Genomic DNA, 57,671 nt, shown 5'->3' with positions numbered 1-57,671 from the left:
GGCATTTGATTTGCTGTTTACGCTTGGCAAGGTTAAGCATTTTGGTGTGTCTAATTTTACAACTCGTCAATTTGATTTGTTGCAGTCGCGCCTTGATGCGCCGTTAATTATTAATCAAGTAGAGTTGTCGCCTTTGGCGCTGCAACATTTTGAAGATGGCACATTAGATCATGTGCAGCAACACGCTGTGACGCCTATGGCATGGTCGCCTTTTGCTGGTGGTGAACTCTTCTCAGGGGTAAGCGAGCAAGCAAAGCGCGTTCAAGCTATATTGAGTGATTTGGCGCAGGAAAAAAACTGTGAGATTGATCAGATTGTTGTAGCTTGGTTATTACGTCATCCAGCTGGCATTTGTCCTGTCATGGGGTCTGGGAAAATTGCTCGTTTAGCGGCAGCAGTTGAGGCGATGTCAATTCTGCTTAGTGATGATGATTGGTTTCGTATTTGGGTAGCGTCTCAGGGGCAGCCGGTACCTTAATTACTTACATATTTTGTTGTTCACCTCTTATAAAAGGGCCGCTTCTGCGGCTCTTTTTGTATCTACTGTTTTGCCTTTGTTTTGCTTGGTGTAGAAAGCGTGTCGTTTCGTAAATCAGCAACGAAAACTAGAAATTTATTCACTATACTGCGGCAATATTAATCCGTCTTGAGGTGATTTGAATGAAGCAAAATTTTGTCGCGGGAATAATGTTATTAGGTGTGTTCGCTTTTACTGGTTTGCACGCGCAGACTTTATCTAAGCCAACAGGCCCGGTTATTTTAACGATCACAGGAAACATCGAAAATACTAATACAGACGGAAAAACGGCCGAATTTGACCGCAACATGCTGATGAACCTTGAAGTGGTAAACCAAAAAACCATGACCCCTTGGAGTGAAGGTGTTGATGTTTATCGAGGGCCTTTGTTGCGTTCTGTGATGTCCGCAGTGGGTGCTAAAACAGACGAACTATCTGTAACTGCTTTAAATGATTACAGTGCAAAAGTGCCAAAAAAAGATGCTGAAGACTACGATGTGATTCTTGCAATGGATATGAATGGTAAAGCTATGAGCGTAAGGGATAAAGGGCCTCTTTTTCTGCTTTATCCTTTTAGTAGTAACCCAAGTTTGAATAATGAAGTTATACATAATCGCTCTGTTTGGCAAATCAAATCGATAAACGTTGAGTAATATTTAGTATGCAATTTCGCTTCTCTTCAATCGCTAAAATGCTCGGAGCAAAGAGGTCATCGCCTTTCGTTTTGCTGGCTGCAACTGCACTTATATTTATGGGAGCAGCTATGTTAATTTTTACTGAATTGGTTGATCGACAGAAAATAATGTTATCAGCGGTTGAAGAAGATGCATTGTGGGCCGCATATCAACTAGATAGAGAAACTTTGAAGTTAAGGAACTCACTAAAGTTATTGGAAGATGATTTTAGTGAGGAGCGACTAAATGATTCACGTGTTCGATTTGATATTCTTTATAGTCGCGTGAATGTATTAGCCAAAGGGCAATTGAGGATTTTATTTAACCGTTTAGACAATGCCGACGAGCTAATGGCGACCCTTCAGAGCGAAGTATCTGAAATTGATCATCGTCTTTTTGTTGATAAATCACTAATCAATGTTGAGGAGCTTTTAGAAAAAAGCAATTTTCTTCTTAAAGAAACCGAAGGTGTTGTTTTAAGTACATTGGCTTCTAGGTCAAAGAATAAGGTTGAACAGAGGAATGATAGTTTAGGTTTATTTCTTTACTTGGGGTCTTTAATTGCATTGTTAACTATTACTATGGTTTTTATTATAGTAATGCTTTTCAAACAATTAAAAGTCGCAAAGCAGTCTTTTGAAAGGTCTCAGAAATTGGCTAGAGAGCTTGAGGTTTCTGTTCTTTCAGCAGAACAGGCTTTAAAAGTTAAATCTGAATTTTTAGCCACAATGAGTCATGAAATTCGTACGCCGATGAATGCAATTGTTGGCTTTAGTTACCTATTGTTGAATGGGGATCTGGATAAGGAACACCGTGAAAAAGTGGTAAAAATCCAGCAGTCGGCAGACGGATTATTGTCAATTATTAACAGTATTTTAGATTATTCAAAGATAGAATCAGGAAAAATAGATTTAGAAAAATTATCTTTCAGTTTAGACGATGTTTTGAAGTATGTTTATCAGACTAGCGAAGGTCAGGCTAAATCTAAATGTTTGGATTTTACGGTTAGTCGAGATTTCACATTACACGATACTTTGGTTGGAGATAAGACGCGATTACAGCAAATCTTGATTAATGTTGTTGGTAATGCCATTAAGTTTACAGATTCTGGTTCAGTAACTCTCACTGTATACCAATCAGGTTTAGAAGAATTAGCTATTGATATAAAAGACACTGGCGTAGGCATTCCTGATGGTGTTGATGTTTTTGATGTCTTTAAGCAAGCCGATAGCAGTACGACAAGATTGTATGGCGGAACCGGCTTAGGTTTAAGTATAACTCAGAAGTTAGTGATTTTGTTACGTGGCAAAATCTCCTATAAAAGCGAGATTGGGAAAGGTAGTGTGTTTTCTATTAGACTCCCTTATTGCCCTGATTTTAAAGAGCCAGTCCCCGCGTTTAAAAAAATAGCTGTATTAAAAGATGATGCGGAAATGATCTCTTTATTTGATGAATTAAAAGTAGATTATTTTTCTCAGTTATCGATGTTAGATTTATTGAAAAGTAATGCTTCAGTTGTCGTAAGTAGCCACTGCTTAGGAGTTAATAGTAGGCTTTCTGATGAGTTAAGGGAATATTTGATAAAAAATGCTCTCTTTTTAAGTGGTTCTTCTCTGGATGAAATTGATTGTTTAGTGTCTGGGCTAGTAACGCCTACAAATATAGATAAGCAATTAGCGGTGATAGAATTAGATAAAAATGGCCTTGAAAGTAACAAGTCTATTCACTTTACTCTTGATAATCGAGATTTTTTCAAAGATAAGGTTATATTGTTAGCAGAAGATAATAAAATAAACGCCAATATTGTTAAGGCAATTATAGAAAAAGTGGGTGCGTCTGTTGATTGGGTTGAAAATGGGCAAGAGGCTCTCGATAAGGCAACTTCTCAATCTTATGATCTGATTATTATGGATATTAGAATGCCTATAATGGATGGTTATGAGGCAAGTGAGAAGATATTTAAAGCCTTAAAAAATTATAAGCCCCCGGTTATTGTGTTGACAGCTGATGCATTGAATTTGATGGAAGAGAACCTCTCTTTACTTGGTATTGATGACGTTTTATTTAAGCCTTTAGATCCTCATCTTTTAATAGAAAAGCTTGAAGTGTGGATGATTAAATATAATTTAGAAAATAAACAGAAGATTGATGACTCGTCGGATGATAAGGGATTTCAGTATTATTTCTCAAAAATAGAGGAGCTGGATCGTTTGTTAATCGATGGGGACTCGGATTCTGAGGGGTTGCTTGAGCATATTATTGAGAAAAGTGGCAAGTACAAAGGTATTGGATTTCTCAAGTCTGCCTTGGTGGATGTTTCCTCATATGATTATCAAGATGCAATAATTAAGGTTAAGGCTTTTAAGCGTAGCCTAGTTTCGGACGGTTATGAGATGAGGGTTAATAAAATTGATAACTGAAAATAAAGAAAAAAAACAAGCTGTGTCCAAAAGCAAGCGAGTACTCATTGTTGATGATATGCCGAGAAATATTGATCTACTGAAAGATATTTTATCTGAAAGGTATCATGTTCAGGTGGCTAAAAGTGGTAAAATAGCGTTGGAAATCATAGGCCGATGTCTTCCAGATATAATATTGCTTGATATTATGATGCCAGACATGAATGGTTTTGAAGTATGTAGTAAGTTGAAGGCTAATCCAAAAACTGCAGATATCCCAGTTATTTTCTTGACCGCCGTAACTGATCCCTTGCATGAGCAGCAAGGTTTTGATGTTGGTTGCGTGGATTTTATTACTAAGCCAATAACGCCTTTAACGACTCTGGCGAGAGTGTCTACTCATTTAAAATTAGCAGAAGAAAATTTGCGTAATAAGCAAACTATCGAGAGTAGAACCAGAGAACTTGATGATGCTCTACAGTCCGCAATTGGTATGCTTGGTGAAGTAGGGCAGCTTAATGATACGGACACTGGTGTTCACATGTGGAGAATGGCTGACTATAGTGCTGCGCTAGCAAAGGCTGCTGGCTGGCAGGACTCTCAGGTTGAGTTGTTAAAATTAGCTGCACCTATGCATGATACAGGTAAGTTAGGCATTCCTCACAGCATCTTAAAATCTCCTAATAAGTTAACAGATGATGAATGGGTCATCATGCGTCAGCACACGGTAATAGGTCATCAAATACTTATTAAAGGTGATGCACCACTTTTCAAATTGGCTGCGGAGGTTGCATTAGGGCATCATGAAAGGTGGGATGGGACAGGATATCCTCAAGGTCTATCTGGTGCTGATATTCCTCAATCTGCTCGTATTGTCGCTTTGGCAGATGTATTTGATGCGCTCACTATGAAGCGTTCTTATAAAAAGAGCTGGACCATAGAGGAGTCATTTGAGCATATTCAACAAGCCGCTAATACGCACTTTGATCCAGAACTTGTGCGTATTTTCTTGTCTATTGAAGATGAGGTGAGAGTGATAAAAGAAAAATGGGACGCTGTTGACTAAACTAGATTTAGATTAAGCCACAGCGCAGCATTTTTTGAATTTTTTCCCTGACCCGCATAAGCATGGATCATTGCGGCCAATTTTCATGGCTTCAGAATTGATTAGAGTGGTGTTTTTTTGAATGTCGTGCTCGCCAGAAATGTAGAACCATTTTCCCTTTTCTTTCTTAAATATAGAGCGCTCGCTTAGTCGACCGATATGTTTGCCTTCTTTGAAATGAGCGGAGAAGGCGACAACCCCTGTCTTGTCTTTTTCTAGCCCATCTTCTGTGGCGTTGATTTCCAGCTTTATCCATTTTGTGTGTTCGTTGCTTTCTTGGATATCTTCGCCATTTTGATTTGGCTCATCTTTTAATTTTTGCGTGGCCGCTATGTAATTAAAATCACCGATAGCAAAAGCTGAATAGCGTGAACGCATCAAGGTTTCTGCAGTAGGGGCTGTGCCTGGATTGTTATGATACATACCACAACACATCTCATAAGGGCTTCCAGTTCCGCAAGGACAAATTACTGGGATTGGCATAGATCAACTCCTCTCATCGCCAAATGCACTTTAAGATGCGTATAATACCTTTTTATTCAACGGCTAACAGGAATTATTTGTGACCTCATCGGGCCCAACTTCATTTTTTTGGTTTGATTTTGAAACAACCGGAACGGACCCTGCACGAGATCGTCCTATGCAATTTGCAGGAATTAGAACCGATCTTGATTTTAATCCGATCGGCGAGCCAATTATGTTTTATTGCCGCTTAGCAGAAGATGTTCTACCTCAGCCAGACGCATGTTTGTTGACAGGGATTAGCCCTCAAGATGCGAACCGTGAAGGCTTGTGCGAAGCAGAATTTATGCAAGCTGTAGAGGCTGAACTTTCGCAGCCTGGTACTTGCGCTTTAGGTTATAACACCATTCGCTTTGATGACGAAGTTGTGCGTTATGGTTTTTATCGTAACTTTATTGATCCTTATGCGAGAGAGTGGCAGAACAACTGTTCTCGCTGGGACATGATCGACTTAGTGCGTATGACGTACGCCATGCGTCCGGAAGGCATTGTTTGGCCAAAAGGCGAAGATGGTCAGGTTTCTATGAAGTTAGAAGCGCTAACGAAAGCCAATGGTATTGCTCATGAGCAAGCCCACGATGCGTTATCTGATGTTTATGGAACCATTGAAATAGCGAAACTAATTCGTAGCAAGCAGCCTAAATTGTTTGCCTACTATTTTAAAATGCGTCAGAAGCACGAACTACAACAATTTATTGATGTGGCGAGGTTAAAGCCTTTTTTACATATCTCAGGTATGTTTGGTCAGGCTAGAAATTATTCCGCTTTCGTTGTCCCAATAGCGCCACATCCAACCAACAAAAACGGTGTGATTGTGTATGATCTCATGGCGGATGCTCAGCCATTGATTGATTTAAGTGTGGAAGAGATTCGCTATCGAGTTTTTACTCGTCAAGAAGAGCTTGGGGATCTAGAGCGGTTGCCTTTAAAAGTGATTCACTACAATAAATCTCCAGCTGTCGCACCAGCGACATTCTTGAAAGATGCTGATGTCGTCAAACGTCTAGCATTGGATGGTTCGGTATGTCGTCATAATCTTGCCATCATAAAAGGGCATGCTGGTTTGGCGGCTAAGCTTAGTGATGTATTTGTGCAAGAAGACCGACCAATACACAAAGACCCTGATGTTATGCTGTATTCTGGTGGTTTTTTCTCTCGTGAAGATAAGGTAAGGATGGAAAAAATTCGAACGACGCCCGCTGATAGTTTATCAGAATTGGCTATGTCGTTTGATGATCGTCGTTTGCCAGAAATGTTGATGCGTTATATCGGTCGAAATTACCCTGATCAACTAAATGAATCTCAGCGTGTTGAATGGGAAGAGTATCGTCAGGTGCGCTTGCTTGAAAAAGATGGTGGTGGCTCTATTAATATGGAACAGTATTTTGATCGACTGAACCAAATAGCTCAAACGCCAGATTTACCTGCTGCAAAACAAATTATGCTACAAGATCTGGCTGACTACGCTCAAAGCATTTATCCGCTGGCTATATAAGGAATTTATATGACTGAACAACATAAAGGCATCCATTGGCTGGTAGGTTTTGCTGCCTTCGTTATTATTATTGCAGCTCTTAAGGCGGCCTCCCAAATAGTGGTGCCCTTCATGTTGTCGGTTTTTATCGCCATTATTTGCGCCCCTGCGATGTCTAGTTTGCGACGTCGAAAAGTGCCAACTTGGCTTTCCATTTTATTGGTTGTGTTGGTTATATTAGTTGGAATTAGCTCCATTGCAGTTCTTGTCGGAGCGTCTTTGGATGACTTTTCTAATCAGTTGCCAAATTACAAGAAACGTTTTGCTGAAGAGGCGTCCAGTATCATTCAGGTCCTGAATGGTTTTGGCTTACATGTCTCCTACGATCAAGTGAAAGGTTATATTGATCCTTCTGCTCTGATGCAGATGGTAGCGAATGCATTGAGAGGTCTTGGAAGTGCGCTGACAAATTTCATCTTAGTGGTGATGATTGTTATCTTTATCCTCTTCGAAGCCGTTGAGTTGCCAAAGAAGCTGTCTTTGGCATTTAACGATGCTTCCAAATCAATGGGTAAACTGGAGTCTTTTACTAAATCGGTTAACCGATACTTAGTGATAAAGACCTTAGTTAGTATGCTAACAGGGGTATTAATTACTTTCTTTATGTGGGTGCTTGGTGTTGATTTTCCAATTTTGTGGGGTGTCTGCGCGTTTCTTTTAAATTTTGTGCCAAATATCGGATCTATTATTGCCGCAGTTCCAGCTGTATTGCTTGCTTTTGTTCAATTAGGCAGCTTATCTGCAGGGTTGGTTGCTGGTGTGTTTTTAATGGTGAACCTAATTGTGGGTAATGTGATTGAGCCTCGTTATATGGGCCGTGGGTTAGGGCTTTCTACATTGGTGGTGTTTCTTTCCTTACTATTATGGGGTTGGGTGTTTGGTCCGGTTGGTATGCTGCTTTCGATACCATTAACCATTATTTTGAAGTTGGCCTTTGAGGCAAACCCAAGAATGCATTGGTTGGCGGTACTGATTGACTCGGAAGTGGATGACTCTAAGCGTTAATAAATGCGTTTTATTACGAAGTCGCTAATCTTATTTTTAATGTGGCCTAGCTTATTTCTCATTTATTGTATATACTTCGCCATCAGTTTTTCCTCCGAGAATTTCTAGAGAATTTCATTAAGGCATGTAAATGATTACAGGCCTTATCCTCACCAAAAAAAGGTACTAATTTACATGTCTGACGCTGATACTCAGCCTACATTTGATTCGTTGGGCCTAATCGCCCCTGTTCTTAAAGCGGTTGCTGACCTAGGTTACGAGCAACCATCTGCTATCCAAGCGCAAAGTATTCCATATCTATTAGAAGGTCGAGACCTTTTGGGGCAAGCGCAGACGGGTACTGGTAAGACAGCAGCGTTCGCGCTTCCGTTACTGTCTCGCATTGATGTTACAGATAAAACGACACAATTACTTGTACTGGCTCCAACCCGTGAACTTGCTATTCAGGTTTCTGAGGCATTTCAAAGTTATGCTCGTAATCTTCCAGATTTTCATGTTTTGCCAATTTACGGCGGCATGTCATACGACACACAACTTCGCCAGCTAAAGCGTGGCGTTCAAGTCGTTGTTGGTACACCTGGTCGTGTTATGGATCACATTCGTCGTAAAACATTGAAACTAGATGGCCTTAAAGCCTTAGTTCTTGATGAAGCGGATGAGATGTTACGCATGGGATTCATTGACGATGTCGAATGGATTCTTGAGCAAACACCACCAACTCGCCAAATCGCTTTGTTCTCTGCGACTATGCCTGCTGTGATTCGTCAGGTGGCTAACCGTCATTTGAACAATCCTAAAGAAGTTAAAATCGTTACTAAAACTTCTACGGCGATGACGATTACTCAAAAATACTGGCCAGTAAGCGGTCTGCATAAGCTAGACGCTTTGACTCGTATTCTTGAAATGAACGAACACGATGGCATGATCATCTTTGTTCGTACCAAAGCGGCTACAGTAGAGTTGGCTGAAAAGTTAACGGCTCGTGGTCACGCTTGTGAAGCCTTAAATGGTGACATTAGCCAGAATTTGCGTGAACGTACTGTTGATCGCATTAAGAAAGGTCAAATTGACATTCTTGTTGCGACTGACGTTGTAGCTCGTGGTTTGGATGTAGAGCGCGTAAGTCACGTTGTTAACTACGATATTCCATACGATACAGAATCTTACGTTCACCGTATTGGTCGTACTGGCCGTGCTGGTCGTCTTGGTACAGCAATCTTGTTTGTTGCTCATCGTGAGCGTCGTATGTTGCAAGCGATTGAGCGTGCCACTCGTCAGCCAATCGAAAGTATGACATTGCCTACAGCTTCAGATATTAATGCGCATCGCGTTAATCGCTTCAAGCAAAGCATTTCAGATACGATGGATAATGAAAATCTTGATTTCTTCCTAGAACTTGTTCAAAGCTACCAGAAAGAAAACGAAGTTGATCCATTGAAAATGGCGGCTGCTTTGGCTCATATGGCTCAAGGTAAAACACCATTATTGTTATCTGAAATGGAAGTTCGTCAAGAGCGCAGAGAGCGTCGTGAAGATCGTGACAGCTCTCGTGGTGAGCGCGGAGACCGTGGTGATCGAGGAGATCGTGCGCCACGTGAACGTAAGGTTCGTCCAGTTACCGCTGAAGCTATGCCATTAAAGGATGATCCTGATACGTCTATGACGCGTTATGTTGTCCAAGTTGGCTACAGTGATGGCGTTAAACCTGGCAACATCGTTGGCGCAATCGCTAACGAAGCTGACATTGAAAGCCGTTATATTGGTCATATCGAAATCTATGAAGATTTTGCGACAGTTGATTTGCCTTCGAACCTAAGTGCTGATGCTTTAGGTAAATTGGGTAAAACTCGCATTTGTGGACAGCGTACTGATATTGCTAAGCTAGACAATGCTGATGAGTTGAATAAGCGTGCAGCAGCACCTTCTACTCGTAAGCGTCCGGCTGGTGGCGGTGATCGTCGTCCATCTGAGCGTCGTCGTCCAAGCGCTGGCGCTGGTGGCGGTCGTGATCGCGATGCAAATCGCAGCGGCGAACGTCGTCCAAGAGCACCACGTAAAAACGCTTAATATGTTTTATTTGTTGTAGCTTTTAAAAAACCGAGTCTATTTATAGATTCGGTTTTTTTATGTCAGAAAGTTGGGTATTGTCGAATAACCACTTCTGTTAACATTCTTTTGTTGTTACCTCACTATCTAATACGTTATCTAAAAAGGCCGCTAATGAACGAAATTACTATTATCAAGCCAGATGATTGGCACTTACACTTTCGTGATCAAGACATGTTGCATGAAACGGTTCCTGCGACAGCTCGTTGTTTCGAGCGTGCCGTCGTTATGCCAAATTTGGTACCGCCGGTTACGACTGCTGAGCTAGCGTTAAGCTATAAAGAGCGTATTTTAGCGGCTCGTCCTGCAGGTAGTACTTTTATGCCTATCATGACTATTTACCTAACTGACAAAACCAGCGTTCAAGATATTCAAGATGCGAAAAAAGCCGGTGTGTTAGCGGCCAAAATGTATCCTGCTGGTGCGACAACCAACTCTGATTCTGGTGTAAATTCCTTGGAGTCTTTGTATCCAGTATTTGAGGCTTTGGCAGACAACGACATGTTGTTGCTGATTCATGGTGAAGTGACGCAAAAGCACATTGATATTTTTGATCGAGAAAAAGAATTCATTGATCAGCATATGGTAAATATCGTTGATCGAGTGCCAAATCTAAAGGTTGTGTTTGAGCACATCACCACGAAAGATGCCGTTGATTTTGTCTTGGCGGCCCGTGATGGTGTTGCAGCGACAATCACTCCTCAACATTTGTTATTGAATAGAAATGACATGCTAGATGGTGGTGTTCGTCCGCATAATTATTGTTTGCCAGTACTTAAACGCAGTACTCACCAGCAAGCTTTGCGTGAAGTGGTTAAATCTGGATCGCCTAAGTTTTTCTTGGGGACGGATTCGGCGCCACATGCTAAACACCGCAAAGAGTCAGATTGCGGTTGTGCGGGCTGTTATAGTGCTTGGTCTGCGCTTGAGTTGTATGCGCAGGTATTTGATGAGCTAGGTGCGCTTGATAAGCTAGAAGGCTTTGCGAGTCTGTATGGTGCGGACTTCTATGGTTTGCCACGTAATACAGAGAAAGTGACCTTGGTTCGCGAATCTTGGGAAGTGCCTAGCAGTATTACTTTGCCAAGCGGTGAGCCAATTGTGCCGTTCTTCGCTGGCAAGCAAGTATCTTGGAAGTTAAAATAAAGTATTTTACTTAGTAGTAAGTAGTTGAAACTCAACAAAGCCGAATTCAGAAATGGGTTTGGCTTTTTGTTGTGCTTTGGTGTTTTTTAAATAAATAATTCGAAAGGTAAGGAGGCAGACTTATAATTTGATTTGAGGATTTTATACAAAGAAAAGAAATGGTGCGGATGGAGAGACTCGAACTCTCACGCCGTGAAGCACTGGAACCTAAATCCAGCGTGTCTACCAATTCCACCACATCCGCATGTCGTGTTGACGGGCGAGATCTTACCGATATTTTCTACAGATGCAAGTGTTTTTCGATGAAGTATTTATATTTATTTTTTTAGAAGGATTTGCTGGATTTTCTAAGCGGAAATTGGGACATGTAAAGGGAAAAATGGTCTAATATTGTCACCCTAAAATGTTCCTTCAGCAGAGTTAAAATATGGAAAAGCATTCTGTTTCATTAATGTTAAACCCCCTTGATATAGCGACACTTTTTGTCTTTTTTGCTTGTTGGTGGGGATATGCTTTTTATGCTCAGTATAATTCTAAACGTCGCTCTTGTTTGGTAAGTGTATTACACCAATTTCGATTGGCTTGGATGTCACGGCTACTGAGACGAGATAACCGCATTGCTGATGCATCTGTGATGGCGAATTTAGAAAGAAGCAGTTTGTTTTTTGCTTCGAGTAGCCTGTTGATTATTGCTGGTCTTTTTACGGCGTTTAATTATTCTGAAAAAGCGCTTGGTATTTTATCGGACTTTTATCTTTTATCTCCCATGAGTCAGCAAGAGTGGGAATTGAAAATTATCGTTCTAGTGGCGATTTTTTCATACGCATTTTTCACTTTTACTTGGTCCGTTAGACAATATAACTTTTGTTCTGTGTTGGTTGGCAGTGCGCCACTAGCAACAGAGCGTGGTATCGAAGACAGTGAGCGCGAATTATACGCCATGCATATGGCGCAAATCTGTAGTTTAGCTGCGAACCAATTTAACTACGGATTACGCGCGTTCTACTTTGCGATGGCATTTTGTGGTTGGTTCCTTGGTCCATATTTCTGTATGGCGGCTAGTGTTATGGTGGTGGCGGTACTTTATCGTCGCGAATTCCGTTCTAAAACATTCAAAACATTGAGCCGCGGACTCGTGATGAAATCTCATGCTTCCTAATTTCCCCAAACCTTTGTCTGAAGATGATAAGCCTGTTAATCGAACTGTAAATGTCGATGACAGGCTTTATCAGTATTTAGTTGATGTCTCTGTTCGTGAAGATGATCTCTTGAGAGCTCTGCGTAGAGAGACTGCTCAGTATCATATGGCTCGCATGCAGCTGTCGCCAGAAGTGGGGCAGTTGTTAGCCTTGTTAGTTAAGCTACAAGCACCAAAGAAACTACTAGAAATTGGTGTGTTTACTGGTTACAGCACCTTGTCTATGGCAATGGCAATGCCAAAAGAAGCAAGACTAGTCGCCATAGAGAAAAAGCGGATGTGGTTAGATATCGCGACACGCTATTTAGAGCAAGCTGGCGTGATGGATCGTGTTACAACATATTGCGATAAGGCATTACCAGTAATGGAATCCTTTCTAGAAGCTGAGCGCGGAACGTTCGACTTCATCTTTATCGACGCGGACAAACAAAATCTATTGGCCTATTATCAATTGGCGAAACAATTATTACGTCCGGGTGGTTGTTTGTTAATTGATAATACTCTTTGGTGGGGCAATGTCGCGGATGAGGCGTTTAACGATAAAGACACCAAGATTGTTCGTGAGTTAAACAAAACCATTCATGACGATATGGATGTTGAATTATCATTAATTCCTATTGGTGATGGTCTAACCTTGGTTCGAAAAAATACCTAAAGCCTGATTGTAAAATAATCAGGTATCTTCTTTTCTCCTTTAATAATTCATCTAACTTGTTTATATCCATAAATTCATTGTGACTTTTTGCTTCTTTTAGCGAGCTAGCCTCTTGAAATCGCTCCAAGAGGCTTTATCTATGAGTCACAAGTGAAACGAAATACGCCTTTGGATTTTGTCCGAAGGTTCATTCAAATAGGAGCAAGCTACAACATGGCAACTGATACTCAAAAAGAAACGTTAGGGTTTCAAACAGAAGTTAAACAATTACTTCATTTGATGATCCACTCTTTGTACTCCAACAAAGAGATCTTTCTACGAGAGCTTATTTCTAACGCATCCGATGCAGTAGATAAGCTTCGTTTTGAGTCTGTCGCTAACGCAGACCTTCTCGCAGAAGATCCAAACCTACGTGTCCGTATCGAATTTGATAAAGAGACGAATACGGTTGTTATTGACGATAACGGCGTTGGTATGTCCCGTGAAGAAGCTATTACCAACCTTGGTACGATTGCAAAATCTGGTACTTCTTCTTTTCTAGAGCAACTGAGCGGCGATCAGAAAAAAGACAGCCAGCTAATTGGTCAATTTGGTGTGGGTTTTTATTCCGCTTTCATTGTTGCCGATAAAGTGACTGTTGAAACGCGTCGTGCAGGCGTTGCTGCTGATCAGGCTGTACGTTGGGTATCTGATGGTTCCGGTGAATTCACTATTGAAAACATCGACAAAGACACTCGCGGCACGCGTATCACGCTTCACCTTAAAGCAGATGAAAAAGATTTTGCTGATAACTTCCGTCTACGTCATTTGGTAACCAAATATTCTGACCATATTTCTATTCCTGTAGAAATGGAAAAGCCTGTTTATCCAGAAATGGACGAAGAGGGCAATCCTAAACCAGTTGATGAAAACAAAGCGCCAGAATATGAAGCAGTTAACTCTGCAAAAGCACTTTGGACTCGTCCACGTAATGAAGTCACGGACGAAGAATACCAAGAGTTCTATAAGCACATTTCTCATGACTACCAAGAGCCTTTGAAGTGGTCACACAATAAAGTTGAAGGTAAGTTGGAATACTCAAGCTTGTTGTATATTCCTTCTAAAGCGCCTTACGACCTTTGGAATCGTGATATGCAACGCGGCCTGAAATTATATGTTCAGCGTGTATTTATTATGGATGAAGCAGAAGCTTTCCTACCGCCTTACATGCGTTTCGTAAAAGGTGTGGTGGATTCTAATGATTTGTCTTTGAACGTGTCTCGTGAAATTTTGCAAAACGACCACGCGGTTGACTCTATGCGTTCAGCATTGACGAAACGTGTATTGGACATGTTAGCTAAGATGGCGAAAAACGAGCCAGAAGATTACCAAAAATTCTGGGATGAATTCGGTAATGTCATCAAAGAAGGTCCTGCTGATGACATGGGCAACAAAGACAAAATTGCAGGCTTGTTGCGTTTCAGTTCAACTCACACTGATGCAGCAGCGCAAACTGTGTCTTTGGCTGACTACATCGAGCGTATGAGTGAAGGTCAAGATAAGATCTACTACATTTATGCCGAGAGCCACAACACAGCGAAAAACAGCCCGCACTTAGAAATCTTGCGTAAAAAAGGCTTTGAAGTCTTGTTATTGAGTGATCGTATCGACGAATGGATGATGTCTTCTTTACAAGAGTTTGAAGGCAAATCTTTCCAGGACGTTACCAAAGGCAAATTAGACTTAGCTGATCAAGAGAACGAAGAAGAGAAGAAAGAGAAAGAAGAAAAGGCTGAGCAAATGAAGCCACTTCTTGATCGTATGAAAGCAGTGTTAAATGAAAAAGTTGCTGGTGTGAATTCAACTGACCGTTTGACTAACTCTCCTGCGTGCTTGGTGGTTGGTGAATACGATATGGGTCTGCAGATGCGCCGTTTGCTTGAGCAAGCAGGTCAGAAGCTTCCTGAGTCTAAACCAACATTGGAAGTGAACCCAGATCACCCAATCGTTGCTAAGATGGATTCTGAAACAGATGAAGAGCGTTTTGCAGATATGGCTTGGTTGTTGTTCGAACAAGCTACCTTGTCTGAAGGTGGTCAACTAGAAGATCCGGCAACATTTGTTAGTCGCATGAACAAGTTGATCGTTCAGCTAAGCAAATAATAGCGTTTTATAGTAGTAAGACCTAAGCCCATATTTGGTGACAAATATGGGCTTTTTCGTTTTCTACGGTCGAACTGTGTCGTACGAAGACCGTAGCGCGAAGGGTTTGATTCTTGGTATAAAATCGTTTAGCGTAATCAAGTGCTATGGAATAGCGCTTTTATTATCAAAGGAGTGAATCATGTTTCAGAAAAGATGTTTGGCTTTATGGCTCTTCTTGTTTCCCTTAGTTCTTTTTGCGCAACCAGATGTGCAATTGGCGACTGTATTTTCTGAAGATGCTCATGTGGAAGAGTATCTTGTGAGTGAAAAATACGATGGCATCCGCGCTATCTGGACGGGAGAAAAACTCATTACTCGGCAAGGAAATCCAATTTTTGCCCCTAAATGGTTTACTGATAAATTGCCACGTGTTTGGTTGGATGGGGAGCTTTGGTCTAAGCATAATGATTTTGAATTTATTATGTCGACTGTTAGGAAGCAAATTCCAGTAGACAGCGAATGGCGTAAGATTTATTACATGGTGTTTGATGCGCCTGACCGAGAACGAAATATGACGTTTGAGGAAAGATACAAACGTTATTCGCGTCTGCTGACTATTCTAGACCTACCTCATGTTCTCCCTGTTGAACAGTTCTCTGTGAGTAATAACGAAGTGCTTCATAATATGCTGACTGCTTATGTAAACAAAGGCTCAGAAGGTTTGATGTTACATAGGAAATTAGCTCGTTTCGAAACAGGTCGCACGGATAACTTGCTCAAGTTAAAGCCACATATGGAGGCTGATGCTAAGGTTATTGCAATCTTAAATGGCACAGGTAAGTACGATGGTATGATGGGGTCTGTGTTAGTGGAAATGCCATCTGGTGTGCGCTTTAAAATAGGCAGCGGTTTTTCAGATAAAGAACGTAACACTCCTCCCAATATAGGGGATTATATTGTTTATAAATATCATGGTTTTACTGAGCGAGGCATTCCTAGGTTTGCTAGCTTTCAACGATTGCGAGATACAGAATATTAATCTTTAGGTTCAAGGGGATTGGACTTGTTAACGAATATTTACTGCTTGCCCGGTACTATGTGTGATGAGCAGCTTTGGAATTTAACACAAGGTGAGGTTAGGGCATCGTTAAATTTACGGCATGTTCCTATTCCTATGAAAGACACAATCGAAGCCATAATCGATGCTTTGGCTGAGGCCTTGTCTGCAGAGCCTATTAATCTGTTGGGCTTTTCTATGGGAGGATATTTAGCTTGTGCCTTTGTACTTAAATATCCCGAACGTGTGAATCGATTGATGGTCTTGTCTAATACGGCAAGTGGCTTGTTAGAGTCAGAACGACAGCAACGTGAAGTCGCGCTTAACTGGGTGACAAAGCAAGGTTATAACGGCATACCAAAGAAAAAGGCCACCGCCATGCTTGGGGCGTCTAACAAAGGCAAAAGTGAGCTTTTGGATATTATTTTTACCATGGATAAGGCGCTTGGTGAGGCTGTTTTTATTCAGCAATTGAAAAGTAGCTTAGTTCGTCCAGATTTATTGTCGGCGCTTGAAAAAGTTAAGTGTCCGTTGTTTTTTGCGGTAGGCAGTGATGATTCGTTATTGTCGAGAGTGGTAATAGACAAGATAAAAGAGTCAAAGAATCTTAATATTCGCACAGTCGATGATTGCGGGCACATGTTGCCTTTAGAGCAGCCTGTCTTACTGGCGGATTTACTGAAAGAGTTTTACTTATAAAATTCTTATCTGTTTTAAAGTGTAGGGCAAAATAGGTTATGCAGTGTTTTGATTAGTTCTTTTACGCGGTGGTCGCCAATGCTGTAAAAAATAGTTTGGGACTCGCGACGAGTGTTAACGAGCCCATCTTTTCGCAACACAGCTAAATGTTGAGATAGGGCAGATTGGCTTAAAGGTAGCTTTTCATTTAAAGCCGTCACAGACAATTCTTGATCCAGTATGTGACATAAAATCATCAGACGGTTTTCGTTGCTCAGTGCTTTTAGGAATATAGCCGCTTGAGATGATTGTTGCAGCATATCTTCCATTGTAAGTGTTTCATTGTTCATGGTTTTTTCTCGTCTCTAATGCGGCAAATGACACGCTGAGCTTTGTATTAAAAATAAAACCATCCACATTGTCTGTGGATAAGACTGGGACTAGTGGCGTTCAGTGGTGGCTCTTATCAAGTAAGACGGTCATTATATGGTTTTGTATGATATTTGCACAATGACCGCCTTGATGACTTTTATTCGCTCAGATTGAAGCTAGTCCAGATTGGTGCGTGATCGGAAGGCTTTTCTAACGATCGTAAATCATAATCCACATCGGAATCTTCTAAGTAAGGTGTTAGTCCATTTGAGGCCATGATAACGTCAATTCTTAAGCCGCGCTTTGGCGTGTCTTCAAAGCCTTTTGAGCGATAGTCAAACCAGCTAAAGCGATCATTCTTTGTCGGATTAATTTGGCGATAGGTATCTGTTAATCCCCAGTTTGCCAACGTCGTAAACCACTCTCTTTCTTCTGGTAAGAAGCTACATTTACCTGTTTTTAACCAACGCTTTGCATTTGGCTCGCCAATGCCGATATCTAAATCCGTTGGAGAGATATTAATGTCTCCCATCACAATGATTTTTTCATTAGGGGAGTGTGCTGCAAGGTATTCCATTAAGTCGGCATAAAATTTTCGTTTCGCTGGAAACTTGGTTTCATGGTCACGACTTTCACCTTGGGGAAAATAACCATTCAGTACTTTTACTGGGCCTTGTGGCGTATCAAATGTTGCAATGATCATACGACGCTGAGCATCTTCATCATCACCAGGGAAGCCATACTCAACGCTAGTGGCTTCTTGTTTACTAAAAATAGCAACGCCGTAGTGAGATTTCTGTCCGTAATAGTAAGCGTGATAGCCAACAGACTTAGGAATTTCGTGAGGGAAAGCGTCGTCGTGTACCTTGATTTCTTGCAAGCCAATGACATCTGGCGCGTGTTTTTCTACTAATGCTTCTATTTGATGTGGTCGTGCACGTAGACCATTGATATTAAAAGAGACAAATTTCATCTGAATGATTCCATAGCGAATTTTCTTAATGATACCCAGTTGCGTAGGAGTCATAAAGGGATTTACAGGTCCATTGCTATAGATTCTTTTGTCTCTTATAAAGTGGAGCCTATGATCCGTTAATGACGACATCGATAATTTAAAAAAAGGCGACTATGATTCCTTTTAGAATAAAACTTCCAGGGATGATGCCTAGCGTGGTGTAGGCAAAAAGGAAACGTTGCTCTGGATTTATTTTTCTGATTATGGCGAGTAAAAACAATATAGCAAATAGGCCTAAACTTAATGCCATACCATAGAGGAATGACCCGCAAAAATGCGGTAGAGCGGCAAAGGCAAAGGCAGAAATATGGATGTGTGTTAACTCTAAACTTTCCTTATTACTGCGAAAAATAGTTACGAGAGAAAGAGCAACAGCAAGTCCATACAGGGCAATCACATAAGTTGGCCATTCATAACTAAGTGGATTATTTAAATGAAAAGTCGAAAAGCTGAAGTTCGAAAGGAATGTCCATGCTGTCTTGATAATGACGCTTACAACAAAGGCACCAACAGAGAAAAAGAAAAAAGCAACCACAGCACCGCCAGCGGTCGGGCCTGCTTTGTACCCCTCAATAATTAAGAGCATGGCACTTAACGCCGCACTTAGTTGTAGCCAAAGCCAATAATCGTCATTAAAGAGCGGAATAAATGGTAACGCCATTATAATAAAGAAGGACTTACCATCGTCTTTTTGGAAAAAGTAAAACGCCATGATGGCGATGTAAACTAGGATAATGAAATCGGGCATGTAACTTCCTTGTAGTATGATCTTTTTGTGAGATTTGTTGGTAAAATTATCGTTTGTTTAATGATACCGTAGTCGCCTTTGACGATACATTTTTTAAGTTCGTTATGTGCATCTAAAGAGAAATGAATATCTACAGCATCGCTATTTCTGGTTCAGCCTTCTTCTAAGGGGTTGGGGCTGTTAAACTGCCCTCATATTACATCATGAATGATTTTGGAGACTAAGAATGTCTTATCAGTACGACTTATTTGTTATTGGCGCCGGTTCAGGTGGCGTTCGTGCTAGCCGTGTTGCGGCATCCAAAGGTTATAAAGTTGCGGTTGCCGAAGGCAGTGCGTTAGGCGGAACCTGCGTTAACATTGGTTGTGTGCCTAAAAAGCTATTTGTTTATGGTTCTGAATATGGTCATGGCTTTGAAGAAGCGGCAGGCTTTGGTTGGTCTCATCAAGGTGTAGAATTTAACTGGTCTGTTTTACGTGATAACAAAACCAAAGAAATTCAGCGTCTAAACGGCATTTATGGCAATTTGCTTGGTAATGCGGGCGTTGAAGTTATCTCCGGCTTTGCCTGCTTTGTTGATGCGCACACCGTGATGGTAGATGGAAAAACCTACACAGCGGAACGTATCTTGATCGCCGTTGGTGCTAAGCCTTTTATTCCTGAGTTCCAAGGCAGTGATTTAGTTGTTAGCTCTAACGAAATGTTCTTCCTAGAAGAGCTGCCTAAAAAAGCCCTTGTTGTTGGCGGTGGTTATATTGCCGTTGAATTCGCGGGGATTTTGAATGGTCTGGGGGTTGATACTAGCCTTGCTTATCGTGGTGATCAGCTACTTCGTGGCTTTGACCAAGATGTCCGCGATTTTGCCAGTGAAGAATACAAAAAGTCTGGTATTGATGTGCGTTTGAATACGGACGTTGAAAGTATTGAGCTTGCCGATACGACTAATCCAAACGGTGCTCGAACGGTGCATTTTAAAGATGGTCACTCGGAAGAATTTGGTCTCATTCTTTATGCAACCGGTCGCGTACCAAATGTTGCTTCGTTGGAGCTTGAAAAAGCGGGTGTTAAAACCGGCAAAAATGGCGCAGTGATTATTGATAAGAATTTCACCACGTCTGCGAAAAGTGTTTTTGCCCTTGGGGACGTGACCGACAATATTCAGCTAACGCCTGTTGCGATTAAAGAAGCCATGGCGCTTATTGCTTATTGGTTCGATGGCAAAGAAGTGGACTTTGATTACGACAATATTCCAACCGCTGTCTTCAGCCAGCCAGCTATCGGTACTGTCGGATTAACCGAACAAGAAGCTGAAAAACGTGGTCTAGACTTCCGAGTTTATCAAACGGATTTTCGTCCTATGAAGCACACATTAAGCGGCGGCACATCACGTTCTTTGATGAAGCTATTGGTGAACAATGTGGACGACAAAGTCATTGGCGCACACATGGTGGGTGATTACTCTGGTGAGATCATTCAAGGCTTAGGTATTGCGATCAAAGCTGGAGCAACCAAAGCGGACTTCGACGATACCGTGGGTGTTCACCCAACAAGCGCTGAAGAATTTGTTACCTTCTCTGCTGCGTCTTTAAAGAAAAAATAAGACGAAAACACAAGCTCGGCCTTACTGGCTCAACGGCATCGGCTCAGTTAATGATCTTAACAAAGACACCTCGGTAAATTTTATCGGGGTGTCTTTTTTTGTTTTGGTTATCGCGTGTTTTCTTAATGTTGCTTATCTTAATTCTGTTTATAGAGTGCAAGAGTAAATCGATTTAACATCCATGGTATTTTTGATGCTGCCATCGGGCATCATCATGTCTCCATGAATGTATCCACCTCGGCTGCGATAAATCGGCACCAATTCACGTTGACCTTGTTTTGCCGCAATGAGGCTGAGTAGGGCGAGCGGTTCGATATCGTCGAATCGGCAGTTAATGTGATCATGACTAGTGGTAAAAAAATCTCGATTGGCACTACGTTGAAAGATATTTCCCCCCAGCTTTTCAGCAAGCGCTAAATAACTCGCCTTTTTGGTCGCTTGATGCATTTCTAAGGCTGCGAACAAGAAAAGCGGTTCGTCTGCCTGGGTTTCCAGATTGACGTTTGGTTCATCGCTTACCCAGTTGCCAAGATCAAAATGTTTTGCCATAGCACAGACGGTAGCCCAAATGATATTGCTCTGATTCCCAACCGAACAGTTTTCTATCCAGTTAGTGACATAAGCAAGAAAAACATGAGAAGGAACAGGGCGACGAATAATTTCTACGCCCTTTTTACCATAATAACCGTAACGAGGAATTTGTTGTCCTGTTAGGTCTTTGCCATCGGCGAACATGGGCTTGATTTCATTTGTATTGGCATCGTAGGCGTAATGCGCCCAGGCCTCCAAGCCTTCCGTAGTCCAATCTAATAGCTGTTTGCCATCCTTACCAAGCTCTCTTGCGAGCAGGGTTTGCGCTAGACCGCAGTCCCCATAAATTCCTTCTGGCCCATTAAGAGCCTCTTCATCCATCTTGAACAATACCCAAGCTTCTTTCGCCACATCGCCGTATTCTGGACCAAATTGACGTTGGGCTCTGTCGCCCCAAAATGAGAAGGTGTATTGTGGGTCTTTTTCGTCTTCTGGCGCGTCGCCTGTTTTTAATGGGCGATTGTATTGGTAACAACCAAGCTTGGTGTCTGGGTGACGGCTGTTGACGTATTGACTCATTAAAAACTCTGCCCAAGAAAGGGCTTTTTCATCGCGATCTAGCTTAGAGAGCATTCCTGCGCTGAACACGAGATCGTTGCCGATATTCACAAAAGACAAACCTTTCATTTCGCGGAGTGGCTCTAGGTGTTTATTTTGTGGTCTATCCCAAAAAATTGCTTCATCGAATTCTAATCCGTAGCTGCCGTGGCGAGACATTTCCATGTTATCCCAGTTTGTCACATGACAGTTCCAAATCGCCTTGATCATTCGGCTGGTGGCGGTTGGATTGGTTTCATACATGAGTTCATAAAACGGGCAATGATGTTTAAGTTCGTGCACCATATTTTTGTTTTCTGGCCCTACGGTATTGAGCGTTTTCAAATCCAGAAAAGAGTGACCGCCCCAACGAATAAGGCCACTTGAATCGGCATTGTCAAAGTGCCACTGAATAGCATCTTGTGCGGCTTGTTTGTATTTTTGCTGATTAGTTAACGCACTCAATCCACAAAAAAAGCGGAACAAATTTTGTTGGCTGGCAATGTTGGAGGGTTCCCACTCTGTGTCATCGGTATTTTTCCACGTCACCGGTTTGCCATTAAATGTGTTGCAGCCATCAAAGAAAAGCGGTGTTCCGTGGTACGGGTCACGATAGTTTTGAAGAATGGTGTCAGCGTAGTGAGTTAAATAGTCCAGCATTTTTTGCATTGTGTTTATCCGTTTTTTATTCTTTCTATAATATTAAAGGAGATTATTATTAGTCTCCATAAAAAATTAAAACATTGTTTTATTTTTATTTTGAAAGGTCGATAGAGCGGCACATACGTTTTCTCTATCGGTGTAGTCTTAATTTCGATTGCCTCTACTCATGCTCTTCTTTAATGTTCCTAACACAATTAGGTACTAATGAAAAAATACTAAGAGAGCAGTATGAACGACGTTTTAACCACACTAGAGCCAAAAGCCATTTGGCGTCATTTCCAAACATTATGTAATACGCCGCGTCGGTCATATCACGAAGCAGCATTAAGAGAGCATCTAATTCAATGGGCGACGGATTTAGGCCATGAAACCTATGTTGACCCAGTGGGTAACCTGCTAATTCGCAAAGCCGCGAGCAAAGGCATGGAAGACAGAGAAACCGTCGTCTTACAAGGCCACTTGGACATGGTGGCGCAAAAAAACGCTGATATTGACCACGACTTCACCAAAGACCCGATTATCACGCAAGTGATCGATGGCTGGGTTCAAGCCACCGGAACAACGCTTGGTGCTGATAATGGCATTGGTGTGGCTGCTGCGATGGCCGTATTGGAATCAACTGATTTAGCTCACGGGCCAATTGAAGCCTTATTTACCATCGAAGAAGAAACCAGCTTACGTGGTGCATTGCAGCTTGAAGAGGGCATTCTGAAAGGCAAAATCTTATTGAACTTGGATTCAGAGGATCGCGGTGATGTGTACATCGGCTGTGCTGGTGGCATGGACATCAATGTGGCAAAACAATATCCCATTGTGGCGACTGGCAGTGATAAGAAAGCGTTCAAAATAACTGTGTCGGGCTTACGTGGCGGACATTCAGGTTTGGATATTCATAAAGGCCGCGCCAGTGCGAACGTGCTTATTGTGCGCTTGTTAAACCTTCTCAAAGAGCGCTGTGACTTTGGTTTAACTGCTTTCACTGGTGGCACGCTTCGTAATGCAATCTCCCGTGATGCAGAAGCGACGATCAACGTTAGCAATGAAGACCAAGCCAAACTGTTTGCCTTTGTTGAAGAATTTGAACAAGCTACCAAAACAGAATTTAGCGCTACGGAAACGAATCTTACCGTGACATTAGAAACCGCTGAACTAGATTCAGAACTGAAAGAAACAGACAAAGATGCCTTGTTAAACGCTATGTACAGCGCACCTCATGGCGTCCATCGCATGAGCGCCGATTTGGAAGGCGTAACAGAAACCTCTTGTAACTTCGGCGTGATTAATCTACGTAACACGGAAGATGGCAAGAAAGCCTTTGATGCGTGCTTATTGGTACGTTCCCTTGTGGATTCCGCCGTAGAGCAGCTTGCTTACGTGGCAAAATCTGCCTTCTCATTAATTCAAGCTGAGGTCAAACTAGAAAACGGCTACCCAGGCTGGCGTCCAGATCCAAAAGCAGGCTTGCTCAAGCACTTCTTAACGGTTCACACCGAGGTGATGGGTCACGAAGCCAATGTGAAAGTGATTCATGCTGGCCTTGAATGCGGAATCATTGGCGCGAAATACCCAGGCATGGAAATGGTGTCATTCGGCCCAAATATCCGCGGCGCGCATTCACCGACAGAACGCATGGAGATAGACTCCGTTGGGGATTTTTGGCGACTACTCGTGGCTCTACTAGAATCTGTTCCAAAAGCCTAAGTTTTTGGGTTTTTGTACATAACTTGAACCGAGTGACATTCTCTTCGAAAATATCGCCTACCTCAGGTGAATGTCACTCTTATTCTCGTTAATCAGATCCCCATAGCAGGTAGAATCACTAATTGTAGGGCGGATGAGGGAGGAACGACCGTGATCCGCCGTTTGGCTTACGCCAATGCTGCATACTTTAAATCACCTTGATATTACTTTTGCTTGCGCTTGTTTCGCAGGCTCAACGCGTCAGCGCAAAACCAAACCAAGGTGATTAACAGGTGTTAGTCCTGTTTATGTAAGTCATGCCTTTAGACCGACGCGGAATTTAGCTTTCATTCCAAGTCTTTTAATCCGTATCTACCTCATCGCTCAAACACACCAAGACAAATTGATAGAGACTGTGTGGATATACAGTTTATTTTTTAAATGCCTAGTGATTGGCACGGTTTGCCTAATAAATAATCACTGTATTGCTCGTTTGTACTGGCAGTAAATAAAAAAGTCTTTTAGTATCAATCAACAAGAATCTACTGAGCAGAAATAACGCGCTGTGGATAAATGAAATAACGCGCACGCTCGCTTTTCCAGTTTTAACTTTTGTTGATATTTCTATTAATGGCTTTAGAGTCAGTGACTTATAGTGATAATAAGGAAGTTTCTGAAATGTGTAAACGCGCATGCGCACTATTAAACTGTTAGGGCTATAGGCATAGTTTTGAGTAAAAATATAGAATCTTGTTATGCATGTAATAGTCCTGCTACTAGCCGAGAGCATGTTCCTCCAAAGTGTCTTTTCCCTACAGAATTAGGGATAGATTTGAGAAAAGATTTAATTACTGTTCCAAGTTGCGATCAACATAACGGTAAAAAATCTGATGATGATGAATTTTTACTTGCTAGTTTAGCTGGGATAATTGGTTGTAATGATATTGGTATGTTGCATAAATTTACAAAAGTTGACCGTGCTATACGACGTAGTGGAGGCCGGTTACTTAACAAAGTATTAAGAACTTCAGAGGTAAAATCTCATAAATTAGAAAATGGAGATGTTGTTGATGTTGCTTGGGGGAAACCTGATCTCAAGCGATTACACGAATGCTTTGAGTTAATTGGTAGAGGCTTGTATTTTAGTAAACTCGGTGAACGTTTCAAAGGTAAGGTGATATGCGAGGTGGTGTATGTACCAATTAATGATCGTGGTCGAGCTGGTTATAGAGAGTTTGCAGTAGAGCAAATGCAGAAAGAAATTGCCAAGACCGATATACAAGGTAAAAACCCTGATGTGTTTCAATGGGTAATTGGGCCTCTAGATTATTCAGGGGCTTGTTGTGGCAAAATGATATTTTATGGCAATTTGTCTGTTTATTTAGCATTTATTCCTGAGTCTTTTCGAGAAGAGGATTATGTAAACCTTTATGATATTGCTAAAACGGCAAATAAACCGGTTTATATTCAGAAAGATGGAAAAAAGTACAGAATTAACTAGCCCTAACAAGTCAATTCAGCAGGACAAAAAACAGTTGGTTTTGCTCCTGCGTCGCTAATTTTAACCAACTGATTTTTGCCTCTGATTGAGGCGTTATGGTTCAATTAGAGACAGGTTTTATAATATTAATGAATGCAGATAATGCCATAGAGAGTCACTACAGAAAGCTCTTTGATATTTTGAATAATGAATTCGAAGATCTTTACGAATCAATAAATAATGACAAGTTAAGAATTTTATTCTCTACTCTTCACTCTAGCGTCACTAGTCTTTTTGACTCGATGAATAATAGGCTTCCAACAGATGAAGACACGGCTCACTTCTGGGCAGACCCGAGTAGGGAGCTCATTAGATCTATAGAGACGATTGAAGCTTTAGAGAGATCTTTGAAGAACTCTGAATATGCATTCTATATTGAGGAGTACCATCGAGATAGACTTACTTTTTGTAAGAGCTTTCTAAGTAAGAGCGGTGGGAGTGCAATCCCCTCTTATACTGAAAAGCTAGAGATTTATTACACTATCCCAATATTTTTTCCACAAAGTTCAGTGAAAATTGAGAACAAAAATAAGACCGCTGATTTAAAGGCTTTAGGTAGTGGGTCTTATGCAAATGTCTATAAGTATTTTGACAGTTTCTATAATAAAAACTTTGCTTTAAAGCGGGCAAAGAAAGATCTAAATGCAAAGGAAATTGAAAGGTTTAAGCGAGAGTACGAACAAATGAGTATGCTAAGCTCACCATATGTTCTAGAAGTTTATGGATACAATGAGAAAAACAATGAGTACATTATGGAGTTTATGGACAACTCATTGGATAAGTATATTTTAAAAAACAATTCCAAGTTATCGTTTCAAGATCGCGTTAAGTTAGGGTTGCAAATACTCAGAGCTTTCTCGTACATACATTCTAAAAATATTTTGCACAGGGATATTAGCCCTAAAAATATTCTACTCAAAGAATATGATGATGTGGCTGTAGTGAAAATAGCGGACTTTGGTCTGGTGAAAATCGTTGATAGCGAACTAACTTCTGAAAATACGGATTTTAAAGGCTACTATAATGATCCAAGCCTAGTAACAGAAGGATTTGATAGTTATAGCATCTTGCATGAAACATACGCGTTGACTCGTATTTTATATTACGTCTTAACCGGAAAGAGTAAGACTGAAAAGCTACCAGAGAATGTGCGTGCTTTTATTGATATAGGCCTTAGTAGTGATAAGTCTATTAGATTTAAAGATGTTGATGAGTTACGCATGGCTTTTCAAGCTATCGCACCAATGTAATTTTGCCGTGAATCATAACAAAGCCCAGCAGTTCGTAGTCTTCGGCTACCGGACTCGCTTCGCTCGCCGCTGTGGGCGGCGTTAACATTAAAGAACCCAATTCATGCCTTCACCAAATCCCTTGAGAATCATGTCATTTGAAACACCTAGCGATCTCGATGAGTGGCTCAAGGTGAATCACGCGGTTGAAAGTGAGTTGTGGGTAAAGATATTTAAGAAAAACTCTGGGGTTCAAAGTGTTTCTTGGAATGATGTTGTGGTGGAGGTTTTATGTTGGGGTTGGATTGATGGTGTGAAAAAGTCATTGGATGATGAATCCTACCTTCAACGAATAACACCACGAGCTGTACGAAGCACTTGGTCTAAAAGAAACACGGAGCATGTTGAGCGTTTGATAAGCGAAGGCCGTATGAAGGAGCCTGGGCTTGTACATGTTCGCGCAGCGAAAGCTGACGGTCGTTGGGAAAAGGCTTATGTAGCGAGTGAAATGGAAGTGCCTGCAGACTTTTTAGCGGCAATAGAAGAACAGCCGAGAGTAAAACTCTTTTTTGAAACGCTTAATAAGTCGAGTCGTTATGTGATTGCTCATGGCTTAACGAGTGCGAAGAAACCAGAAACTAGGCAGCGACGATTTGAAAAATTCTTAGACATGCTTATCAGAGAAGAAAAACCGACTTAGTCTCTATGACACTCAAAAGATCATAGTCGGGCGCTCAAAATCTTCGAATTGGTTACAGGCAATGCCAGTCATAAAAAAAGGGCATATGCCCCTTTTCTATTTGAATAACGCTAAATGCCATTAAGGCAATGTTATAGCTTAGGCCCTTTACCTCTGATGGCTCTGGATACAAGAGAAATCACCAGTAGTACTATGAAGATAAAGAAGATGATTTTTGCAATTCCCGCCGCGGCACCAGCAATACCTGTAAAGCCTAGCACCCCTGCAATAAGGGCGATGATTAACAATAATACAGTCCAGCCTAACATGTCGTTCTCCTTGTCTTAGTAAATGATACTTATAGAAAGTTGACGATATTTTCAAAGCTCATAACTCATAATCAACGGTTAAAAACATAGCAAGCTTAGAGTTATAAAGTCAACCAAGTGGTCAGGATTGGATTAATAAGTCACAAAGTTGATACTTTGCTAACATAATCGAGTTAAGTGATTGGCTTTAAGGGGGCAGGGGGTTGCATAAAATACTTAAGCCCTTTTGGCATAATGTGGGAAGTTTCGTTTTGCGCAGTTAAGACTGACCTATTATAAAGTCGAAAGGCTAATGAGCCTGTTCTTATAGTAACTAAATGGGATTTTTCTATGATTGAGTGTCACACAAGAGAGGTAGTTAGGCAGAATATGTCATAATAGCCAGATCAAAGATGAGGTTGGATGATGGATTCACAGGCGCTGACGATAGAATTGGATGATGAGCAGTTTGAGGCGGTTTTGGGTGACAATTTGTTGTCGTCGTTGCTTTCTCAGGGTGCGGATGTTCGTTACGGTTGTCGCGCTGGGGCTTGTGGTGCGTGTCGTCTTTATGATGCGAGCAATTGCGAGTCGATCCTTTCTTGTCAAACCTCGGTTGCTTCGGCTATGTCTTTAACTCGACAAACGCCAGCCGTGTCTTCTTCTTTTTCTGTTTTAAATCCTATTTGTTTGAATGAATCAGCTATCGAGCTAACGCTTTTGGGGCCAAGTGATGATTCTTTCGGGGATCGTGTTTCGGTTGGCTTTCCTGCTAGCAAATCATCGTCAGTTATTATTGATGAGCAAGCTCATTTTTATGAGTGTATGGCGTTAAATCCTGCTGGAGCGCCTTTAAAAGTAGTGTTGCATAAAGCGCAGTTATGCGACAAGGACTGGCTGCGCGCCTTAGCGCTTTCGTCTGATAATAAGGTGGATGTTCAATTATCGACTGGAATGCGCAAAGGTCGTTTGTTGTTTGAGATGGATATTGCTGATGCGCCTGTTGTAGTCATTTCTTCTCCTGATAATGCTATTTATGCATCTTATTGGCGTGAGACTTTGTTGGATTACACGCCAATGTTTCTCGGGCATTTTGCTTTGTATGCGAATAATGATCTGACGCTTAGTTTGGCGGATGATGTATTGATTACTTTTCTTCAAGAGGCGCTGGCGAATTCTGGCAGCACTTCTCTACAACTTATTTATCATGGTCAAAATGTGTCTGCGAAGGATTGGAGTTTGTTGTTGCGACCTTTGCGGATTCATCCGAATCAGTTGCATTTTGTTCGGTAACTTGGCTTTTTATTTTTACGTATATTTTGATATTCAACGGATTCTATAAATGAAAATTCTACACACCTCAGACTGGCATCTTGGTCAGCATTTTATGGGGAAATCTCGCCGCGATGAGCACAAAGCTTTTATAGATTGGTTGTTGGTGCTGGTGGACAAAGAATCTATCGATGCGGTGATCATTGCTGGAGATGTGTTCGATACTGGTTCGCCACCAAGCTACGCGCGCGAAATGTATCATCAGCTGGTATTAGACATGAAGGCGCGCCAGTGTCAGTTGGTGATTGTTGCAGGCAATCACGATTCGGTCAGTATGTTAAACGAATCTAAGAGCTTGCTGACGTATCTTGATACGCAAGTGTCTAGTCAGGCGAATCTTGAAGATATTGAATCTCATGTTATTCCGCTTAAAGACAAAAGGGGCGAGATTGCTGCTTGGGTTTGTGCTGTGCCGTATTTGCGTCCAAAAGATGTAATGCAAAGCGTCGCTGGGCAGTCTGAGCAAGATAAGAAGCTTAGTCTATTGCAGATGATTGGCGATTTTTATCAGCGAGTTTATGAAGCAGCTTGTGAGAAAAACAAAGCACTGAAAACACCTGTGCCGATTATTGGTACCGGGCATTTGACGGCAGTGGGCGGACAAGTGAGCGAGTCGGTGCGTGATCTTTATGTGGGTACTTTGGAAGCTTTGCCGACGTCGGTGTTTCCGGCGTTTGATTACCTTGCTCTTGGGCATATTCACCGAGCTCAGCCGATTAGTAAAAGTGGTCGGTTCCGTTACAGTGGTTCGCCGATTCCACTGAGCTTTGATGAGCTGGGTCGTGATAAGACTTTGGTTATGTTCGATACCGATTTATTAGGTGAAGACACTTTTGTTGAAGACTTGTTTGCTGAGCCGACCGATCCTGTTCAATTAGTGACGATTCCTAATTTTCAGCCAATGGCGAGTTTGAAGGGCAACTTGAAGGAGGTCATTAAGCAGATTTCTGCGTTAGAGTTGGCGGAAGATAAAACGCTTTGGTTGGAAGTGACGGTCATTGCCGACGAGTATTTGAGCGATGTGCATAAGCGTTTATTAGAAGTCATTGACGGTAAGCCAATTGAGTTACTGAGGGTTATGCGTCGCAGCGCGGTAGAAAAAAAGAACGAAGGTTTCGAGGCACGTAAAACATTGTCGGAATTAACTGTTGGTGATGTGTTTCAGCAGAGTCTTAAATCGAATTTAGAGCTGGATGAAGAAGAAAGCAAAATGTTGACTGAGTTGTTTCAAACTTGCCTAGTGGAATTGGAAGAGCATCAACAAGAAGGCGAGGAGAAGCAATCATGAAAATTTGCAAACTGCGCCTGAAGAATTTGAATTCCCTTAAAGGCGAATGGGAAATTGATTTTACCAAAGCGCCTTTTGATGACGCTGGTGTATTTGCCATTGTCGGGCCTACGGGCGCAGGTAAGTCGACCTTGTTGGATGCGATCTGTTTGGCTTTGTACCATGAAACGCCGCGTCTGAAAGTCTCACCTAGTCAGAATGATGTGATGACGCGCCATACTTCTGAATGTTTGGCGGAAGTCGAGTTTGAAATAAAGGGCAAAGGTTATCGCGCTTTTTGGGGACAACGACGTGCCCGCGGCCAAAGTGATGGCAAGTTGCAGCCCATGACCTGTGAGCTGTGCGAACGCGACGGCACGATCATTACCACGAAGATAAACGAAAAAATCGATAAGATAGCGGAAATCACTGGCTTGGATTTTTCCCGCTTTACCAAGTCTATGTTACTTGCTCAAGGCGGCTTTTCGGCCTTCTTAAATGCTTCTGCTAATGATCGTGCTGAGTTGTTAGAAGAGCTGACCGGCACAGAAATTTATGGTGACGTGTCTAAGTGGGTGTTTGATAAACACAAGCTAGAGAAGCAATCTATTGCAGCGCTTGAAAGCTTCAATGAGCAGACTCAATTATTAACGGACGAGGCTTTTGCAGAACTAAAGCAAACTGAATCGAGTTTTGAAGCCAACGAAAAAGCCAATGAGCAGGCGTTAAAGGCTCATCAAACCGTACTTGAATGGCGACGCACTGAGCAAAAGCTACAAGAGCAAGTGGCTCAGTATCAGCAACAAGTCGATGACGCGAATCAGGCGCTTGCGGATTTCGCGCCTCAACAGCAGCAGCTTGAGCAGGCACTGACTGCGCAAGTTTTGCTGCCTGATTATGAAAAGCAGCAAGGCTTGAAGTCTCGCTTGGATCAGAATCAAGCAGATATTGCTCAATACACTGAAACGCAGCAAGCACAGCTTATACAAAGTCAGGCTCTTACTGAATCGGTTGAACAGGCGAAAGCGAAATTAGCGAATGCTCGCACTGAGTTGGACGCTTTGAATAACAAGATTAATGATGAAATTCAGCCCATCTTGTCCCGCCAAGAAAGTGTGAAGGCACAATATCAAGATGCTTCTGCTCGGTTAAAACAAGCGGCGGAGAAAGTCGAAAATCAGCAATCGCAATTAAAAGCCACAACAGAGAAACAAGCAGACATTGATAAAGCGAGTGAAGACAGTAAAGCCATTTTGAGCCGCTGGACATCGCCAGAAAAAATCGAAAATCAGTTGGCTAGTTGGCAGCATCAGGCACAAATCATAGAGGCAAATACCCAAGCTATTGCTGAACTTGAGATCAGTATCGATCAAGGTTCCAAAAGTTATGATGCTGCTCGCTCTGCTCATGGAAGTAATCAAGCTAAGTTAGAGCATGAACAAGCCAGCATAGAAGAGCGTCAGCAAGCATTGCAGAGCACGGTTCATGATTACATGGCGTCATCATCTCAGCGTGAATATGCCGATTGGCAGAAAGGTTATCATCAAACTGAACGTGCTCAGTATAATGCGCAATCACTCTGGAAACAGTTTCATCAATACCAAGATCAGCAATCACAATTGTCCGAGCTGGACGAGAATCTGAATACTATGGCAAGCCGTATTCAGCAACAGCAAAGCCAGCTAGAGCAACAAAGACAAACCTACAAAGACAAGCTTCGTCATCAAAAATCGATTGAAAAACTTGCCGAGGCCGAGCGTCATATTGTGGCGTTAACTCATTTGCGTAATGAGTTAGGTGAACATGATGATTGTCCGTTGTGTGGTTCAGCAGAGCACAATCTTGCTAATGCTTTGTACCAAGCAGATTCTGGTAGCCAGGAAGAATTTACTCGTTTAGGCAAAGAATTGGATAGCCTTAAGGGGCAAGGCATGCAATTGGCTGCGGATTTAGAATCCCTGCAGCGAGAGTTAACCTCTGGTCAAACTAGACGTCAGCAATTAATTGAAGGTTTGCTCACCACAGAAAATGAGTTGAAAGAATGGATAACACCACTAACTCACTATGTGAATAGCCAAGATGCCAGCTTTAATTTGTTTGATAAAGAACAAGTGTCGGTTCTGGTTCAGCGCGTCGATCAAGACTGGCGTGCCTTGCAAGAAATAGCGCCTAAGCTAGAAGAACTTCAACAATCTCGTTTGGCATTAGAAGCAGAATTGCAGAACTTGAATGTTCAGCATCAAACGACGCAACAGCAAGTGGTGAAAGATGAGTCGCAATGTCAGTTATTATGGCAAACGTTAGAAGCGCATCAGCAAAATTTAGCAAGTAAGCAAGGCGAGCAAGAGCAGACAATTAGGCACTTGCAAAAAGAAATGCTGCAATCAGGTGTTCCTGAAAGTTACCTTGATTTGTCTTTGACAGAGGCTTTGGAGCAGTTACAGGGGGCGATGACGCAATGGCGTGACAGCAAGGCGGGGTATGATGCTTTATTGCAGCAAGGCGAACAGCTTGCATATGAACACCAAAGGCTGCAAGGGGCGTTACAAGAAAGCCAGCAGCTGCATGATCAAGCCCGCGAGAAAGTTGCTGAATTTAATGAGAGCTTAAAAGCCATGGCAGAACAGTTACATGAGCTGTTAGGTGGCAAGAGTATTAGTGAGCTTCGTCAAGAGATGCAAACCCTTAATGATCATGCTCATCAAATGCTAGAAAAGGTAGAATCTGAGCGACAGCAAATCGCTCAGGCGTTGGCGTCTAGCAGTGCGACATTAGAAACGCTTAATAAATCTCATCTATCGTTAAGTAAAGAATATAAGCTTGTCTTGTCCGATTGGCAAAAACGTCTAGCTGAGAAAGGTTTTGAAAACGAGGCTGCGTGGCTGCAAGCGAACTTATCCACAGAAGAAATAAGCCAACGCCAAGAAGTGCTGAAGAAGTTACAAGAAGCCGGTTCTCGATTACAAACATTACTTAATCAATCTGAAGAATCCTTGCTGAAACATATTGAAAGCAAGTCCGAGCTTGCTGCTTTTGACGGTTCAGTCTTTGAAAAGTCTTCTCTTGAAGAGCTGGAAAAAAAACACGCCGAGCTTGATTCGGAACGCCAAGCTCTGCATCGTCAATGGGGTGTAGTGGCTCAGCAGATTCAAGAAGAGGTTCAACGCAGAGAGCAGATAGCGAAATCCAAAGAAGTGTTGGAAGCTCGTCGAGAGGCATTTATTCATCTTGAGCGTTTGAATCATTTGATTGGTTCTGCTGACGGCGCGAAATTCCGCCGCTTTGCGCAAAGTTTGACGCTGGATCATTTAGTATACTTGGCTAATCAGCATTTGGATATTTTGCATCGTCGCTATCAATTAATGCGTAACGAAGATGCTTTGTCTTTGCTTGTGGTTGATACTTGGCAAGCGAATGCGTCGCGCGATACGAAAACTCTCTCAGGTGGCGAATCTTTCCTAGTGAGTTTGGCGTTGGCCTTGGCTTTGTCTGATTTGGTGTCTCATAAGACCAGTATTGATTCCTTGTTCTTGGACGAAGGTTTTGGCACCTTGGATAGTGAGACATTGGAGTCTGCATTAGATGCCTTGGATAACTTGCATTCATCTGGCAAAACCATAGGTATTATTAGCCATATTAGTGCTTTGAAAGAACGTATTCCTGTGCAAATTAAGCTGACTAAACAGAGTGGTTTGGGGGTAAGTCGCCTTTCGGCTGAATTTGCTGTGCATTCGACTGAGGAGTGATGTATTTATTTGCTTATTTGTTGGCTGTTCATGGTGCATAAAATGGTGCAAAAGTTTTCCCCAGATTTATGGGAACAAGTATGTAAGTAAGTTGTAAAATATTAATTAAATCAAATGCTTAATCTTGCGTTCATTATTGCTCATTTTGCGTTATTCTTAGCACTACAAGAGAGCAGTATGAGTTTTTTTGTGAATGTAAAGACATTGTAGTGGTGGCTTTCTTTAATCATTCAGCTTGATAGAATAGATTTTTAACGCTGATAGTGAAAGTTCAGTGCGGCTTTTCAACATTTAAGGCCATTTAAGTTATTAAAAAAGGACAGTTTGCATGACAGACTCAGGCTTCCGACTTAAAGGAAGTGTCGTTACGACGGTTTTATTAGAAATTCAAACCTTTTCATTAGATGACATTGTGTTTCATTTAAAAGAGAAGATTGATCAGGTTCCGCATTTCTTTAATCAAGCCCCGATCATTATTGATATTTCGAAAATGAAACGTGGTATTAGGTTAGAAGAATTTGAAGTGTTGATTCAATCGGTGAGCGCTCTTGGTCTTGGTGTGATTGGCTGGCGTTGTGATCCTGATGCGTTGCCTGTGTGGAATGCTTCAGTGACTATTCCTCTTTTGCCGGCAAGTAAAGCAAGACCTATTAATATGTCTCCTGCAGTAAAAGAAGAGGCGAGCCCTGATGTCGTTGTGAGGACTGTGGTTGAGGAGCGATTGGTGCCTCAGGCTACGAAAGTTATTACTAAACCGATTCGCTCTGGGCAGCAAGTTTATGCAGAAGGGGATTTAATTATTCTTAATCAGGTCAGTGCTGGTGCGGAAGTGCTAGCGGATGGCAATATCCACGTTTATGGAGCTTTACGAGGTCGCGCTTTAGCGGGTGTTAAAGGTGATGTGGAGGCGCGAATTTTTTGTAAAAGCATGGAGGCCGAGCTGGTTTCTATTGCTGGTAATTTTATGTTGAGTGATGCGCTGCGAAATATCGTTTGGAAAGACAGCGCGCAAGTGTTATTAGTTGACGATAGCTTAGAAATCGTACCGCTTTAAGATTTATTATTCATTTTTACTGTATAGATAAACTCATTTGAGGTTATCGGGGGATAAAGCATTGGCAAAAATTATAGTAGTCACCTCAGGCAAGGGTGGCGTCGGAAAGACAACATCCAGTGCTGCTATTGGGACTGGTATTGCGTTAAAGGGACATAAGACGGTTATTATCGATTTCGATGTGGGCTTACGTAATCTAGACTTGATTATGGGTTGTGAGCGTCGAGTGGTTTATGACTTTGTAAATGTCATAAACAAAGAGGCAACGCTATCTCAGGCGTTGATTAAAGATAAGCGCACGAAAGATTTGTTTATTTTGCCGGCTTCTCAGACGCGCGACAAAGATGCGTTGACTATAGAAGGCGTTCAGGAAGTTCTTGAAGAGCTTGCTAAGGAATTTGAATACATTATATGTGATTCGCCTGCAGGTATTGAAAAGGGCGCTCAGATGGCGTTGTACTTTGCTGATGCTGCAATTGTTGTGACTAACCCAGAAGTTTCTTCTGTACGTGATTCAGATCGTATTTTGGGGATCCTGCAAAGTAAGTCTAAACGAGCTGAGGATGGTAAAGCGCCGATTGAGGAGCACCTTCTTTTAACTCGTTATCATCCTGGGCGTGTTGCATTGGGTGAAATGTTAAGTGTGTCCGATGTTGAGGATATCTTGGCAATTCCATTGCTTGGTGTTATTCCTGAGTCTGAGGCGGTATTGAAAGCTTCGAACCAAGGTACGCCAGTTATTTTGGATACAGCTTCAGAAGCTGGTTTAGCCTATATGGATGCCGTTGATCGTTTGATGGGTGAAGAGCGTCCTTTACGCTTTTTAGAAGTTCAGAAGAAAGGCTTTATCAAGCGTTTATTAGGGGGTTAGAGTGGGAATTTTTGACTATTTTAAAAGCAAAAGCGCGCCTAGCTCCGCTTCTGTTGCCAAGGATCGATTGCAAATTATCGTTGCTCATGAGCGCAGTAAGCGCCATCAGCCGGATTATTTGCCACAGATGCAGCAAGAAATCATCGATGTTATTCGTAAGTATGTGAATATCGGCAGTGAAGATGTGCAGATCCAGCTGGATAATACTGATGATTGCTCAATATTAGAGTTGAATGTGACCTTGCCAGAGCAAAACTAGCTTCGAAGTAAGTGATCGTATCGATAGGAAAGCACTAAATGAGACAATTGATATATGTCTTGTTTGGTGCTTTTTTTATATCTAATTGACGGAGTTTGGGTGTCATTGTTTTACTCACGTTTTCATGGGTGTATGATTCGTGCCATTCATTTTTGATTGTTAGAGTAAGATAACATGCTGCGTTTTTCTCTAGGTGTGATGGCTGTTTCTGTGCTTCTTTCTGCTTGTAGTGAGCCTAAGCAAGCCGTTTCACAAATAAAGTCTACAAAATCATCTCCTGAGCTCCCTATTGCAATGAAAGATCCTAAGGCGATGCTGGGTGCGCAGTTGTTTTTTGATACCAATTTATCTAAAGAGCGCAATCAGTCTTGTGGAACTTGCCACGATATAGCCAATGGCTTTGTTGATAAAAGGTCAGATGCATTATTTGGTGCTGTTTCATTGGGAAGTGATCGAGTGTCCATGGGTAGTCGTAATACGCCAACAGCTGCTTACGCCGCCTTCGCGCCGACTTTTCATCGTATGGCTAATGGCGAGTATCGTGGTGGCCAGTTTTTAGATGGTCGCGCTTCTGGTTTGGCTCAACAGGCCGAAGGGCCTTTTGTTAATCCTTTAGAAATGGCTATGCCTGACGGTGCAGCGGTTGTTAGTCGAGTAAAAGAAAATGCGCGCTATGAAGGCTTGTTTAACTCAATTTATGGGCAAGATATTTTAAATGACCCTATAAAGGGGTATGCGGCGATTACTGATTCAATTGCGACGTTTGAAAAAACGGCTATGTTTATGCCTTTCGACTCTAGATACGATCGTGCTTTGCGTGGCGAAATAAAACTAACTCAGCAAGAGGAGTTGGGTAAGACCTTATTTTTCTCTCAGCAATTTACTAACTGTAATGCATGTCATCAACTAAATACGTCACCGCTTAATGCTCAAGAAACATTTACTAATTACGAATATCGTAATATTGGTGTTCCAGCTAATGCTGATTTGATGGCCTATAATGGCAATAAAAAAGATCTTGGATTGTTGGATAATCCGTCTATAGATGATCCTAAGCAAGCAGGTAAATTTAAAGTGCCGTCTTTGCGTAATGTTGCAGTGACTGGGCCATATATGCATAACGGTGTTTTTAAAGATCTTCGAACTGTTGTGCTTTTTTATGATAAGTACAACAACCCTCAGCGTACGATAAACCCTGAAACAGGCAAGCCTTGGGCTGAGCCAGAAGTAGCGGAAAATATAGACTTGGTGAATTTACAAAAAGGCCCTGCATTGCCAGATCAAAGGGTGGACGCCATTGTTGCTTTTTTGAAGACATTAACGGACCAGCGATATGAGTCATTGCTTGATAAATAGAAATCTTTGTTGCTGAGGTCTTCGTTAGTAGCTTAAATTAACTCCTTATTGTTTTCATTGATAAAACTGGCTAGTGGAGGAAAAATTTATTACATTGATTGTTTGGTTATTTTCTTTCGCATCTTGTATGTGTCGCTTGAATTTAAAAGGTTAATACAATGAAATATGTTCCACTTGGCCGAACTGGCTTAGAAGTTTCTCGAGTGTGTTTGGGTACTATGACTTGGGGGACTCAAAACAACCAAGCTGATGCTGATGTTCAAATTGAATACGCCTTAGCAAATGGTGTGAATTTTATTGATACGGCTGAAATGTATTCTATCCCGCCAACTGCTGAGTCTTATGGCAAAACAGAAACTATTATTGGTGATTGGCTTTCTCGTAACCCATCTCGTCGTAAAGAGTTTATTCTTGCTACTAAAATTGCTGGTCCTGGTATGAAATACGTTCGCGACGGCAGTAATATTTCTGGCAAAACAGTGATTGAAGCGGTGGATGCTTCTTTAAAGCGTTTGCAGACAGACTATATTGATCTTTATCAGCTTCATTGGCCAAATCGTTCTACGCCGCATTTTGCAAAACATTTTCCAGGTGTGATTAGTTTTACGGATGTTGACCGTGATGAGCAGTCTGCTCAAATTCTAGATATTCTTCAAGGTTTGGATGCGTGTATTAAGGCCGGTAAGATTCGTCATTTTGGTTTGTCTGACGATACGACTTGGGGGATTAATGAATTTATTCGTCTCAGTGAAAAGCATGATTTGCCACGTGTTGCTTCTATTCAAAACGAATTTAGTTTGTTGCATACAAAAGATTGGCCATATCTAGTCGAAAACTGTGTTCATGAAGATGTGGCGTATTTGCCATGGTCGCCTTTGGCTGCCGGTGCTTTAACGGGAAAATATCTTGGTGGTGCTCGCCCTGAAGGCAGTCGTTGGACTTATTCTCAGCGTAACGGTATTTTCCGCGATACACCTTTGGTTGAGAAGGCGGTTGCCGCTTATATGGAGGTCGCTAAAAAGCATGGTTTCACTGCAGCTCAACTTGCCTTGGCATGGTGTGATCAAGTTGACGGTGTAAGTTCGACTATCATTGGAGCGACGTCTTTGGAGCAGCTAAAAGAAGATATGGCGGCGTTTGATATGACCCTGTCTGAAGAGGCTTTAAAGGATATCATGGCCGTCTTTAAAGAGTATCCTGTTCCGTTTTAATAGGCAGCTGATTAGCTCTGATATGAATTTAAAAAGCGCTTCGGCGCTTTTTTTGTGTCTGTAAAATTAGAGTTATGAAAGATGAGTGTTTAGTTTGCTTTGTTTTGTTCAATAAAAAACCCGATACACATTGTGTATCGGGTTTTTTCAGAGATTAGAAAAAACTATGAATTAGTTCTTTTCTCTTTCTTTTTTGTCTTTAACAGCAGCGATAACAGTTTCAGCTACGTTAGAAGGACATGGTAGGTAGTGAGAGAACTCCATAGAGAACTGACCACGACCAGAAGTCATTGTACGAAGAGTACTGATGTAACCAAACATTTCAGATAGAGGAACGTCTGCTTTGATGCGAACACCAGTCAAACCTTTCTCTTGGTCTTTGATCATGCCACGACGACGGTTCAAGTCACCGATAACATCACCAACGTGGTCATCTGGAGTGAACACGTCAACTTTCATGATTGGTTCGATTAGCTGCGGACCAGCTTTTGGAATTGACTGACGGAAAGCGCCTTTAGCTGCGATTTCGAAGGCAATTGCAGAAGAGTCAACTGCGTGGAATCCACCGTCGAACAATTCAACTTCAATGTCTAGTACAGGGAAGCCTGCTAGAACACCTTGGTTCATCATGGACTTGAAGCCTTTTTCTACAGCTGGGAAGAACTCTTTTGGTACGTTACCACCAACAACTGAAGAAGAGAACTTGAAGCCAGAGCCCACTTCGCCTGGTTTGATGCGGTAGTCGATTTTACCGAACTGACCAGAACCACCAGACTGTTTCTTGTGAGTGTAAGTATCTTCTACAGGCTTAGTGATAGTCTCACGGTAAGCTACCTGTGGCTGACCAACAATTAGATCAACGCCGTAAGTACGTTTCAAGATATCTACTTTGATGTCTAGGTGAAGTTCACCCATGCCTTTAAGGATGGTTTCGCCAGAGTCAATATCAGTTTCAACGCGGAACGTTGGATCTTCTGCAACCATTTTACCAATTGCAATACCCATCTTCTCGTTACCACCTTTATCTTTAGGCGTAACAGAGATAGAGATAACTGGCTCAGGGAAAACCATTGCTTCAAGAGTACAAGGGTGCTTAGGATCACAAAGCGTGTGACCTGTTTGTACGTTTTTCATACCAACGATTGCTAGGATATCACCAGCTTGTGCTGTGCTGATTTCTTTACGATCGTTTGCTTGCATTTCTACCATGCGGCCTACACGTTCAGTTTTGCCCGTGAAGCTGTTAAGGATAGTATCACCTTTGTTTAGTACGCCTGAGTAGATACGTACGAAAGTAAGGGCGCCGAAACGGTCATCCATGATTTTAAATGCAAGTGCTTTCAATGGCTCTTTAGCATCAACGATTGCTTTTTCGCCATTTGGATTACCTTCTTCATCCGTAAGATCCTGAGGAATTACGTCAGTTGGGCTTGGTAGGTAATCAACAACAGCATCAAGAAGAAGCTGCATGCCTTTGTTTTTGAAGGCAGAACCACAGTAAGTTGGGAAGAACGCAAGGTCACGAGTACCTTTACGGATACAACGTTTTAGGTCATCCATAGAAGGCTCTTCGCCGTCCATGTAGGCCATCATAACGTCGTCGTCTTGCTCAACTGCTGTTTCTAGAAGCTTTTCACGGTACTCTTCAACAATCTCTTCCATGTCAGCAGGAATGTCTTCGATGCTGTAGTTTTCTGGCTGGCCAGAATCATCCCAGATGTAAGCTTTGCGAGACAGTAGGTCAACAACACCAGAGAACTCGTCTTCAGTACCAATTGGTAGAACCATGATAAGAGGAGTTGCGCCTAGTACTTTTTTAACTTGTTCAGTTACACGGTAAAAGCTTGCACCTAGACGGTCTAGCTTGTTTACGAAGATCAAACGTGCAACTTCAGAATCGTTGGCATAACGCCAGTTAGTTTCTGATTGTGGTTCAACACCACCAGAACCACAGAATACACCGATACCGCCGTCAAGAACTTTTAGTGAACGGTATACTTCTACTGTGAAGTCAACGTGTCCAGGTGTGTCGATAACGTTAAAACGGTGATCTTTCCAGAAACAAGTTACAGCCGCAGACTGGATGGTAATACCACGCTCAGCTTCCTGTTCCATGAAGTCAGTTGTAGATTCACCTTCATGCACTTCACCAAGCTTGTGGATCATACCGGTAAGTTTAAGAATACGTTCTGTAGTAGTCGTTTTGCCCGCGTCAACGTGAGCAAAAATACCGATGTTTCTGTATTTTGATAAGTCAGCCATTACATTACTCTAAATAAGTGAGGACGAAATTTGCGCGTTAGTATACAAGACTTTTTGCATTTGTAGTCAGGTATTTCGCGCTATTCTATTATATTTTATGTGCCTAAAGAAAGAGGCAATAGGAAAGCATTTTATAAATGTAGTCTAAGGTCTCTCTGTAGCTTTTGAATTTGCCCCTAAATCGCTAATCTCGACGTAATTTATCAGAAATTGCAATTGGGTTGGGGAAGTTCAAAATGACGATATAGGTTGATAAAGCAAAGCTAAGAATGGCAGTGGCTTGTATGACATGAGAGGCTTCTGTGCCTATTAGACCTATATTGGCTGCCAAATAGGCTATTAGTAGTGAAAATTCACTTACTTGACCAAGACGAAAGCCGACTTCCCAAGATGTACTGGCATCTTCTTTTATGCCTTTCAATAGATGGCGAAAAACCACGGGCTTAATAAGCATTGAGCTAATTGCCAGAATTAAGGCAGGGACAATGACTAGACTAAGTAGATCAAGATTAAAGCTTGCACCTATGGTAAAGAAAAACAGAATTAAGAAAAAATCTCGCAATGGCTTGAGGTGAGTGGCTATGTATTGGGATATCGGGCTGGTTGCTAGTGCCACGCCTGCTATGAAAGCGCCCATTTCCGCTGACAAGCCTGCTGTCTCTGCAAGTACTGCCATGGATAAGCACCATCCTATAGAGATTAAGAAAATATATTCATGAAAACGATCAAATCGAGTGATTAGTTTTAGCAGAATGTATTTTACGAATATAAAGGCGCCAGCCACCAATAACGGCAAACCTATCAGAGGTTTAAGGTATTGCATTGCGCCGTTGTCTTCTGTGCCGGAAATACTATACAAAACCAGCAATACACCGATTGCAATCATGTCTTGTAATAACAATAAGCCAACCACTAGCTCGCCTGTGTGTTTGTGGTGTAACACAGTAGTCGGAAGTAATTTAATGCAGACAATTGTGCTGGAAAACATCATGGCAATGCCGATTATTAGGCTTTCGACGCTGCTATAACCGCAAAGTATTGCAACTCCATATCCTAGAGCTGCAAAAATGGCTGAGCTGAGGAGGGCGATCCATGAGGCTTTTTTAAGCATGTTTATTAGGTGGCTTGGCTGCATGTCTAGGCCAAGTAAGAAAAGCAAAAAGATGATGCCGATGTGGCTCATCTCATCCATGAGTCTGGGTTCGTTAATAAGAGATAATGCAGAAGGGCCAAATAATACGCCAAGGGCAATGTAGGCGATTATCATAGGTTGCCTTGTGTATAAGGCGATGGAAGCAACAACAGCCGCTCCTGCAAATATTAAAAAGAAGGAGTGTACTATCGATGCTTCCATTGATTGTCCTTTATAGAGCTAAGAGCTTCTATGAAGCGAAAGGCTTCTACTTAAGACCAGGAGCCTGTGCTGCTTTTCTTGCGTCGTAGCATAGGTAATAGTATGCCAAGTAGTAAGCCACCTAAAAGAGTTGCTCCACCAATCATAAACCATTTTTGCTCGGTCGTGTCTTGTAGTTTTTCAGCTTGCGCTATCGCTGTGCTTGCTTGCTGCTTGAGTGTTTCTATCTGATAGCTCACATCTTCATTTTGGGTAACAATCGCCTGCGCTTTTTGAGTTAGTTCGGCGGTATCTTGTAGTTGCTGCTTTAGTGAGTCATTTTCGTCTTTTAGGCTGGCGTTGGTGTTATTTAGCTCTTGAATCTTTTGTTGGCTAGCTTTAAGTGTTTCAGTAACTTCTGTTTTGCTATTTGTGCTTCTTTCAAGTCTGGTCTGTAAGGTATCTAGTTGATCCCTTGTTACCATATCTTCGCTAAGGAAATAATCGGCAACCCAGCCTTCGTTCCCGCTCGGAGTTCGAACTTTGGTGTAGCCATCATTTTGTTCCAGAACGGTTAATGGCGTCCCGCTTTTTAAGCCTCTTTCTACTGCTCTTGTGTTGTTGTCTAGTCCTTCTCGGATAGCAACAAATTGGATGTCGGAAATGTATACTGTCGCAGAGTGCGCAGTGGCAGAGAGTAGTGCGCCAACAATTAGGCTGGTAATACGTATTTTAGACACGTCAAGTTCCTTTAACAATCAATCACTTTATCTGTTTAGTACGATAATGATGAGGCGCCCAATACGCAATAGAAAAGGCCATCGTAATGGCCTTTTCTTGTTAGTTTATTGAAAATGTTTTGTTTAGCGACGCAGGAATAGCGGTCTAGGGTCTGATACGTCACCTTGATAGGCGATTGAAAAGGGCTTATGCAACGCAAGTGCCTTTTCTAAATCTACTTCTTCGTTGAACTGGAAACTGTTAAATCCAACTCGTAAAAGGTAGCCTAATTGATCCGGAATGAAGTTGCCAAGCGCTCTGATTTCGCCTTGGTAGTTCAGTCTTTCTCTTAGTAGGCGAGCGTAACTAAACCCGCGGCCATCAGTAAAGGCTGGGAAGTTTACGCCAATCACTTCAAACTGACTTAAGTCGATATCGTGTAGAAATTCAACTCCGTCGCCTGCTTCTAACCAGATTCCAGCCACTTTGCCAATGCTATCTTTTTCAGAAAGCCATTTCTGTGCTGCTACAATGCTGTCTGGTGTTACTGCTTGCTCAGCATCTTGTAGCCAGTTGTAAGTGTTGTCGATAATCTCGCCGTTTTTAATTAGCTTTGGCATAAGCAGCCTCTTTAAATGGTGTGATGCCAACGCGGCGATAAGTGTCGATAAAACGTTCTTCTTCAGAACGATTTGCAACGTATACATTCATTAGTTTTTGAATAACGCCGCTGATTTCTTCTTGAGCGAATGATGGGCCAAGGATTTTACCAATGCTTGCATCGTGACCTGAAGCGCCACCGATAGAGATTTGGTAAAACTCTTCACCTTTCTTGTCTACACCTAGAATGCCAATATTACCAACGTGATGGTGACCACATGCATTCATACAGCCTGAAATATTCAAATCGATATTCCCAAGGTCATAGAGGTAGTCAAGATCATTAAAGGTTTCTTGGATTTGCGCAGCAATCGGAATGGATTTTGCGTTAGCTAACGCACAAAAATCACCGCCAGGGCAGCAAATCATGTCGGTTAATAGGCCTAGAGTTGGTGTGGCAAAGCCCGCTTCTTTTGCTGCCTCCCAAAGGTCGACTAGCTGTTCTTGACGAACATCGGCAAGCACTAAGTTTTGCTCGTGGCTGACGCGTAATTCACCGAAACTGAACTTGTCGGCAAGGTCCGCGGCTTTATGCATTTGCTCAGCTGTGGCGTCACCAGGTGCTTGTCCTGCTTTTTTAAGTGTTAGCGTTACTATACGGTAACCTGATTTTTTGTGTTCAAATGTATTGCGTTCAAACCAGCGTGCAAAGCCAGCACTGTCTGCTAGTTTGCTTGTTAGGCTAGCTGGCTGGTTTTCTAGCGTGTCATAGTTTGGTTCGCTAAAGAAACCTTGTAGGCGCTCGAACTCGCTCATTGGAACTGTGCTTTCTTTGCCCTTTAGGTGCTGCCATTCGGCTTCAACGCGACTGCGGAATTCTTCGATACCCAGTGCTTTGACTAGTATTTTAATACGAGCCTTATACTTGTTATCGCGACGGCCTTGTTGGTTATAAACGCGAATAATAGCATCTAGGTAGGTTAGTAGATCCACGCGAGGAATAAACTCACTGATGGTAACGCCAACCATTGGAGTTCGACCTAGGCCACCGCCAACAATAACTTTAAAGCCGATTTCGCCTGCTTCGTTTTTCTTAATGTGTAAGCCAATATCGTGCACTTGAGTTGCTGCGCGGTCAGCAGACTCGGTAGCGTTTACGGCAATCTTGAATTTACGCGGAAGGAAGGCAAATTCAGGATGGAAGGTAGACCACTGACGAATCAATTCACAGTAAGGACGGGGATCAACGATTTCATCTGAGATGACGCCAGCGTATTGGTCTGTCGTTGTATTACGAATACAGTTGCCACTTGTTTGTACGGCATGCATTTGCACTTCAGCAAGCTCAGCCAAGATGTCTGGAACATCTTCTATTTTTGGCCAATTCAGCTGTAAATTCTGGCGAGTACTAAAATGCCCGTATGATCTGTCATAGCGGCAGCTTATGTCGGCCAATTTGCGTAATTGCGCGCTAGAAAGCATTCCATACGGAATCGCAATACGCAGCATTGGTGCGTAACGTTGTACGTAAAGGCCGTTTTGAAGGCGCAATGGTAGGAATTCTTGCTCGCTCAATTCTTGGTTTAAATAGCGGCGTGTCTGGTCGCGAAATTGTGCTACACGCTCTTCAACAAGCTGTTGGTCAATGGCGTCGTATTGATACATAGTGAAATGAACCGTGGTTAATAAATGTTAGTTAAGCCATGTTAGCAAATATCCTTTATTCTAAAAATGAATATTTATCTATATCTTTAGGGGTTTTGCTAATAAGGCTTATTTGGAATCTGTTTATCGAAAAAGGGTATAAACAGAAAGAGGAAAAATACCCTACTTTTTTACTTGGTCTTTGGCTTTGTTCTTCATCTCCTGTAATATAACTCTTATTGATCGTTATATAGATTTTGAAAGGGTTATTATGAATATTACAATTACCGATGGTGCCCAAGAATATCTTTCTTCTTTGCTAGAAAAACAAGGAGTTGAAGGTATTGCTGTACGAATTTTTATCCAGCAACCGGGCACGCCTTATGCTGAAACCTGCTTGGCTTATTGTCGTCCAGACGAAGTAAATGAGACGGATGAAATTTTAAATCTGCCAAAGCTCAAAGTGTACATTGAAAAGAATTCTGTTAACTTTTTGGATGAAGCTTTTGTTGATTACGCTACCGAGAAAATGGGCGGCCAGTTAACAATTAAGGCGCCAAATGCCAAAATGCCGAAAGTAACGGCCGACAGCCCAATTGAAGATCAGATTAATTATGTACTTTATTCTGATATCAATCCAGGTTTGGCAGCTCATGGTGGTGAAGTAAGTTTGCTTGAAGTGATCGATGGTCAAGTTGCTGTGTTGAAATTCGGTGGCGGTTGTCAGGGTTGCAGTGCGGTTGATCTGACTCTTAAAGAAGGTGTTGAAAAAACTTTGATGGAAAAAGTGCCAGGTCTTACTGCTGTTAAAGACTCTACAGATCATACTGTTACAGATAATGCTTTTATGTAAGTGTATCTTACAAAAAACATTTAATAAAAAAGGGGCGTCGCTTAATTGCGATTCCCCTTTTTTGTTGAACGGCTTTCTGGTTAGTAAAGCTTATCCACGTTTACGTTTTGGCAGTACGTCACGTAGTGTGTCAGCCATTTCTGTAAGCGCTTTTTCTGTTGTTTCCCAGTCAATGCAGGCATCGGTAATGGAAACGCCGTATTCTAGGTCGCTTAAATTAGCAGGTACTTTCTGGTTGCCCCAGCCAATGTTGCTTTCGATCATAAGCCCCATGATAGATTGGTTGCCATCAAGGATCTGTTGGGTGGAGTCTTCTGCAACTGTTATTTGGCGTTCAGGTTTTTTGCTGGAGTTCTCATGGGAAGTATCTATCATGATGTTCACTTTTAGATTAGCTTTTGCTAATTCTTGTTCTGCTTCAGCAACAAATTTTGTTTCGTAGTTAGGCTTGCCGCCACCGCCGCGAAGAACAATGTGGCCGTAATCATTGCCTTTTGTGTTCACAACGGTAACTTGACCTTCTTCATTGATGCCTAAGAAGGAGTGTGGGTGTGAAACGGATTGCATTGCATTGATTGCAACAGTCAAGCCGCCATCTGTACCGTTTTTGAACCCTACAGGGCCAGATAGACCTGATGCCATTTCTCGGTGAGTTTGTGACTCAGTGGTTCTTGCTCCGATAGCAGACCAGCTAATAAGATCCTGAATATACTGCGGTGAAATAGGATCTAGCGCTTCAGTAGCAAGAGGAAGGCCGAGTTCTGCTAAGTCAATAAGTAGCTTACGACCAATGCGAATACCTTTGTTTATATCAAATGTACCATCTAGATTAGGGTCATTGATCAAGCCTTTCCAACCAACGGTTGTGCGTGGCTTTTCAAAATAAGCACGCATGATGATATACAGAGTATCATCTAATTTTTCGGCAAGTGCTTTTAAGCGGTTTGCATAATCTAATGCTGCTTTTGGGTCATGAATAGAGCATGGCCCAATTACGATAGCTAGGCGGTGGTCTTTACCGTCCATAATATTTTTGATTATGTCGCGGGATTCCGCTACGTGGCTGCTAACGCTTTCGCTTACTGGCAGCTCTTTCTTTAATTGACTCGGTGTTACCAGGGGGGTAAATGAGGCAATATTTAAGTCTTCAAGACGTTTGTTACTCATTGCGGGGTTTCCTGCTTTTTTGCTTTTAATTATAGCCGCTAACAATATCGTGTTTTTCTCTTTGAATGAACCGCTAGGGCATCTATTTTTTATTTTTTAGAAGAAAAGATACTTCACGCCAAAAGAGAGTAGGGCTGTTGCTAGTACAGGTTGCAAAACATGGTTAGGTACATGGCTTGCTATGCGTGTGCCAATATATATTGTCGGGATGGAGCCTATTAAAAGCGCGGCTAATAACGTGTAGTCGACATTGCCTAAGAAAATATGCCCCGTGCCTGCAACTAGTGTGAGTGGGACAGCATGAGCGAGATCGGTACCAACAATATTTTTAGCTCTCATGATGGGGAATAATATCATCATGATAGCGGTTCCTAAGGCGCCAGCACCTACGGAAGTAAGGGTGACGAGCACGCCTAGGATAAACCCACAGATAAAAACGATTTTAGTGCTTTGGTCTTCTGATATGTTGAAACTTAACGCTCTGGTCAACTTGGCTCTAAATAGTATTGCCACAGCGGTGATGACAAGCATCATGCCCAATGTACTAGTTAAAATTTCTTGGTAGTGGTCGGGTTTTTCAAACTGTGATAGAGCCCATACGGTTATAAGTGATGCAGGAATACTGCCTGCTGCCATGGCGAAAACTATCTTCCAGTTAACGTTGCCGCGTTTAGCATGCATAACAACGCCAGTGCTTTTTGCAATGCCAGCGTACATAAGATCTGTGCCAATAGCGATGTGAGGAGGAAAGCCAAACATTAATAAGAGAGGTGTCATAAGTGAGCCGCCACCAACACCTGTGATGCCAACAGCCAAACCAACCGCCGCACCCGCGGAAATGTACCAAAGAAAATCCATTAGAAAGCCATATTGAAGTTATTTAAGCTGGCAACACTAGAGGTTTTTTACTATTCTATAAAGTAATATTTTATTATGTTTTTAACTCTTTTTCGAATAAGGCAGACGATGAAGTTACAACAGCTTAGGTATATATGGGAAGTGGCTCGTCATGATTTAAATGTCTCGGCCACGGCGCAAAGTTTATACACGTCACAGCCTGGCGTTAGTAAGCAGATTCGTCTTTTGGAAGATGAGCTTGGTGTGGAGGTGTTTGCGCGAAGTGGAAAGCATTTGACGCATGTAACACCTGCTGGTGAGAAAATTATTGCGTTAGCTGGTGAAGTTCTTAGTCAGACGCAAAATATTAAACGTGTAGCGAAAGAGTTTAGTGATGAGCGTAAAGGGTCGCTTGATATCGCAACGACTCATACGCAGGCTCGATATGCTTTGCCTAAAGTGATTAATCAATTCATTGAGGGTTATCCTGACGTTAGTTTGCATATGCATCAAGGTACGCCGATGCAAATTGCAGAAATGGCAAACGACGGGCTTGTTGATTTTGCGATTGCAACAGAAGCGCTGGAGTTGTTTGGTAATTTAGTCATGCTGCCTTGTTATACTTGGAACCGTTCTGTGGTTGTGCCAAAAGATCATCCGTTGGCCAAAGTGAATAAACTGACTTTGCAAGCGTTGGCTGAGTATCCTATTGTCACGTATGTGTTTGGTTTTACGGGTCGATCTCAATTGGATCAGGCTTTTCAAGAGGCTGAATTACAACCAAATGTTGTATTTACTGCTGCGGACTCTGATGTGATTAAAACTTATGTGCGCTTAGGGCTTGGTGTTGGGATTGTGGCTTCAATGGCCCATGATGAAATGCAAGATGCGGATTTGGTTGCTTTAGATGCTTCGCATCTTTTTGCAGACAGTTGCACAAAAATAGGCATTCGTAGTAATACATTCATTCGTGGCTATATGTATAAATTTATTGAATCTTTTGCGCCTCATCTGACAAAAGATGTCGTAATGGCTGCGATGGAGGCTGGGAATCGGCAAGATGTTGAGTTGTTGTTTAAAGATGTAGAGCTCCCAAGGCACTGACTGTAACTGTTAGGTTATAAATAAAGCCGCAGTGTATTTCATGCTGCGGCTTTTTTATTGGGATTGATTAAAAACAGTAAGTAGCTTACTTTTTTAGCTTGATTGCCATCTCTGCAATTCGCTTGCCTTGTGCTTCGCAGAGTGTTTTTTCATCATTTGTCAAAGCGGTTTCATGTGTGCTGTTTGCTAGGTGGCTTGCACCATAAGGCGTTCCGCCTGCCTGTGTGCTAATTAGCTCTTTGTTTTTATAAGGCAACCCAAGCCAAACCATGCCGTGATGGATTAATGGTGTCATCATGCTATGAATGCATTGTTCTTGGCCGCCGTGCATGGTGCTTGCGCTGGTGAAACCGCAAGCCGGTTTGTCTATCAATTGCCCTGTTAGCCAAAGTGTCGATGTTTGATCGATGAAGTGCTTCAATGGTGCAGCCATGCTGCCAAAATAGGAAGGTGAGCCAATAGCAAGTCCTGAGCAGTCAGCTAGTTCTTCCAGCGTGCAGTAAGGTGCTCCATCATCAGGTAAAGCTGGTGAGGCGACGTTTGTTATGTCTGACACTTCTGGGACTTGGCGTATCTTTGCTTCTATCCCATTGGTTTTGTTGATGCCTCGGGCAATGTGTTTTGCCATTTCTGAGACTGAGCCGTGGCGGCTGTAAAACAAAACCAATACGTAAGGTGACTGTGTCATTCGGTAGCTCCTATTTGGTTATTCTCATTTATTCAAATAAAGCTAAGACATCTTCCGGTGGACGGCCAATTTTTGCTTTGTCGTTGTGGATGACAATGGGACGTTCTATTAAGCTTGGATTTGCTTGCATGGCTTGTAGACGCTCTTCGTCGGTAGAATCTTTGCCTAAGTCAAGTTCTTTATAGATGGCTTCTTTGGTGCGCATGAGTTCTAGCGGCGTTATATTTAGTTGTGTAAGCAGTGTTTGGATTTCCTCGATGCTTGGGGTGTCTTGCAAATACAGGCGAATCTCAGGTTGGATATTATTATCTTCTAAAAGTTGTAAGGTTTGGCGAGATTTTGAGCAGCGAGGGTTGTGGTAAATAGTTGTCATGTCTACTTTCCTAGTCGTTGTTCGCATGAAAAAGCCTAACGGAAGTGGTAGCTTCCGTTAGGCTTGACGGTGTTATTTTTTGCTTAGAATAAACTCGACTGCATCAGCGATAGCGATGTCTTCGTTTTCACCTGCTTTGCGATATTTATATTCTAGTGTGCCTTTTTCTAGGCCTTTATCGCCTACAACCAAGCGATGCGGAATACCTAGCAACTCGCAATCAGCGAATTTAACGCCTGGGCGTTCTTTGCGATCATCTAACAAAACGTCTAAACCTTTGGCTTTGAGTTCGTCGTATAGGCGATCACATTCGGTACGAACCGCTTCTGACTTATCATAGTTCATGGCAACAATAGCAATGTCGAATGGTGCGATACTTTCTGGCCACAAAATGCCTTTTTCATCGAAGTTTTGTTCGATAGCGGCTGCAACAATTCGAGAAACGCCAATGCCGTAACAGCCCATGTGCATGACTTGTGCCTTACCGTTTTCATCTAAAACGGTGGCTTTAAGAGCTTCCGCATATTGTTGGCCCAGTTGGAATATATGACCCACTTCGATGCCGCGCTTGATAATGATAGTGCCTTTTCCATCTGGAGAAGGATCGCCTTCTACGACGTTACGGATATCGGCAATTTCAAATGCTGCGCAATCACGCTCCCAGTTTAGGCCAGTGAAGTGATAGTCGTCTTTGTTTGCACCGGCACAGAAGTCAGACATCACCGCTGCTGAGCGATCTACTATAACTCGAATTCCTTTTTCTGCTAAGCCTTTTGGTCCGATGGAGCCTGGTGTGCAGCCAGTTTTCGCAATGATGTCAGCTTCTTCAGCGAACTCAAATGGAGACACAATACCAGATAGTTTTTCCACTTTGATTTCGTTGATGTTGTGATCACCGCGTAGAACAAGTGCAACGATAGTTGGTTGCTCATCCTTATCAACTGCTTTTACTAGCATAGTCTTTACTGTGCTGGTGACATCTAATTTTAAAAATTCAGCAACTTTCGCAATGGTTTTGCAGTCGGGAGTGAATACCTCTGCTATATCTTGCGTTGGTGCGTCGGCTTGCTCTTTTAGGCAAATGGCTTCTGCAAGCTCGATGTTTGCAGCAAAGTCGGATGAATTACTAAATGCAATATCATCTTCACCAGAATCGGCTAGGACATGGAATTCGTGTGAGTATGCGCCGCCGATGCTGCCTGTATCTGCGCGAACTGGGCGGTAATCTAGGCCGATGCGATCAAATACATTGCAGTAAGCTTTATGCATGACATCATAGGTTTCTTGTAGTGATTCAGCGCCAACGTGAAATGAGTAGGCGTCTTTCATGCAGAACTCGCGTGAACGCATTACACCAAAGCGAGGGCGAACTTCGTCACGGAATTTGGTTTGAATTTGAAAGAAATTCATTGGTAGTTGTTTGTAGCTAGTCAATTCGTTACGCGCAAGTTCTGTGATGACTTCTTCATGGGTTGGGCCAAGGCAATACTCGCGACCGTGACGGTCTTGGAGGCGAAGCAGTTCAGGGCCGTATTTCTGCCAACGTCCTGTTTCTTGCCATAATTCTGCAGGTTGAACGCCTGGCATCATGACTTCAAGGGAGCCTGCTTTTTCCATTTCGTCACGGACAATGCTTTCGACTTTGCGGAAAACTTTAAGGCCTGTTGGTAGCCAGGTGTATAAGCCTTTTGAGATTTGGCGAATCATACCGGCACGAACCATTAGCTGATGGCTGGTGACGACGGCGTCAGTTGGTGCATCACGTAGGGTAGAGAATAAATAGTTGCTTGCGCGCATAATAATATCAGTACTTTAAAGTTGAGTGATTAAAGTTAAATAGCAAAAAAATCAAATTGTAAGCTAAGGCTTCAGCCTGCGAAGCGCGGCTCAATCTGGCCTTTTACATTTGTTTCAATAGCAAAGATTCCACCTGCTTGGGGAAACTGTTTTAATTCTTCTTCTGTTTGTGCACCACGACATGTGCTCACAAACAGTGTTCTCATTTCTGGTCCGCCAAAGGCAACCATTGTTGGGTAGGTTGCAGGAACTGGATATTCTTCTAAAATTTCACCCTGGGGGTTAATTTTTACAACGCGCTGTCCTTGATAAAGAGCAGACCAGTAATTTCCCTCACTATCAACTGCAGCACCATCTGGCCGGCCATTGCCATGTGGAAATTGAATAAAAACGCGTTTATTGGTTGCAGCACCGCTTTCTAAGTCATAATCGAATTGATAAACCACATGATTCGGTGTGTCTGAATAATACATAATGGTGTTGTCAGGAGAAAATGCTAAACCATTAGATGTCCAGGCTGCTTGGTCAATAAGGCTTTCTTGGCCGCCACTGAATTGATGTAATGCACCATTAAAGGCATCTTTTGGTGAGTACATAGTGCCAGCTAGAAAGCGACCTTTAGCATCACAACGACCATCATTGAAGCGAGTTGTTTTTTGATCGTAAGTGGCAAGCCAATAAGGCTTTAAGTCAGCATCAATGTGCTCGAATGTATAGACACCAGAGCGAAATGCTGCGATGAAACCGCCATTTTCAGCTAATGAGAAGCAGCCAATTTCTTCATCGAATTCGCGACTTGATAGTTTTTTTGATTTTGTGTCGTAAGCGTATAGTATGAAAGAATCTATATCGACAAAATAGAGCGTTTGAGTACGTTCGTCCCAACGAGGACATTCGGCTAATTTTGCTTGTGCATCCACGGCACATTGCATATCAGTCATGCTGGCTCCAAGTCTCTGAGAGTTTTTAAAAATAGGGTGCTATAGTGCTTATGAAAGCCTTTTTTGTAAATAGGAAGATGTAAAGATGTTTGAGTTAAATCCAGTGTTAGGTCGTGATTCTATTCTTGTTGGGCACTTTTCATTATGTCAATTGCGTCTTATAAATGATGCTCAGTTTCCATGGTTTATACTTGTGCCACAGCGAAATGACATCACTGAAATATATCAGCTTGTAGAAGAAGATCGCCAGCAATTGATGGCAGAAAGTTGCCTGTTGGCGGAAACGCTCCATGATGCCTTTTCCGCAACTAAGCTGAACGTTGCCGCTATTGGTAATCTAGTGCCTCAATTGCACATGCATCATATCGTTCGATATACAACTGATCCATGCTGGCCTGGCCCAGTTTGGGGGGAATTGGATGCTATTGCTTATTCAAAAGAAGAATTGGCTGAAATTTTGCAGAAGGTTCATTCGTTACTGAGTGATGATTTGACATTACCTAGTGATGGGGCTGAACTTTACTATTGAGAAAAAGCCCTAAATTTGTATTCTATACTGAGTGAAATTTAGCCAACTTGGAAAGCGTGTTTTATGAGCATAAGCAAAAGGAAGAAGGCCATACAGAAAGTTGTTAAATTATTGAATTTAGCAACCTCTACTAATTCTAGTGAGTCTGTAATGGCTTTGCGTCATGCGGAGTCGCTAATTAGGCAGTATCAGGTTGCTCAACGAGAGCTACCTATTTTGCAGTTGTGTGATCGCGCTATGCTTTACCGTGTTAGTTGGGGTGGGGCCTCTCCTCGATATCAAAAAGATACCGTCGCAAAATCATCCCCTGAAGGATCTGTCTACCAGCGTCGTTTCAGTGAAAAGGGTAACGACCCAAGTCGAGCTTATGAATCTGCTCGTACTATTCTTGATGATTTGGAGCTTTCCGATTCTCACGGTGTTGGTGCGACTCTAGATGATCAGGTCTTGTCAGATGATAAAAATGCAGATTATGAAGGAGAATCTGTGGGCTATAAGGGTCGAGTTACTGGTGATATTGGTGCTCAAGCTGAAGATGCTGAGTCAAATTTTGAATTAGATGGCGATAGTGTTGGTGAAGGTAGCATGACAGCGGAAAGTGTTTTTGAAGATGCGGATGAGGGTGTGGTGGTAGGGTCTGCTGTTAATGAAAGTGGGCAGGATGGTTCTGCGAATTATACCTCCAGCGATAATGTAATTAATGCCGCCAAAGCTTTTCGCCCAGATAATCATGGGTTTACTGAAACATTAAAGACTCAGTATGCTACCAGTGATCCGAATGTGCCATTTGTAGAAGACGGATACTGGTCAAAAATATACGACAAACTTGCGGATTTTGATGAGGCTAAAATTCAAACTGAAATAGAAGCTCTAGATAAGCAGCTTTTATTGGCGCAAGAAAACCTGCAGCTCAAAAAGCAGAAGCGCCATGCGCATGAGCAAGGTGAAGTGCAGGAGCGGGCTGAGCGGGCTCGAATCGAGCAAAGTTTTGAGGAAGCTATTGAGCGAGCATTTCAGGCTAGGGCAAAATCCTACGAGGCATGGGAAGATAGTTGTACCAAGATTCGTATGGCTCGTCTAAGGGATGAGCAAGAGGCTGTTCAGGGGTATGATTCTATTAGTCATGCCTTAGCGAAAAATAAAGAGTCTCTTAAGCAGCACTTGCAACGCAAAGAAGATTACAGGGCTGCTAAAATAATGCACGAGTTGCGTAGGCATCTTGTACTTGCGGTATCTGTTGGTAAAGATGCAATCGCATCTTATGAAAAAGTGATCGATATCATGTCTGAGAACGGGCTTTCCCTTAAGGATTTAGAATTTTCAGATATCAAAAATAAAAGTTTGTTTATTCGTTTGTTGGAGCGTGAATCTGCTCTTATTTCAGATGTGCACGCAAGAGAAGCGCACACTGAAGAAATGCTAGACAAATTTTTAACCTCTAGTTTGGTGAAAAAAGAATCACGTACATCTGAAAATCCTATTCAACATATTCAGCGTTTGCTTATAGCGGCAAGTGAGGGCGGTCAGTTCGAAACTCAGAAGAATTTAGAGCAAGTTATTTATCTGATGGAAGTTAATGGTATTGGTGTTAGAGATATTGGGTACGGCTTTATTAAAAAATATTCTGTTTTTATTCGTTTGATCAACTGGGAGGCTGAGCGTATCCCTTCACTACCAGACCGAGAAAAATTTACTGCTCAAATTTTAGAGGAATATATTCAGCACTCTGTTCAAAAGCCAAAGACTGATAGGGAGCAAAAAGCTAACCGTTAAGTTTCTTCTAAAAGGTACTAACTTTTTTCTACTTATACCCCTCATTCATTTGATTGATGAGGGGTATATTTCTTTAAAACCCACCTTAATGCTTTCTTTGCAAGGCTGCATCTTTTACCATTTCGTTTTCGAATTAATCGTAATACTCGGCAGGAGAGAAGCATGAGCATTATTAAAGAAGATGACCTGATTGATAGCGTAGCAGACGCATTGCAGTTTATCTCTTATTACCACCCTCTGGATTTCGTAAAAGCGGTGCATGAAGCATACGAACGAGAAGAAAGTAAGGCCGCGAAAGATTCGATGGCGCAAATTCTTATTAACTCTCGTATGTGTGCTGAAGGTAAGCGTCCAATTTGTCAGGACACGGGGATTGTTACCGTTTTTGTTAAAATCGGTATGAATGTTCAATGGGAAAGTGCTAGAAGTGTTACTGATATGATTAATGAAGGTGTGCGTCGTGCCTACCTTCATCCAGATAACGTATTGCGTGCTTCTATACTTGCAGATCCTGCTGGAGCTCGTAAAAACACCAAAGACAATACGCCTGCTGTGATTCACATGGAGGTTGTACCTGGTGATACTGTCGAGGTTCACGTCGCTGCTAAAGGTGGCGGTTCTGAAAACAAATCTAAATTAGCGATGCTTAACCCTTCCGACGATATTGTTGAATGGGTTAAGAAAACAGTTCCTACAATGGGGGCGGGTTGGTGTCCTCCTGGAATGCTTGGCATAGGTATTGGCGGTACTGCTGAGAAAGCTATGGTTATGGCGAAAGAGTCTTTGATGGAGCCTATTGATATTCATGAGTTGAAAGCTCGAGGTCCCCAGACTCGCATTGAAGAGCTTCGCTTGGCTATTTTTGAAGCTGTCAATAATCTGGGTATCGGTGCGCAAGGTCTTGGTGGATTAACAACTGTTCTTGATGTGAAGATTATGGATTATCCAACTCATGCCGCTTCATTGCCTGTTGCCATGATTCCTAATTGTGCGGCAACTCGTCATGCACACTTTGTACTTGATGGTTCTGGTCCAGCAGATTTGGTTCCTCCATCATTAGACGATTGGCCGGAAATTACTTGGGAGGTGGGTGAAAGTGTTCGTCGAGTTGATTTAAATACTATTACGCCTGAGCAAGTAAAAGAATGGCAGCCTGGTGAGACTATTTTGCTAAATGGTAAAATGTTAACTGGTCGTGATGCGGCTCATAAGAAAATGGTTGAGATGATCGCTAACGGCGAAGAGCTTCCTGTCGATCTAAAAGGTCGTTTTATTTATTATGTTGGGCCTGTTGATCCAGTAAGAGATGAAGCTGTAGGTCCTGCAGGTCCTACCACGGCGACTCGAATGGATAAATTCACTCGTACGATTCTGGATAAAACGGGGCTACTTGGGATGATTGGTAAGTCTGAGCGCGGTCCTGTTGCAATTGAAGCGATCAAAGAATTTGGTGCGGTTTACCTGATGGCAGTAGGTGGTGCGGCTTATTTGGTTTCTAAAGCAATCAAAAAAGCAGACGTCGTTGCCTTTCCTGAGTTAGGTATGGAGGCTATCTATGAATTTGATGTTGTTGATATGCCTGTGACAGTTGCCGTTGATACATTGGGTACATCTGTTCATATCACAGGACCTGCTGAGTGGAAGAGTAGAATCGAAGCGCAAGCACTAGAAATTAAGTAGTTGATCTTGGTTTATTAACAAAAAATCACTGTATTTAGCAATGCAGTGATTTTTTTTGTTTAAAAACGGTTGCATGGATCAAAATAGTCTGTATTATACACGACCTCAGCCGCACAGCATGTGTGGCGAAGCTCTTTAAAATAGATAATCAGATAATTTGTGTGGGCGCTCGCTGGAGGCTTCAGAAGATTGTCCGGATTGGTTTTTAACTGGTTCGAGATGATCAAAAAAATTGAAGTCTTGCGAAACGTCTAACACGTCAATTCGCTTTATGTTGTTTTGTTGTTCTTATGGACGATGAAATGATTAAGTTATTGTTAGTGTAATAGATTTTGAGTAAGCAAACTTTTTAACTGAAGAGTTTGATCATGGCTCAGATTGAACGCTGGCGGCAGGCTTAACACATGCAAGTCGAGCGGTAACAGGGGAGCTTGCTCCTGCTGACGAGCGGCGGACGGGTGAGTAACGCGTAGGAATCTACCTAGTAGAGGGGGACAACATGTGGAAACGCATGCTAATACCGCATACGCCCTAAGGGGGAAAGGAGGGGATTTTTCGGAGCCTTCCGCTATTAGATGAGCCTGCGTAAGAT

At 42.2% G+C, this 57,671-nt stretch carries 48 protein-coding genes, 1 tRNA gene and 1 other annotated feature (1 of these 50 cut by a window edge); of the genes, 31 read left to right on the top strand and 18 right to left on the bottom strand.

What is annotated here, in order from left to right; translation table 11 throughout:
• From CYL31_RS11420 to CYL31_RS11405, 4 genes are all read left to right on the top strand, one after another.
• A protein-coding gene (locus tag CYL31_RS11420) for an aldo/keto reductase (protein WP_212915371.1) crosses the window boundary here: on the top strand, positions 1-478 show its 3' portion. Its footprint begins 422 nt before the window's first position; the window shows 478 of its 900 coding nt (coding positions 423-900); its start codon lies beyond the left edge, outside the window; the stop codon is at positions 476-478.
• Between the two features lie 182 nt (positions 479-660).
• Positions 661-1,170, top strand: a complete 510-nt coding sequence (locus CYL31_RS11415; protein WP_212915370.1) for a putative pterin-binding protein — start codon at positions 661-663, stop codon at positions 1,168-1,170.
• Positions 1,171-1,178: 8 nt separating this feature from the next.
• Positions 1,179-3,611 (top strand): ATP-binding protein, encoded by a 2,433-nt coding sequence (locus CYL31_RS11410; protein WP_212915369.1) that lies wholly within the window; start codon positions 1,179-1,181, stop codon positions 3,609-3,611.
• Positions 3,601-4,656, top strand: a complete 1,056-nt coding sequence (locus tag CYL31_RS11405; protein ID WP_249411558.1) for an HD-GYP domain-containing protein — start codon at positions 3,601-3,603, stop codon at positions 4,654-4,656. The genes CYL31_RS11410 and CYL31_RS11405 overlap by 11 nt, the downstream gene beginning before the upstream one ends.
• A gap of 12 nt (positions 4,657-4,668) precedes the next feature.
• On the opposite strand, the gene CYL31_RS11400 is transcribed toward CYL31_RS11405, so the two are convergent.
• A complete protein-coding gene (locus tag CYL31_RS11400) occupies positions 4,669-5,178 on the bottom strand; it encodes a YchJ family protein (protein WP_212915368.1) in 510 nt (169 codons plus the stop codon).
• A 79-nt stretch (positions 5,179-5,257) separates the two neighbouring features.
• On the opposite strand from CYL31_RS11400, the gene sbcB reads away from it, so the two are divergent.
• From sbcB to pyrC, 4 genes are all read left to right on the top strand, one after another.
• A complete protein-coding gene (sbcB, locus tag CYL31_RS11395) occupies positions 5,258-6,712 on the top strand; it encodes an exodeoxyribonuclease I (protein WP_212915367.1) in 1,455 nt (484 codons plus the stop codon).
• A 9-nt stretch (positions 6,713-6,721) separates the two neighbouring features.
• Positions 6,722-7,756: an AI-2E family transporter gene (locus CYL31_RS11390; RefSeq protein ID WP_212915366.1), complete on the top strand. Its 1,035-nt coding sequence runs from the start codon at positions 6,722-6,724 to the stop codon at positions 7,754-7,756.
• Positions 7,757-7,930: 174 nt separating this feature from the next.
• On the top strand, positions 7,931-9,823 hold the full coding sequence (locus tag CYL31_RS11385; protein ID WP_212915365.1) for a DEAD/DEAH box helicase: 1,893 nt from the start codon (positions 7,931-7,933) through the stop codon (positions 9,821-9,823).
• A 153-nt stretch (positions 9,824-9,976) separates the two neighbouring features.
• Entirely contained in the window at positions 9,977-11,008 is a 1,032-nt protein-coding gene (gene pyrC / locus CYL31_RS11380; RefSeq protein ID WP_212915364.1) for a dihydroorotase, read from the top strand.
• A 159-nt stretch (positions 11,009-11,167) separates the two neighbouring features.
• Here the strand turns inward: pyrC and CYL31_RS11375 are convergent.
• A tRNA-Leu gene (locus CYL31_RS11375) sits at positions 11,168-11,252 on the bottom strand.
• Between the two features lie 183 nt (positions 11,253-11,435).
• Between CYL31_RS11375 and CYL31_RS11370 the strand changes: the two genes are divergently transcribed.
• The 5 genes from CYL31_RS11370 to CYL31_RS11350 all read left to right on the top strand — a co-directional run bounded on the left by CYL31_RS11370 (position 11,436) and on the right by CYL31_RS11350 (position 16,741).
• Positions 11,436-12,167, top strand: coding sequence for a DUF599 domain-containing protein (locus CYL31_RS11370; protein WP_212915363.1), 732 nt, complete (start codon positions 11,436-11,438; stop codon positions 12,165-12,167).
• Positions 12,157-12,861 carry an O-methyltransferase gene (locus CYL31_RS11365; protein ID WP_212915362.1) on the top strand — a complete coding sequence of 235 codons (705 nt, stop codon included), beginning with the start codon at positions 12,157-12,159 and terminating at the stop codon, positions 12,859-12,861. The genes CYL31_RS11370 and CYL31_RS11365 overlap by 11 nt, the downstream gene beginning before the upstream one ends.
• Positions 12,862-13,074: 213 nt before the next feature.
• Entirely contained in the window at positions 13,075-15,003 is a 1,929-nt protein-coding gene (htpG, locus tag CYL31_RS11360) for a molecular chaperone HtpG (protein ID WP_212915361.1), read from the top strand.
• Between the two features lie 181 nt (positions 15,004-15,184).
• On the top strand, positions 15,185-16,024 hold the full coding sequence (locus tag CYL31_RS11355; RefSeq protein WP_212915360.1) for a DNA ligase: 840 nt from the start codon (positions 15,185-15,187) through the stop codon (positions 16,022-16,024).
• A gap of 24 nt (positions 16,025-16,048) precedes the next feature.
• Positions 16,049-16,741 carry an alpha/beta fold hydrolase gene (locus CYL31_RS11350; protein WP_249411557.1) on the top strand — a complete coding sequence of 231 codons (693 nt, stop codon included), beginning with the start codon at positions 16,049-16,051 and terminating at the stop codon, positions 16,739-16,741.
• Between the two features lie 14 nt (positions 16,742-16,755).
• Here the strand turns inward: CYL31_RS11350 and CYL31_RS11345 are convergent, their stop codons facing one another.
• The 3 genes from CYL31_RS11345 to CYL31_RS11335 all read right to left on the bottom strand — a co-directional run bounded on the left by CYL31_RS11345 (position 16,756) and on the right by CYL31_RS11335 (position 18,855).
• Positions 16,756-17,070 carry an ArsR/SmtB family transcription factor gene (locus CYL31_RS11345; protein ID WP_212915359.1) on the bottom strand — a complete coding sequence of 105 codons (315 nt, stop codon included), beginning with the start codon at positions 17,068-17,070 and terminating at the stop codon, positions 16,756-16,758.
• A gap of 179 nt (positions 17,071-17,249) precedes the next feature.
• Positions 17,250-18,065 (bottom strand): exodeoxyribonuclease III, encoded by an 816-nt coding sequence (gene xthA / locus CYL31_RS11340; RefSeq protein WP_212915358.1) that lies wholly within the window; start codon positions 18,063-18,065, stop codon positions 17,250-17,252.
• A gap of 139 nt (positions 18,066-18,204) precedes the next feature.
• A complete protein-coding gene (locus CYL31_RS11335) occupies positions 18,205-18,855 on the bottom strand; it encodes a hypothetical protein (RefSeq protein WP_212915357.1) in 651 nt (216 codons plus the stop codon).
• A gap of 226 nt (positions 18,856-19,081) precedes the next feature.
• Here CYL31_RS11335 and gorA point away from each other — a divergent pair, with 226 nt between their 5' ends.
• The gene (gene gorA, locus CYL31_RS11330; RefSeq protein WP_212915356.1) at positions 19,082-20,455 is read left to right on the top strand and encodes a glutathione-disulfide reductase; all 1,374 of its coding nucleotides are present in this window, start codon (positions 19,082-19,084) and stop codon (positions 20,453-20,455) included.
• Positions 20,456-20,602: 147 nt separating this feature from the next.
• Here gorA and CYL31_RS11325 read toward each other — a convergent pair whose 3' ends face one another.
• Positions 20,603-22,252, bottom strand: a complete 1,650-nt coding sequence (locus CYL31_RS11325) for a pectate lyase (protein ID WP_212915355.1) — start codon at positions 22,250-22,252, stop codon at positions 20,603-20,605.
• 222 nt (positions 22,253-22,474) lie between these two features.
• Between CYL31_RS11325 and CYL31_RS11320 the strand changes: the two genes are divergently transcribed.
• The 4 genes from CYL31_RS11320 (at position 22,475) to CYL31_RS11305 (ending at position 27,395) form a co-directional block, all read left to right on the top strand.
• Positions 22,475-23,947, top strand: coding sequence for an aminoacyl-histidine dipeptidase (locus CYL31_RS11320; RefSeq protein WP_212915354.1), 1,473 nt, complete (start codon positions 22,475-22,477; stop codon positions 23,945-23,947).
• Positions 23,948-24,656: 709 nt separating this feature from the next.
• Positions 24,657-25,427, top strand: coding sequence for a hypothetical protein (locus CYL31_RS11315; RefSeq protein ID WP_138620985.1), 771 nt, complete (start codon positions 24,657-24,659; stop codon positions 25,425-25,427).
• Positions 25,428-25,522: 95 nt separating this feature from the next.
• Positions 25,523-26,716: a protein kinase family protein gene (locus CYL31_RS11310; RefSeq protein WP_212915353.1), complete on the top strand. Its 1,194-nt coding sequence runs from the start codon at positions 25,523-25,525 to the stop codon at positions 26,714-26,716.
• 103 nt (positions 26,717-26,819) lie between these two features.
• Complete coding sequence (locus CYL31_RS11305) at positions 26,820-27,395, top strand: YdeI/OmpD-associated family protein (RefSeq protein ID WP_212915352.1); 576 nt, start codon at positions 26,820-26,822, stop codon at positions 27,393-27,395.
• A 131-nt stretch (positions 27,396-27,526) separates the two neighbouring features.
• Here the strand turns inward: CYL31_RS11305 and CYL31_RS11300 are convergent, their stop codons facing one another.
• On the bottom strand, positions 27,527-27,703 hold the full coding sequence (locus tag CYL31_RS11300; RefSeq protein ID WP_205114853.1) for a DUF1328 family protein: 177 nt from the start codon (positions 27,701-27,703) through the stop codon (positions 27,527-27,529).
• A 402-nt stretch (positions 27,704-28,105) separates the two neighbouring features.
• On the opposite strand from CYL31_RS11300, the gene CYL31_RS11295 reads away from it, so the two are divergent.
• The 8 genes from CYL31_RS11295 to CYL31_RS11260 all read left to right on the top strand — a co-directional run bounded on the left by CYL31_RS11295 (position 28,106) and on the right by CYL31_RS11260 (position 38,778).
• Positions 28,106-28,975: a 2Fe-2S iron-sulfur cluster-binding protein gene (locus CYL31_RS11295; protein WP_212915351.1), complete on the top strand. Its 870-nt coding sequence runs from the start codon at positions 28,106-28,108 to the stop codon at positions 28,973-28,975.
• A gap of 49 nt (positions 28,976-29,024) precedes the next feature.
• A complete protein-coding gene (sbcD, locus tag CYL31_RS11290) occupies positions 29,025-30,302 on the top strand; it encodes an exonuclease subunit SbcD (RefSeq protein WP_212915350.1) in 1,278 nt (425 codons plus the stop codon).
• The gene (locus CYL31_RS11285) at positions 30,299-34,027 is read left to right on the top strand and encodes an SbcC/MukB-like Walker B domain-containing protein (protein WP_212915349.1); all 3,729 of its coding nucleotides are present in this window, start codon (positions 30,299-30,301) and stop codon (positions 34,025-34,027) included. Before sbcD ends, CYL31_RS11285 begins: the two co-directional genes overlap by 4 nt.
• Positions 34,028-34,355: 328 nt before the next feature.
• Positions 34,356-35,081, top strand: a complete 726-nt coding sequence (gene minC / locus CYL31_RS11280) for a septum site-determining protein MinC (RefSeq protein WP_212915348.1) — start codon at positions 34,356-34,358, stop codon at positions 35,079-35,081.
• Between the two features lie 61 nt (positions 35,082-35,142).
• Complete coding sequence (minD, locus tag CYL31_RS11275) at positions 35,143-35,952, top strand: septum site-determining protein MinD (protein ID WP_212915347.1); 810 nt, start codon at positions 35,143-35,145, stop codon at positions 35,950-35,952.
• Between the two features lies 1 nt (position 35,953).
• On the top strand, positions 35,954-36,211 hold the full coding sequence (minE, locus tag CYL31_RS11270; protein ID WP_212915346.1) for a cell division topological specificity factor MinE: 258 nt from the start codon (positions 35,954-35,956) through the stop codon (positions 36,209-36,211).
• A 174-nt stretch (positions 36,212-36,385) separates the two neighbouring features.
• Positions 36,386-37,567, top strand: coding sequence for a cytochrome-c peroxidase (locus tag CYL31_RS11265; protein ID WP_212915345.1), 1,182 nt, complete (start codon positions 36,386-36,388; stop codon positions 37,565-37,567).
• Between the two features lie 158 nt (positions 37,568-37,725).
• Positions 37,726-38,778 carry an aldo/keto reductase gene (locus tag CYL31_RS11260; protein WP_212915344.1) on the top strand — a complete coding sequence of 351 codons (1,053 nt, stop codon included), beginning with the start codon at positions 37,726-37,728 and terminating at the stop codon, positions 38,776-38,778.
• A 171-nt stretch (positions 38,779-38,949) separates the two neighbouring features.
• On the opposite strand, the gene fusA is transcribed toward CYL31_RS11260, so the two are convergent.
• The 5 genes from fusA to CYL31_RS11235 form a co-directional block, all read right to left on the bottom strand.
• Positions 38,950-41,040, bottom strand: a complete 2,091-nt coding sequence (gene fusA, locus CYL31_RS11255) for an elongation factor G (RefSeq protein WP_212915343.1) — start codon at positions 41,038-41,040, stop codon at positions 38,950-38,952.
• A gap of 184 nt (positions 41,041-41,224) precedes the next feature.
• Complete coding sequence (locus CYL31_RS11250; protein WP_212915342.1) at positions 41,225-42,394, bottom strand: cation:proton antiporter domain-containing protein; 1,170 nt, start codon at positions 42,392-42,394, stop codon at positions 41,225-41,227.
• 50 nt (positions 42,395-42,444) lie between these two features.
• Positions 42,445-43,113, bottom strand: coding sequence for a TIGR04211 family SH3 domain-containing protein (locus tag CYL31_RS11245; RefSeq protein ID WP_212915341.1), 669 nt, complete (start codon positions 43,111-43,113; stop codon positions 42,445-42,447).
• Between the two features lie 123 nt (positions 43,114-43,236).
• Entirely contained in the window at positions 43,237-43,713 is a 477-nt protein-coding gene (locus CYL31_RS11240) for a DUF934 domain-containing protein (protein WP_212915340.1), read from the bottom strand.
• Positions 43,697-45,358 (bottom strand): nitrite/sulfite reductase, encoded by a 1,662-nt coding sequence (locus tag CYL31_RS11235; RefSeq protein WP_212915339.1) that lies wholly within the window; start codon positions 45,356-45,358, stop codon positions 43,697-43,699. The genes CYL31_RS11240 and CYL31_RS11235 overlap by 17 nt, the downstream gene beginning before the upstream one ends.
• Before the next feature lie 250 nt (positions 45,359-45,608).
• Here CYL31_RS11235 and nfuA point away from each other — a divergent pair, with 250 nt between their 5' ends.
• On the top strand, positions 45,609-46,190 hold the full coding sequence (gene nfuA, locus CYL31_RS11230; RefSeq protein ID WP_072841949.1) for a Fe-S biogenesis protein NfuA: 582 nt from the start codon (positions 45,609-45,611) through the stop codon (positions 46,188-46,190).
• Positions 46,191-46,280: 90 nt separating this feature from the next.
• On the opposite strand, the gene CYL31_RS11225 is transcribed toward nfuA, so the two are convergent.
• Positions 46,281-47,357, bottom strand: a complete 1,077-nt coding sequence (locus CYL31_RS11225; protein ID WP_212915338.1) for a 3-deoxy-7-phosphoheptulonate synthase — start codon at positions 47,355-47,357, stop codon at positions 46,281-46,283.
• Positions 47,358-47,453: 96 nt separating this feature from the next.
• The gene (locus CYL31_RS11220; protein ID WP_212915337.1) at positions 47,454-48,215 is read right to left on the bottom strand and encodes a sulfite exporter TauE/SafE family protein; all 762 of its coding nucleotides are present in this window, start codon (positions 48,213-48,215) and stop codon (positions 47,454-47,456) included.
• Positions 48,216-48,323: 108 nt separating this feature from the next.
• Between CYL31_RS11220 and cysB the strand changes: the two genes are divergently transcribed.
• Positions 48,324-49,298, top strand: a complete 975-nt coding sequence (gene cysB, locus CYL31_RS11215; protein ID WP_048814008.1) for an HTH-type transcriptional regulator CysB — start codon at positions 48,324-48,326, stop codon at positions 49,296-49,298.
• Positions 49,299-49,383: 85 nt separating this feature from the next.
• Here the strand turns inward: cysB and wrbA are convergent, their stop codons facing one another.
• From wrbA to CYL31_RS11195, 4 genes are all read right to left on the bottom strand, one after another.
• Complete coding sequence (wrbA, locus tag CYL31_RS11210) at positions 49,384-49,986, bottom strand: NAD(P)H:quinone oxidoreductase (RefSeq protein WP_212915336.1); 603 nt, start codon at positions 49,984-49,986, stop codon at positions 49,384-49,386.
• A gap of 28 nt (positions 49,987-50,014) precedes the next feature.
• On the bottom strand, positions 50,015-50,359 hold the full coding sequence (arsC, locus tag CYL31_RS11205) for an arsenate reductase (glutaredoxin) (protein ID WP_212915335.1): 345 nt from the start codon (positions 50,357-50,359) through the stop codon (positions 50,015-50,017).
• Positions 50,360-50,431: 72 nt separating this feature from the next.
• Positions 50,432-52,156, bottom strand: coding sequence for a proline--tRNA ligase (locus tag CYL31_RS11200; protein WP_212915334.1), 1,725 nt, complete (start codon positions 52,154-52,156; stop codon positions 50,432-50,434).
• Positions 52,157-52,227: 71 nt separating this feature from the next.
• Positions 52,228-53,097, bottom strand: a complete 870-nt coding sequence (locus CYL31_RS11195; RefSeq protein WP_212915333.1) for an SMP-30/gluconolactonase/LRE family protein — start codon at positions 53,095-53,097, stop codon at positions 52,228-52,230.
• 85 nt (positions 53,098-53,182) lie between these two features.
• Between CYL31_RS11195 and CYL31_RS11190 the strand changes: the two genes are divergently transcribed.
• The 3 genes from CYL31_RS11190 (at position 53,183) to CYL31_RS11180 (ending at position 57,079) form a co-directional block, all read left to right on the top strand.
• Positions 53,183-53,626, top strand: coding sequence for an HIT domain-containing protein (locus tag CYL31_RS11190; RefSeq protein WP_212915332.1), 444 nt, complete (start codon positions 53,183-53,185; stop codon positions 53,624-53,626).
• Positions 53,627-53,689: 63 nt separating this feature from the next.
• The gene (locus CYL31_RS11185; RefSeq protein WP_212915331.1) at positions 53,690-55,399 is read left to right on the top strand and encodes a DUF2786 domain-containing protein; all 1,710 of its coding nucleotides are present in this window, start codon (positions 53,690-53,692) and stop codon (positions 55,397-55,399) included.
• Between the two features lie 162 nt (positions 55,400-55,561).
• A complete protein-coding gene (locus tag CYL31_RS11180) occupies positions 55,562-57,079 on the top strand; it encodes a fumarate hydratase (protein WP_212915330.1) in 1,518 nt (505 codons plus the stop codon).
• Between the two features lie 467 nt (positions 57,080-57,546).
• Positions 57,547-57,666: a sequence feature (16S ribosomal RNA rRNA prediction is too short), on the top strand.
• The last annotated feature ends 5 nt before the right edge of the window (positions 57,667-57,671 follow it).

This window comes from Marinomonas sp. A3A, assembly GCF_018336955.1.
Taxonomy (GTDB): domain Bacteria; phylum Pseudomonadota; class Gammaproteobacteria; order Pseudomonadales; family Marinomonadaceae; genus Marinomonas; species Marinomonas lutimaris.
This window is presented reverse-complemented; position numbering and strand designations above follow the sequence as displayed.

Excerpts from the sequence above, each read along its gene's own strand:
- CYL31_RS11415 (WP_212915370.1), top strand. The coding sequence starts at position 661 with ATGAAGCAAAATTTTGTCGCGGGAATAATGTTATTAGGTGTGTTCGCT.
- CYL31_RS11410 (WP_212915369.1), top strand. The coding sequence starts at position 1,179 with ATGCAATTTCGCTTCTCTTCAATCGCTAAAATGCTCGGAGCAAAGAGG.
- CYL31_RS11400 (WP_212915368.1), bottom strand. The coding sequence starts at position 5,178 with ATGCCAATCCCAGTAATTTGTCCTTGCGGAACTGGAAGCCCTTATGAG.
- CYL31_RS11390 (WP_212915366.1), top strand. The coding sequence starts at position 6,722 with ATGACTGAACAACATAAAGGCATCCATTGGCTGGTAGGTTTTGCTGCC.
- CYL31_RS11385 (WP_212915365.1), top strand. The coding sequence starts at position 7,931 with ATGTCTGACGCTGATACTCAGCCTACATTTGATTCGTTGGGCCTAATC.
- pyrC (WP_212915364.1), top strand. The coding sequence starts at position 9,977 with ATGAACGAAATTACTATTATCAAGCCAGATGATTGGCACTTACACTTT.
- CYL31_RS11370 (WP_212915363.1), top strand. The coding sequence starts at position 11,436 with ATGGAAAAGCATTCTGTTTCATTAATGTTAAACCCCCTTGATATAGCG.
- CYL31_RS11365 (WP_212915362.1), top strand. The coding sequence starts at position 12,157 with ATGCTTCCTAATTTCCCCAAACCTTTGTCTGAAGATGATAAGCCTGTT.
- htpG (WP_212915361.1), top strand. The coding sequence starts at position 13,075 with ATGGCAACTGATACTCAAAAAGAAACGTTAGGGTTTCAAACAGAAGTT.
- CYL31_RS11355 (WP_212915360.1), top strand. The coding sequence starts at position 15,185 with ATGTTTCAGAAAAGATGTTTGGCTTTATGGCTCTTCTTGTTTCCCTTA.
- CYL31_RS11345 (WP_212915359.1), bottom strand. The coding sequence starts at position 17,070 with ATGAACAATGAAACACTTACAATGGAAGATATGCTGCAACAATCATCT.
- xthA (WP_212915358.1), bottom strand. The coding sequence starts at position 18,065 with ATGAAATTTGTCTCTTTTAATATCAATGGTCTACGTGCACGACCACAT.
- CYL31_RS11335 (WP_212915357.1), bottom strand. The coding sequence starts at position 18,855 with ATGCCCGATTTCATTATCCTAGTTTACATCGCCATCATGGCGTTTTAC.
- gorA (WP_212915356.1), top strand. The coding sequence starts at position 19,082 with ATGTCTTATCAGTACGACTTATTTGTTATTGGCGCCGGTTCAGGTGGC.
- CYL31_RS11325 (WP_212915355.1), bottom strand. The coding sequence starts at position 22,252 with ATGCAAAAAATGCTGGACTATTTAACTCACTACGCTGACACCATTCTT.
- CYL31_RS11320 (WP_212915354.1), top strand. The coding sequence starts at position 22,475 with ATGAACGACGTTTTAACCACACTAGAGCCAAAAGCCATTTGGCGTCAT.
- CYL31_RS11310 (WP_212915353.1), top strand. The coding sequence starts at position 25,523 with ATGGTTCAATTAGAGACAGGTTTTATAATATTAATGAATGCAGATAAT.
- CYL31_RS11305 (WP_212915352.1), top strand. The coding sequence starts at position 26,820 with ATGCCTTCACCAAATCCCTTGAGAATCATGTCATTTGAAACACCTAGC.
- CYL31_RS11300 (WP_205114853.1), bottom strand. The coding sequence starts at position 27,703 with ATGTTAGGCTGGACTGTATTATTGTTAATCATCGCCCTTATTGCAGGG.
- CYL31_RS11295 (WP_212915351.1), top strand. The coding sequence starts at position 28,106 with ATGATGGATTCACAGGCGCTGACGATAGAATTGGATGATGAGCAGTTT.
- sbcD (WP_212915350.1), top strand. The coding sequence starts at position 29,025 with ATGAAAATTCTACACACCTCAGACTGGCATCTTGGTCAGCATTTTATG.
- CYL31_RS11285 (WP_212915349.1), top strand. The coding sequence starts at position 30,299 with ATGAAAATTTGCAAACTGCGCCTGAAGAATTTGAATTCCCTTAAAGGC.
- minC (WP_212915348.1), top strand. The coding sequence starts at position 34,356 with ATGACAGACTCAGGCTTCCGACTTAAAGGAAGTGTCGTTACGACGGTT.
- CYL31_RS11265 (WP_212915345.1), top strand. The coding sequence starts at position 36,386 with ATGCTGCGTTTTTCTCTAGGTGTGATGGCTGTTTCTGTGCTTCTTTCT.
- CYL31_RS11260 (WP_212915344.1), top strand. The coding sequence starts at position 37,726 with ATGAAATATGTTCCACTTGGCCGAACTGGCTTAGAAGTTTCTCGAGTG.
- fusA (WP_212915343.1), bottom strand. The coding sequence starts at position 41,040 with ATGGCTGACTTATCAAAATACAGAAACATCGGTATTTTTGCTCACGTT.
- CYL31_RS11250 (WP_212915342.1), bottom strand. The coding sequence starts at position 42,394 with ATGGAAGCATCGATAGTACACTCCTTCTTTTTAATATTTGCAGGAGCG.
- CYL31_RS11240 (WP_212915340.1), bottom strand. The coding sequence starts at position 43,713 with ATGCCAAAGCTAATTAAAAACGGCGAGATTATCGACAACACTTACAAC.
- CYL31_RS11235 (WP_212915339.1), bottom strand. The coding sequence starts at position 45,358 with ATGTATCAATACGACGCCATTGACCAACAGCTTGTTGAAGAGCGTGTA.
- nfuA (WP_072841949.1), top strand. The coding sequence starts at position 45,609 with ATGAATATTACAATTACCGATGGTGCCCAAGAATATCTTTCTTCTTTG.
- CYL31_RS11225 (WP_212915338.1), bottom strand. The coding sequence starts at position 47,357 with ATGAGTAACAAACGTCTTGAAGACTTAAATATTGCCTCATTTACCCCC.
- CYL31_RS11220 (WP_212915337.1), bottom strand. The coding sequence starts at position 48,215 with ATGGATTTTCTTTGGTACATTTCCGCGGGTGCGGCGGTTGGTTTGGCT.
- cysB (WP_048814008.1), top strand. The coding sequence starts at position 48,324 with ATGAAGTTACAACAGCTTAGGTATATATGGGAAGTGGCTCGTCATGAT.
- wrbA (WP_212915336.1), bottom strand. The coding sequence starts at position 49,986 with ATGACACAGTCACCTTACGTATTGGTTTTGTTTTACAGCCGCCACGGC.
- arsC (WP_212915335.1), bottom strand. The coding sequence starts at position 50,359 with ATGACAACTATTTACCACAACCCTCGCTGCTCAAAATCTCGCCAAACC.
- CYL31_RS11200 (WP_212915334.1), bottom strand. The coding sequence starts at position 52,156 with ATGCGCGCAAGCAACTATTTATTCTCTACCCTACGTGATGCACCAACT.
- CYL31_RS11195 (WP_212915333.1), bottom strand. The coding sequence starts at position 53,097 with ATGACTGATATGCAATGTGCCGTGGATGCACAAGCAAAATTAGCCGAA.
- CYL31_RS11190 (WP_212915332.1), top strand. The coding sequence starts at position 53,183 with ATGTTTGAGTTAAATCCAGTGTTAGGTCGTGATTCTATTCTTGTTGGG.
- CYL31_RS11185 (WP_212915331.1), top strand. The coding sequence starts at position 53,690 with ATGAGCATAAGCAAAAGGAAGAAGGCCATACAGAAAGTTGTTAAATTA.
- CYL31_RS11180 (WP_212915330.1), top strand. The coding sequence starts at position 55,562 with ATGAGCATTATTAAAGAAGATGACCTGATTGATAGCGTAGCAGACGCA.